51 protein-coding genes, 1 rRNA gene and 1 riboswitch (1 of these 53 running past the window's edge) are annotated in these 57,671 nt (G+C 43.1%); of the genes, 31 read left to right on the top strand and 21 right to left on the bottom strand.

All coding sequences use genetic code 11. The features are described from left to right. On the bottom strand, nucleotides 1-593 hold the beginning of the coding sequence (locus BM736_RS16080) for a TonB-dependent receptor (protein ID WP_076414014.1). Its footprint begins 1,564 nt before the window's first position; only the first 593 of its 2,157 coding nucleotides appear in the window; its start codon is at nucleotides 591-593; the stop codon falls past the left edge of the window. Between the two features lie 374 nt (nucleotides 594-967). On the opposite strand from BM736_RS16080, the gene BM736_RS16075 reads away from it, so the two are divergent. The 7 genes from BM736_RS16075 to BM736_RS16045 all read left to right on the top strand — a co-directional run bounded on the left by BM736_RS16075 (nucleotide 968) and on the right by BM736_RS16045 (nucleotide 6,020). Next, the gene (locus tag BM736_RS16075; protein WP_076414012.1) at nucleotides 968-1,156 is read left to right on the top strand and encodes a DUF2986 domain-containing protein; all 189 of its coding nucleotides are present in this window, start codon (nucleotides 968-970) and stop codon (nucleotides 1,154-1,156) included. A 361-nt stretch (nucleotides 1,157-1,517) separates the two neighbouring features. Continuing rightward, nucleotides 1,518-2,741 carry a sodium/glutamate symporter gene (gene gltS, locus BM736_RS16070; RefSeq protein ID WP_076414010.1) on the top strand — a complete coding sequence of 408 codons (1,224 nt, stop codon included), beginning with the start codon at nucleotides 1,518-1,520 and terminating at the stop codon, nucleotides 2,739-2,741. 228 nt (nucleotides 2,742-2,969) lie between these two features. Beyond that, complete coding sequence (locus BM736_RS16065) at nucleotides 2,970-3,254, top strand: DUF2282 domain-containing protein (protein ID WP_076414008.1); 285 nt, start codon at nucleotides 2,970-2,972, stop codon at nucleotides 3,252-3,254. Further along, nucleotides 3,254-4,120: a DUF692 domain-containing protein gene (locus BM736_RS16060; protein WP_076414006.1), complete on the top strand. Its 867-nt coding sequence runs from the start codon at nucleotides 3,254-3,256 to the stop codon at nucleotides 4,118-4,120. Before BM736_RS16065 ends, BM736_RS16060 begins: the two co-directional genes overlap by 1 nt. Next, nucleotides 4,111-4,872 carry a DNA-binding domain-containing protein gene (locus BM736_RS16055; protein ID WP_076414004.1) on the top strand — a complete coding sequence of 254 codons (762 nt, stop codon included), beginning with the start codon at nucleotides 4,111-4,113 and terminating at the stop codon, nucleotides 4,870-4,872. Before BM736_RS16060 ends, BM736_RS16055 begins: the two co-directional genes overlap by 10 nt. Then, entirely contained in the window at nucleotides 4,873-5,355 is a 483-nt protein-coding gene (locus BM736_RS16050; protein ID WP_179079067.1) for a sigma-70 family RNA polymerase sigma factor, read from the top strand. Next, complete coding sequence (locus BM736_RS16045) at nucleotides 5,352-6,020, top strand: hypothetical protein (RefSeq protein WP_076414002.1); 669 nt, start codon at nucleotides 5,352-5,354, stop codon at nucleotides 6,018-6,020. The genes BM736_RS16050 and BM736_RS16045 overlap by 4 nt, the downstream gene beginning before the upstream one ends. Nucleotides 6,021-6,038: 18 nt before the next feature. Here the strand turns inward: BM736_RS16045 and BM736_RS16040 are convergent, their stop codons facing one another. The 7 genes from BM736_RS16040 to BM736_RS16010 all read right to left on the bottom strand — a co-directional run bounded on the left by BM736_RS16040 (nucleotide 6,039) and on the right by BM736_RS16010 (nucleotide 15,002). Beyond that, the gene (locus BM736_RS16040) at nucleotides 6,039-7,043 is read right to left on the bottom strand and encodes a phosphotransferase family protein (RefSeq protein WP_076414000.1); all 1,005 of its coding nucleotides are present in this window, start codon (nucleotides 7,041-7,043) and stop codon (nucleotides 6,039-6,041) included. Nucleotides 7,044-7,076: 33 nt separating this feature from the next. Beyond that, nucleotides 7,077-7,505: a DUF333 domain-containing protein gene (locus tag BM736_RS16035; RefSeq protein ID WP_076413998.1), complete on the bottom strand. Its 429-nt coding sequence runs from the start codon at nucleotides 7,503-7,505 to the stop codon at nucleotides 7,077-7,079. A 281-nt stretch (nucleotides 7,506-7,786) separates the two neighbouring features. Next, complete coding sequence (locus BM736_RS16030; protein ID WP_076413996.1) at nucleotides 7,787-8,224, bottom strand: DUF2057 family protein; 438 nt, start codon at nucleotides 8,222-8,224, stop codon at nucleotides 7,787-7,789. 256 nt (nucleotides 8,225-8,480) lie between these two features. Then, complete coding sequence (gene moeB / locus BM736_RS16025; protein WP_076413994.1) at nucleotides 8,481-9,248, bottom strand: molybdopterin-synthase adenylyltransferase MoeB; 768 nt, start codon at nucleotides 9,246-9,248, stop codon at nucleotides 8,481-8,483. A gap of 45 nt (nucleotides 9,249-9,293) precedes the next feature. Further along, entirely contained in the window at nucleotides 9,294-10,538 is a 1,245-nt protein-coding gene (gene moeA / locus BM736_RS16020; RefSeq protein WP_076413992.1) for a molybdopterin molybdotransferase MoeA, read from the bottom strand. Nucleotides 10,539-10,791: 253 nt separating this feature from the next. After that, nucleotides 10,792-11,895 carry an efflux RND transporter periplasmic adaptor subunit gene (locus tag BM736_RS16015; RefSeq protein WP_076413990.1) on the bottom strand — a complete coding sequence of 368 codons (1,104 nt, stop codon included), beginning with the start codon at nucleotides 11,893-11,895 and terminating at the stop codon, nucleotides 10,792-10,794. Further along, a complete protein-coding gene (locus tag BM736_RS16010; RefSeq protein ID WP_076413988.1) occupies nucleotides 11,895-15,002 on the bottom strand; it encodes an efflux RND transporter permease subunit in 3,108 nt (1,035 codons plus the stop codon). The genes BM736_RS16015 and BM736_RS16010 overlap by 1 nt, the downstream gene beginning before the upstream one ends. Before the next feature lie 281 nt (nucleotides 15,003-15,283). Between BM736_RS16010 and ftnA the strand changes: the two genes are divergently transcribed. Further along, complete coding sequence (gene ftnA, locus BM736_RS16005; RefSeq protein ID WP_076413987.1) at nucleotides 15,284-15,811, top strand: non-heme ferritin; 528 nt, start codon at nucleotides 15,284-15,286, stop codon at nucleotides 15,809-15,811. Between the two features lie 82 nt (nucleotides 15,812-15,893). On the opposite strand, the gene BM736_RS16000 is transcribed toward ftnA, so the two are convergent. Continuing rightward, nucleotides 15,894-19,097 carry an EAL domain-containing protein gene (locus BM736_RS16000; protein ID WP_076413985.1) on the bottom strand — a complete coding sequence of 1,068 codons (3,204 nt, stop codon included), beginning with the start codon at nucleotides 19,095-19,097 and terminating at the stop codon, nucleotides 15,894-15,896. 364 nt (nucleotides 19,098-19,461) lie between these two features. Further along, nucleotides 19,462-20,115 (bottom strand): 3,4-dihydroxy-2-butanone-4-phosphate synthase, encoded by a 654-nt coding sequence (gene ribB / locus BM736_RS15995; protein WP_076413983.1) that lies wholly within the window; start codon nucleotides 20,113-20,115, stop codon nucleotides 19,462-19,464. 154 nt (nucleotides 20,116-20,269) lie between these two features. Beyond that, nucleotides 20,270-20,514, bottom strand: a riboswitch (FMN riboswitch). Between the two features lie 168 nt (nucleotides 20,515-20,682). On the opposite strand from ribB, the gene BM736_RS15990 reads away from it, so the two are divergent. The 3 genes from BM736_RS15990 (at nucleotide 20,683) to BM736_RS15980 (ending at nucleotide 24,199) form a co-directional block, all read left to right on the top strand. Further along, nucleotides 20,683-22,878 (top strand): S9 family peptidase, encoded by a 2,196-nt coding sequence (locus tag BM736_RS15990; protein WP_083700239.1) that lies wholly within the window; start codon nucleotides 20,683-20,685, stop codon nucleotides 22,876-22,878. Next, entirely contained in the window at nucleotides 22,879-23,154 is a 276-nt protein-coding gene (locus tag BM736_RS15985; protein ID WP_256717905.1) for a GIY-YIG nuclease family protein, read from the top strand. Nucleotides 23,155-23,353: 199 nt separating this feature from the next. Next, the gene (locus tag BM736_RS15980; RefSeq protein ID WP_076413976.1) at nucleotides 23,354-24,199 is read left to right on the top strand and encodes a phosphatase PAP2 family protein; all 846 of its coding nucleotides are present in this window, start codon (nucleotides 23,354-23,356) and stop codon (nucleotides 24,197-24,199) included. Nucleotides 24,200-24,657: 458 nt separating this feature from the next. Here the strand turns inward: BM736_RS15980 and BM736_RS15970 are convergent, their stop codons facing one another. Continuing rightward, nucleotides 24,658-25,413 (bottom strand): hypothetical protein, encoded by a 756-nt coding sequence (locus tag BM736_RS15970; protein ID WP_076413973.1) that lies wholly within the window; start codon nucleotides 25,411-25,413, stop codon nucleotides 24,658-24,660. 288 nt (nucleotides 25,414-25,701) lie between these two features. Here BM736_RS15970 and BM736_RS15965 point away from each other — a divergent pair, with 288 nt between their 5' ends. Together BM736_RS15965 and BM736_RS15960 are read left to right on the top strand one after the other, a co-directional pair. Continuing rightward, complete coding sequence (locus BM736_RS15965) at nucleotides 25,702-26,493, top strand: bifunctional 2-polyprenyl-6-hydroxyphenol methylase/3-demethylubiquinol 3-O-methyltransferase UbiG (protein WP_076413971.1); 792 nt, start codon at nucleotides 25,702-25,704, stop codon at nucleotides 26,491-26,493. 99 nt (nucleotides 26,494-26,592) lie between these two features. Beyond that, on the top strand, nucleotides 26,593-27,474 hold the full coding sequence (locus BM736_RS15960) for an ABC transporter substrate-binding protein (RefSeq protein ID WP_076413970.1): 882 nt from the start codon (nucleotides 26,593-26,595) through the stop codon (nucleotides 27,472-27,474). Nucleotides 27,475-27,507: 33 nt separating this feature from the next. Here BM736_RS15960 and BM736_RS15955 read toward each other — a convergent pair whose 3' ends face one another. From BM736_RS15955 to hslR, 4 genes are all read right to left on the bottom strand, one after another. Then, entirely contained in the window at nucleotides 27,508-29,370 is a 1,863-nt protein-coding gene (locus BM736_RS15955) for a M14 family metallopeptidase (protein ID WP_076413967.1), read from the bottom strand. Between the two features lie 731 nt (nucleotides 29,371-30,101). Further along, nucleotides 30,102-31,643 (bottom strand): phosphoenolpyruvate carboxykinase, encoded by a 1,542-nt coding sequence (locus BM736_RS15950; RefSeq protein WP_076413965.1) that lies wholly within the window; start codon nucleotides 31,641-31,643, stop codon nucleotides 30,102-30,104. A gap of 304 nt (nucleotides 31,644-31,947) precedes the next feature. Next, nucleotides 31,948-32,808 (bottom strand): Hsp33 family molecular chaperone HslO, encoded by an 861-nt coding sequence (gene hslO, locus BM736_RS15945; protein WP_076413963.1) that lies wholly within the window; start codon nucleotides 32,806-32,808, stop codon nucleotides 31,948-31,950. Nucleotides 32,809-32,918: 110 nt separating this feature from the next. Continuing rightward, on the bottom strand, nucleotides 32,919-33,317 hold the full coding sequence (gene hslR, locus BM736_RS15940; protein WP_076413962.1) for a ribosome-associated heat shock protein Hsp15: 399 nt from the start codon (nucleotides 33,315-33,317) through the stop codon (nucleotides 32,919-32,921). Nucleotides 33,318-33,590: 273 nt separating this feature from the next. On the opposite strand from hslR, the gene gspC reads away from it, so the two are divergent. From gspC to BM736_RS15880, 12 genes are all read left to right on the top strand, one after another. Then, entirely contained in the window at nucleotides 33,591-34,502 is a 912-nt protein-coding gene (gene gspC / locus BM736_RS15935; protein WP_076413960.1) for a type II secretion system protein GspC, read from the top strand. Nucleotides 34,503-34,597: 95 nt separating this feature from the next. Then, a complete protein-coding gene (gspD, locus tag BM736_RS15930; protein ID WP_076414215.1) occupies nucleotides 34,598-36,787 on the top strand; it encodes a type II secretion system secretin GspD in 2,190 nt (729 codons plus the stop codon). Next, nucleotides 36,780-38,351, top strand: a complete 1,572-nt coding sequence (gene gspE, locus BM736_RS15925; RefSeq protein WP_076413958.1) for a type II secretion system ATPase GspE — start codon at nucleotides 36,780-36,782, stop codon at nucleotides 38,349-38,351. The genes gspD and gspE overlap by 8 nt, the downstream gene beginning before the upstream one ends. A 3-nt stretch (nucleotides 38,352-38,354) precedes the next feature. Beyond that, a complete protein-coding gene (gene gspF, locus BM736_RS15920) occupies nucleotides 38,355-39,578 on the top strand; it encodes a type II secretion system inner membrane protein GspF (RefSeq protein WP_076413956.1) in 1,224 nt (407 codons plus the stop codon). 87 nt (nucleotides 39,579-39,665) lie between these two features. After that, nucleotides 39,666-40,100, top strand: a complete 435-nt coding sequence (gspG, locus tag BM736_RS15915) for a type II secretion system major pseudopilin GspG (protein WP_076413954.1) — start codon at nucleotides 39,666-39,668, stop codon at nucleotides 40,098-40,100. A gap of 26 nt (nucleotides 40,101-40,126) precedes the next feature. Then, complete coding sequence (gene gspH, locus BM736_RS15910; protein WP_076413952.1) at nucleotides 40,127-40,714, top strand: type II secretion system minor pseudopilin GspH; 588 nt, start codon at nucleotides 40,127-40,129, stop codon at nucleotides 40,712-40,714. Between the two features lie 8 nt (nucleotides 40,715-40,722). Further along, nucleotides 40,723-41,091 carry a type II secretion system minor pseudopilin GspI gene (gene gspI / locus BM736_RS15905; protein WP_076414213.1) on the top strand — a complete coding sequence of 123 codons (369 nt, stop codon included), beginning with the start codon at nucleotides 40,723-40,725 and terminating at the stop codon, nucleotides 41,089-41,091. Then, a complete protein-coding gene (gene gspJ, locus BM736_RS15900) occupies nucleotides 41,072-41,827 on the top strand; it encodes a type II secretion system minor pseudopilin GspJ (protein WP_076413949.1) in 756 nt (251 codons plus the stop codon). Before gspI ends, gspJ begins: the two co-directional genes overlap by 20 nt. A 36-nt stretch (nucleotides 41,828-41,863) precedes the next feature. After that, nucleotides 41,864-42,862 (top strand): type II secretion system minor pseudopilin GspK, encoded by a 999-nt coding sequence (gene gspK / locus BM736_RS15895; RefSeq protein WP_179079066.1) that lies wholly within the window; start codon nucleotides 41,864-41,866, stop codon nucleotides 42,860-42,862. Nucleotides 42,863-42,952: 90 nt separating this feature from the next. Next, complete coding sequence (gene gspL, locus BM736_RS15890; protein ID WP_076413947.1) at nucleotides 42,953-44,146, top strand: type II secretion system protein GspL; 1,194 nt, start codon at nucleotides 42,953-42,955, stop codon at nucleotides 44,144-44,146. A gap of 1 nt (nucleotide 44,147) precedes the next feature. Next, on the top strand, nucleotides 44,148-44,624 hold the full coding sequence (locus BM736_RS15885) for a type II secretion system protein M (RefSeq protein ID WP_076413946.1): 477 nt from the start codon (nucleotides 44,148-44,150) through the stop codon (nucleotides 44,622-44,624). Between the two features lie 27 nt (nucleotides 44,625-44,651). Further along, nucleotides 44,652-45,413, top strand: coding sequence for a type II secretion system protein N (locus BM736_RS15880; RefSeq protein WP_076413944.1), 762 nt, complete (start codon nucleotides 44,652-44,654; stop codon nucleotides 45,411-45,413). Nucleotides 45,414-45,559: 146 nt separating this feature from the next. Here the strand turns inward: BM736_RS15880 and yrfG are convergent, their stop codons facing one another. After that, nucleotides 45,560-46,225, bottom strand: a complete 666-nt coding sequence (yrfG, locus tag BM736_RS15875; protein WP_076413941.1) for a GMP/IMP nucleotidase — start codon at nucleotides 46,223-46,225, stop codon at nucleotides 45,560-45,562. A gap of 184 nt (nucleotides 46,226-46,409) precedes the next feature. Here yrfG and nudE point away from each other — a divergent pair, with 184 nt between their 5' ends. From nudE to BM736_RS15860, 3 genes are all read left to right on the top strand, one after another. Further along, nucleotides 46,410-46,955, top strand: a complete 546-nt coding sequence (gene nudE / locus BM736_RS15870; protein ID WP_076413938.1) for an ADP compounds hydrolase NudE — start codon at nucleotides 46,410-46,412, stop codon at nucleotides 46,953-46,955. A 67-nt stretch (nucleotides 46,956-47,022) separates the two neighbouring features. Next, nucleotides 47,023-47,838 (top strand): 3'(2'),5'-bisphosphate nucleotidase CysQ, encoded by an 816-nt coding sequence (gene cysQ / locus BM736_RS15865; protein ID WP_076413935.1) that lies wholly within the window; start codon nucleotides 47,023-47,025, stop codon nucleotides 47,836-47,838. An 87-nt stretch (nucleotides 47,839-47,925) separates the two neighbouring features. Then, nucleotides 47,926-49,704, top strand: a complete 1,779-nt coding sequence (locus BM736_RS15860) for an MFS transporter (protein ID WP_076413933.1) — start codon at nucleotides 47,926-47,928, stop codon at nucleotides 49,702-49,704. Nucleotides 49,705-49,710: 6 nt separating this feature from the next. Here BM736_RS15860 and mnmH read toward each other — a convergent pair whose 3' ends face one another. The 3 genes from mnmH to BM736_RS15845 all read right to left on the bottom strand — a co-directional run bounded on the left by mnmH (nucleotide 49,711) and on the right by BM736_RS15845 (nucleotide 53,097). Further along, nucleotides 49,711-50,817, bottom strand: a complete 1,107-nt coding sequence (gene mnmH, locus BM736_RS15855) for a tRNA 2-selenouridine(34) synthase MnmH (protein ID WP_076413931.1) — start codon at nucleotides 50,815-50,817, stop codon at nucleotides 49,711-49,713. Beyond that, nucleotides 50,817-51,857 (bottom strand): selenide, water dikinase SelD, encoded by a 1,041-nt coding sequence (gene selD / locus BM736_RS15850; protein ID WP_076413929.1) that lies wholly within the window; start codon nucleotides 51,855-51,857, stop codon nucleotides 50,817-50,819. Before selD ends, mnmH begins: the two co-directional genes overlap by 1 nt. A gap of 136 nt (nucleotides 51,858-51,993) precedes the next feature. Further along, on the bottom strand, nucleotides 51,994-53,097 hold the full coding sequence (locus BM736_RS15845; RefSeq protein WP_076413927.1) for a fatty acid desaturase: 1,104 nt from the start codon (nucleotides 53,095-53,097) through the stop codon (nucleotides 51,994-51,996). A 153-nt stretch (nucleotides 53,098-53,250) separates the two neighbouring features. On the opposite strand from BM736_RS15845, the gene fabR reads away from it, so the two are divergent. Then, entirely contained in the window at nucleotides 53,251-53,865 is a 615-nt protein-coding gene (gene fabR, locus BM736_RS15840; RefSeq protein ID WP_076414209.1) for an HTH-type transcriptional repressor FabR, read from the top strand. A 135-nt stretch (nucleotides 53,866-54,000) separates the two neighbouring features. On the opposite strand, the gene trmA is transcribed toward fabR, so the two are convergent. Further along, nucleotides 54,001-55,098 carry a tRNA (uridine(54)-C5)-methyltransferase TrmA gene (trmA, locus tag BM736_RS15835; protein ID WP_076413925.1) on the bottom strand — a complete coding sequence of 366 codons (1,098 nt, stop codon included), beginning with the start codon at nucleotides 55,096-55,098 and terminating at the stop codon, nucleotides 54,001-54,003. A gap of 187 nt (nucleotides 55,099-55,285) precedes the next feature. Between trmA and murI the strand changes: the two genes are divergently transcribed. Beyond that, on the top strand, nucleotides 55,286-56,101 hold the full coding sequence (gene murI, locus BM736_RS15830; protein ID WP_076413923.1) for a glutamate racemase: 816 nt from the start codon (nucleotides 55,286-55,288) through the stop codon (nucleotides 56,099-56,101). A 144-nt stretch (nucleotides 56,102-56,245) separates the two neighbouring features. On the opposite strand, the gene BM736_RS15825 is transcribed toward murI, so the two are convergent. Continuing rightward, the gene (locus BM736_RS15825; protein ID WP_076413921.1) at nucleotides 56,246-56,716 is read right to left on the bottom strand and encodes an RNA-binding protein; all 471 of its coding nucleotides are present in this window, start codon (nucleotides 56,714-56,716) and stop codon (nucleotides 56,246-56,248) included. A gap of 674 nt (nucleotides 56,717-57,390) precedes the next feature. Here BM736_RS15825 and BM736_RS15820 point away from each other — a divergent pair. Then, a 16S ribosomal RNA gene (locus tag BM736_RS15820) occupies nucleotides 57,391-57,671 on the top strand; the annotation flags it as partial.

Raw genomic sequence — 57,671 nt, 5'->3', positions numbered from 1 at the left:
ACTGAGCCAATCATATCTAACTGATCTGATTCACCAGAAAAGGCGTAACTAGTACCAAAGCTTATCCCGTCAGATTCTAAGTTGTTTGGCACTGTGACATCGAAACTCACTTGATGCTCATTATCACCAGTGGGCTTTTTGGTGATGTAGTTGATAATGCCACCTTGTGCACCTAGGCCATGCATAGCATTAGCGCCGTGAATAATTTCAATACGCTCTATCATTGCAGGATCAATTGTTTGACCTGAGCGGCCACCGCTACGCAGTGGATTAGACTGCGGTACGCCATCGATCATGATCAATGGCGTGCGCCCACGTAAGGTCTCGCCTGTATTACTCATTTTCTGACGGCTAGGTGAAAAGCTTGGTGCCAAGTTACCGATAATCGTCGACAGATCTTTAGTTGTTCTGAACTGCTGCTCAAGTTGCTCTTGATCAATGATGGTGACAGTATTTGGAATTGCACTGACGGGCTTGTCCATACGGCTTGAGGTGACGGTGATGACCTCAATATCTGATTCGTTTGCGGTAACAAGGTTTGGCGTTAATGCGGTAGTAATAGATAGCGCTATTAATGAAGCTTTAAATTTCATGGCTGAGTCATCCCGAGTAAAAAAATCACATAACACTTTTGCAGCGAAGGTTTTTATTATTAAACGCTAAGTGTAAATATGATGTAAATAACAATGATTTGTATTTCGGGTTAGTGTAAGGGCTTACAAATTTACTGTCTAGATAGTAGTCTAGGTATTCTTTAAACAAGGCTAAAGCTGTGATCTTGCTCTCAATTATTGCCTGCTTATGTAGTGATTGTGTTAATTGAGGGGCTGAGGGTTTGTCTTTCGATTAGATTGCGCTCACTCGAGTCATTGTCAATATGTGGGTTTATGGACGTGCACCGAGTGATGCCTTGTGGTGGGAGATCCTATATAATTAGGTGATTCAAATATGGCTTAATGACGATACGATGAATCGAACTAAGAAAATCACCTTAAAGCATAAAAAAAAGCTAAAAAAAGCCAATGCTAAGTTGAGCTCTAGTAATAAACCGAAATATGTCTCGAAAGCCGAGCGAGAGCGTTTAGCGAGCCTAGAGTCTGAAGTGGCCAGTGAGCAAGATACTCACGCTTCACGGGAAGCCAGCCCAGAAAGCTAATCATCTTATGTTTTCGTAAAACCGCTAAATACTTTGTATGTTTAATTTAGTATGAAAAGTCCCTTTATTAGATTAACAAAGGGCTAGTGAGTTTAACACTTGCTATAAATTTAACCGCAACTTGTATTATTCTTACATTTTTCCGCAATAAACCTCTATTTTTCACGCTTCAGTAATGTCGCATATAAGGTGATCTGTGGCACAATGTGTCGCTTCTCATCTCGTCTGTAGTTTTTCATCTGAATATTCTCTGCAGACAGAATAGTGAGCAGAGTTTTCGTTACCTATACTGTTTTTTACATCACGGTTATGTAATGCATTAGGTCGTAATGAAAGCTTTGCTTATTCCAAAAGGAGTTTCATGAATACAGTTTATTCAATAGGCGAACTTGAGTCGTTTTTAGTCGCTATTTTAGTGCTATTCATCGGCCATTCTGTCAATCGCCATGTGCCTTTCTTTAGAAAGTACAATATTCCTGAGCCTATTGTTGGCGGCCTCATTGTCGCAGCAGTCATTACAGTTTTGCACTTCAACCAGATCTCTTTGCAATTCACATTATCAATGCAAAATACCTTGATGCTGATGTTTTTCAGCACAGTGGGTCTCGCTGCAAGTTATAAGCTTTTGTTAAAAGGCGGCAGTAAAGTATTTGTATTTCTAGGGATAGCCTCCCTCTATATCATTATTCAAAATGCTGTCGGTGTGAGTATGGCTACGACACTAGGCTTAGAGCCGCTAATGGGACTCATTGCTGGTTCTATTACTCTGTCTGGTGGTCATGGTACTGGTGCTGCATGGGCGCAGACGTTCTCGGAAACATATGGCATAAATACCTTAGAGTTCGCCATGGCTGCAGCGACATTTGGTTTGGTGATGGGGGGGATTATTGGTGGGCCAGTCGCACAAAGGTTAATCAATAAAAACAATCTCGTGTCGTCTTATGGTGTTGGAGGCAATCATCATAAGGATCATCCTGATCTGGTGACCTATGATCAGTTAGAAGAGGATAGAGTGACCGCTAAGAGTATTTTAGAGGTGCTGTTTATTCTCCTGCTATGTGTGGCTGGTGCTAAATGGGTTGGCTCACTTGTCTCGACCATGGATATTAGCTGGTTAAAGATGCCTGACTTTGTCTATGCCCTATTTATTGGTGTGGTGATCACCAATATTACTGAGGTCTCTCGTGGGTATAAGATTAACAGTGAGAGCGTCGATATTTTAGGTACTGTGTCCCTGTCGCTGTTTTTAGCCATGGCCTTGATGAATCTCAAGCTGTGGGAAATCTTCGATCTGGCTATTCCCTTGCTGATCATTCTATTGACTCAGACAGTGATCTTGGCTCTATTTGCCTACTTTGTGACATTCCGTTTGATGGGCAGTAACTATGATGCCGCTGTTATGGCTGGTGGTCATTGTGGCTTCGGTATGGGAGCTACTCCAACTGCTGTGATGAATATGGGGGCATTAGTCACTAGAAGTGGGCCTTCACCACAAGCGTTCATGGTAGTGCCTATTGTGGGGGCTTTCTTTATCGATATCGTCAATGCGATTATCCTGCAGGGGTACTTAAGCTTTATTGGCTAAATTGTACTTATATTCTCGTATCGTTCTATCTAAGCCCTCTATATAGAGGGCTTTTGTTTTTATTGCCTTGATAAACCTTCTCTCTCATCTTTATAAGACTTCCTGTCGTCAGCTTTACTGAAAGCAACATTTGGCTGTTTGTAAGAAATAAATAAAATCATGCAATCAAAATTATCTGCTATTCGTTATAGGGGTGAACACTTCACTTTTTATAAAGGATAGAACTAGATGAAATCTTCAAATAAAGCCTTAGGATTAACTGTAGCTGGCATATTAGCTGCTGGACTCTCTGTAAGTGCGAATGCGGTACCGGACCAACCAACCGAGTGGGAAAAATGTGCTGGTATTGCAAAAGCGGGGGCTAATGACTGTGGTGCATTAGATGGCAGTCATGGCTGCGCAGGTCAAGCTAAGACTGATAACTTACCCCATGAGTGGGTGTACGTACCGGCCGGAACTTGTGACAAGATCACTGGTGGTGAAGTAAAAGCTGTTAAGCCGGCGAAGTCTTAATGAAACGGGGGAGCCTAACAGGTGCAGGCATAGGTCTGCGCCTCCCCCATGTGCAGCAGATCTTAGCTGCAGGCGAGACAGATATTCCCTGGTTTGAAGTTTTAGCGGATAACTGGCTTGTAGAGGGGGGCTTGAATAAACATATGCTAACGGCGATAGCCGAGCAATATCCAATAGTTCTGCACAGTGTGGGCCTTTCACTTGGAGGACCTTCTGAACTAGATTTTTCCTACCTTAATCAAATAAAAAAGCTTAAACAGCAGACAGGCGCACTTTGGTATTCAGAGCATGCTAGCTTCTCAGGGAGCGATAAGTTAAAGGTGCCAGATCTACTGCCTTTACCTTATACCTATGAGGCGGTGCAGCACTTGAGCCAGAGAATTAAACAAGTGCAGGATTTTATGGGTGAAAGAATTCTGCTGGAAAATGTGTCTACTTATGTGAGCTGTCAGTTTAATGAGATGACAGAGGGAGAGTTTATTGCTGAGGTAGCGCAAGAATCTGATTGTTACCTTTTGCTGGATATCAATAATGCCTTTGTTACGAGTGAAAATTTGAATCAAGACATGCGGACATTTATGGATGTGATACCTGTTAATCGAGTTAAGCAAATCCATCTCGCGGGTTTTCATGATAAGGGGGATTACCTGCTTGATGCCCATAATCATCCTGTTGATGAGCAGGTTTGGCATGCTTTTAAGTTATTTATTGAGAAGAATGGCCATATCCCCAGCATGATCGAGTGGGATAATGACCTACCGCCTTTAGAGCGATTGCTAGCAGAGAGAGCCATTGCTGCTGATATCTTAAAAGGGTCGGAGCCATTGAATGAGGCATGGAAGCTTGGAGGTAATCAATGCGCTTAGCACAGTGGCAAGATGCTTTTATTGACGCCTTGAGTCAAGACGGAAGCGATGAAGCTATGTTGTCATTGGTCAACCCCGCTCAAGGGAGTCGACTCGGCATATATCGTAATAACTCTTTGCAAGCACTCACATCCACACTGCGAATTACGTTTCCTATCTGTTTTGAACTTGTGGGAGAGCATTGCTTTAACCTACTAGCGAAGGAGTATATACAATCTAACCCAATGCTGGAGATTAACCTCAATCATTATGGAGAAAAATTTCCACTATTCTTGGAGCAGGTTATTGGTACTAGTGAACAGTTTTCAAAAGTTGAGTACTTAGGGCAAATGGCTCAGTTAGAGTGGTTAATCCAGCTCAGTTATTATGCTGCAGATAGTTTGAACTGCTTACCTATAGCGCAAATTGCTGAAGTTAATGAGCAGCAACATAAAGATTTGCTGCTATTGCTTAGGCCTGATGTGTTTATTTTGCAATCCGGTTATCCGCTTTATGATATTTGGCTTACTCATCAACAAGACACTCATATAGATATTGATTTTTCTCAGAGTGAATACTATTTCAGTATCTCCCGTGATCCTTATAAACCTCTCGTTAAGCAGATTAATGAACATCATTATTGTCTACTTCATGCCCTCTCTAAAGGGGAGAGCTTAGGCGAGATGATTGAGCAAGGGGTGGAGATGAGCAGTTTACCTGAGTGGATTGCTGCAGGGTGGGTCTGTGGTTTTCGTATGCGAGAAGCTAAGTAAATGCTGACTCGTGAGCAGTTGCAGAGCCTATATCGATATAGTTTTTGTTTAACGGCAGAGCGTGGCCTTGCTGAAGATTTATTGCAAAATGGATTAGAGAAGTGGCTCAAGTGCGGTAAAGACCTAGAGTATTCACATGCCTATATTCGCAAGATCATTCGCAACCAGTTTGTTGATGATTGCAGGCGCAAACAAAAAATTGCATTTGATCCCATTGATGAGCACGCTGCGGTGCTTTTAGATGAAACGTCTTTAGAGGCGTTGCAGATCCAGCATAACTTAATCGAGCAGGTATTCGAATTGCTCAATGCTGCCGAGAGAGAGGTGCTCTACTTGTGGGCAATTGATGGCTATACAGCAGCGGAAATCGCTGAAGATTTAGTGCAACCTAGAGGTACAGTCTTGTCTCGCTTGCATCGAATCAAGCAGAAAGTTGCAGAGATGAATGAGGTAAATGGTTGGCTGAAGGAGTTGTCATCATGAACAAGCGCCCTAAGGGACAAAGCTCCTTTAAGCAGTCGGCCAAGACCTTTATTGAGCAAGAATCACTTGATGAAGAGCAACTGCTTAAGTTTGAGATGTTATTGACCTCCCAGGAGGTTGAAATAACGACCGACAGTAGTTCTGAAGAGCAAGTAATAAGCTCACCAGTGACTAAAAGAGGAGGCCGAGCTTGGTATGGCCTATCGGCTTTAGCTGCAAGTTTAGTACTCGTGTTTATGTTGAGTGTTAATTATTTATCCCCTGTGCCAGATTTAAGCCTGCAGATCGCCGAAGAAGTGGCGATGAACCATATTAAGATGAAGCCGCTAGAACTCAGAACTGACAAGATAAAGCCTTTGCGAGATTACTTTACAGAGCTCGACTTCTCGGTTGTTGGCTCCAGCATCATTTCACAGCAAAATATCAATATGCTGGGGGGGCGTTATTGCTCCATTCAAGGCGTATCAGCTGCACAGATCCGTTATGAAACAGACACAGGTCAAAGGGTGACTTTATATGAGGTGGGTTATGATGTGCAGCGATACGGCGATATTCCGCAGCTTGAACTAGGCGAAGCGCCATTATCACTGGATGTAAAAGGAATAAACGTATCAATATGGGTGGAGAAGGGGCTGCTTATGGCCGCAGTAAAAAGCATTGAATAAATCATAAAAATTACAAGCTTATAATGGGAAAAATAACGGCTCTAATTCATGCCACTCAACGCAGCTTGCACACCCTGGAACATGCTCAAGTAGGTAATTGATATCGCCAGTATGTCTTAATAGACTGAGCACCATCATATGTTGTTGTAAATTCGCATCACGCTTGCCCTTATAGCCATAACCGTCTAAAAAAGCATGAAATACGCTTGCCTCACCTAGGGCTAACAGCAGTGCCGGAGAGGTAAACTCAAAGATCGGATCTGGGCAGGCCAAGGCATCACCAAAATCTATAATACCGCTAAATCTGTATTGACCTTGATGCAAGTTAACCATCAAATTCCCTGGGTGTAGATCTGTATGTATCAGGTGAGCTGTGCTGCTATTGAGTTGAGTGGATAACTTATCGGTGTGACGTTGGAGATAATTATTTAACGACGCTAATAAGGGTTCTGGAAGACCTTGACTCTTACGCTTGTCATAACACTTCTGGCTTTGTAGCCGGATAAACTCAGGCCAGTCTAGCCTTAAGCCTTCAATATTGTTTTCGGGAAGCTTGTGTAATTGAGCACTAAAGTCACCCAACTCTCGGGCAATAACACACTTCTCAGCCGTGGAAAGCTCACTGAGTACCGAAGACAACATGATGCCATCGAGCTTTTCAATTACTAAGTAGGGCCAGTTATCTACATCACCTGAGTAGAACAGTTTAGGCACTTTAACGCCCAAAGAGTGATGATTAAGTAATTTAAGGCTAAGGTAATCGCCTTGATATTGCGGGTGAAAATTTGGCGCGAGGATCTTAACGATATAGGCCTTATTAACTGGGCTCAGTTCGTCTGAACTTGAATCTAGAGTCAATTCGAAGACAGGGTTTGTACCTTCGAAATTTTGACTCACCTTGATAGCATTAATATTGTGCCGAATGCAGATGATGTCGAGGATTGGTCTCCATTGTTCGAGAGACCATTTATCACTAATGTCACAGGCTAGTTCATAGGAGGGGGCTGTTGGTAGTGTCGACATCTGCTGTGATATTCCTTATCAATTCTTGTTAAGTTAGCTTGCTGGCTTATGGTCGCGCTTATAAAGCTGCCATTGTTCGATGGCTTCACTACTTGGCAAGGTACAAATACCTGAAGTTAGGTCTAACTTTCCCTCAAGGGAGTGGCAATAAGCGGAGGCAGGGTTCACCATATCAACAGCTTGAGTGACATCTTGCTTAGTGGCTTTACGATATAAAGCCCACTCCTCGATATGCTCTCCGCTAGGTAGCTTACAGATACCAACTTGGCCATCAGGCTCTGATTGTATCTCTAGCTCTCCACCGATAGAGACGCAATATTCAGAAGCTGGATTCGCCATCTGAGTAGACATTTCTTTTGTTTGAGCGGCGGTTGATACGTTAGGTGCTTCTTGGTTACAAGCACTCAGTATTAGGGCGCTAGCGATAACTAGCGCTATTGAGCTTAGCTTAATCATATCCATCGATTCTCCGAGAAAGAGTGAGTTTTCTAGATTAATAATTACTAGAAACGGGTCAAATCCGTTAAAGGGTTAATTTGGGTGCAAATAAGAGTTGTCACAAAGCCATCTGACTGATGGCTAACTTTAACCTGAAAATGAATTAATCGACAAGGCTTTGGTCTTTCTGAGAGTGGTAGATGCAGCTTTAGCTAGCGTGTCACTATGAAGCAAATGGCTGATGGTGAGTGAAGATATATAGCTTTATCTGACTATTATCTAAATAAGGCTACTATCTAACAAGGCTACATCTGTACCTCTTGACGCAACAAGCCTGCCATTAATTGATATTGGTTTGCTAAGTTAGCAGTACGTGTCGCTCCTTTATTGTTACTTACTTGAATAACAGGGTTATTTACAAAGTTCCTAGCTTCATCCTGTGTGTTCAACTCAGGTATAGTTATTGTGTAGTGAGTCCCGTCTTGTACTGATACATGCCAAAATAGCGGCTCGGATTTGATTAATGCGCCTGAATCATCAGCATTGACTGCAAAGTCCTCTACGTATTTTAAACTAACTAAATTTTGTCCATTAGCCATTTGGAACTCTTGAGAATTACCTACTTTAACGCCATTAATTTCTGAGACTTGTAAGTTATTAGGTAGAGATACACTTGCTGCAAAAGCAGATGCTGAGGCGATTGTAATGATGGCTGATAGGGCAGTTTTAGTGAGTAATTTCATGTTTGACTCCAAGTATTCTTATGTTTAAGCAAGGTATTTGTGGACTCTTTGTCCCTTGATAAGAATGATATTGTCTCCCGTAGGGGGAGGGTCAAAATGTTTTTTCAATTTTTTTAAATAATTTTTTTAGGCGTTTTTAGGAGATGGAGTATGCAGGGAAGGTTGAAGGTTAGTGTTGAAGGTTAGTGTGATAAGAAGCTAGCCCACAATTACTTTATGGACTAGCCTTCATTGTCAGTTTTTTCATTCGGTAAAGCTAGCCACAGATCTTACAGTTTGCCTGCTTTGAAAGTTTCATCTCGCGAAACTCCATGGTCATGGCATCGATCATCAAGATACGACCTGCGAGTGGTTTGCCCATATTGGCTATCACCTTTATTGCTTCAACGGCTTGCAGGCAGCCTATCATACCTACGACAGGTGCTAGAATACCTGACTCGACACAAGTGAGGTGTTGTTCTCCGAATAGCTTGCTAAAGCAGTGGTAACAGGGATGCTCAGCTTGATAATCGAATACGGTTACAGTACCTTCCATGCGAATAGCAGCGGCAGAAACCAGAGGGATCTTATGACTAAAACAACTTTTATTCAGCTGCTCTCGCACTGCTACATTGTCGGTACAATCTAATACTAGCGAGTGTTTGGCGACCAGTTCATCTATCTCTGGATCATCTAGCACAGCATTAATCGTTTCGATCTGAATATGTGGGTTGAGCTCAGTTAGCGTCTGCTTCGCTGAGTCGACCTTAGCTTGCCCGACATTTTTATCTTGGTGTAGCACTTGCCGCTGTAGGTTAGAGATTTCGACAGTATCGAAGTCGACTAATGTCATCTGCCCTATGCCTGCAACAGCGAGATATTGAGTGGCTGCACAGCCCAAGCCTCCTGCGCCGATGACCAGTACCTTGGCAAGTTTAAGCTTTTCCTGGCCTTCAAAATCCATCGCCTTAATAGAGATCTGACGGCTGTACCTTAGCATCTCACTATCAGACAAGATCTCATCGTTGTCGGCTGTCGAACTCATATCTATTTTCCTGCGCTGTGTCGTCGTAAATTTGGTTAAATTAGCTTAGCAAAGAACCGAATTGAAAGGCTCTACAGTGACCAATGTGCCGTCCGGTGTATCACCTTGCTCTTGGGCCAAGATAACAAAGCAGTTGGCTAGGCTCATCGAAGTTAGCATGCCTGATCCCTGTCCCCCGGTAATGCTCACGGTAGCCTCACCATTATCATTTTGGCTCAAGATACCGCGTTGATACTCTACTCGGCCGGGGAATTTTCTTAGATCGCCTGTTAGCTTCGCCTTAAGCTGTAATGGTTTGGTTTGTGGCAAGCCCTGCATTTTAGTCAGTAATGGCCAAACAAGCTTATAGAAAGTCACCATTGAAGAGACTGGGTTTCCTGGAAGCCCACAAAAAATAGCATCGCCTAACTTACCAAAAGCAAAAGGCTTACCAGGTTTGATTGCGAGTTTCCAGAAAGTGATTTCACCCTCTTCGTCTAATATCTGTTTAGTGTAATCAGCGTCGCCAACCGATACCCCTCCCGAGGTTAAAACCATGTCGGCATTGGCTGAAGCATTTCTAAATGCCTGTCGAATCGCTTCAGGGTCATCTTCAATGACTCCCATATCGATCCATTCGACATTCGCTCGGCTTAGTAAACCTTGGATACTGTAACGGTTAGAATCATAGATCTGGCCTGGTGCTAAATCGCTTCCAATTGGGCGCAGTTCATCACCGGTAGAGAAAAATGCGACCTTAACTTTACGTGTGACTCTGATCTGACTAGCACCTATGGTGGCTAGCACACCGAGTTCAGCGGCACCGACTTGTGTGCCACGCATTAGCACTTTCCCGCCAGTTTTTACCTCTTCACCGCGATAGCGAATATTTGCGCCTTTGGCTTTAGGTGCTTCAATGAAGATGGCATCACCTTTTGCTTCAACCTTCTCTTGCATCTGCACGGTATCGTAACCTTCAGGCAGTGGTGCCCCGGTCATGATGCGAACGCAGGTATTTGGTTGAGCTTTTCCCTCAAATGGGTGTCCAGCAAATGATTGACCAATTAAAGGCAGGCTTTCATTGTTAGCAAGATCTTCAAAACGGAAGGCATAGCCGTCCATTGCTGAGTTATTAAATGGAGGTAGATCGATACTTGAGGCAAGATCTTCAGCCAGCACTCTACCTAATCCTTGAGACAGCGGAATCACTTCAGATTCATCAAGTTGACTAACTTGTTTGAGAAGTAATGTAATGGCTTCATCTGGGTGCATTAGGCTTGGCTGAGAACATGGATCGGCTTTAGTGGGCATCTGGCTACCTTAATGAGGAATGTTTAACCTCACGTAAATATACGCGACATTAGTAAAAGCGAAAGTTGATAGTCATTATGCCACGGTGAATTCAGAAGACTATGATCTCAACAGCAGTTTTTTATCTGGCTTTGTATTAGTTATGAGAAATTGGAGGAGAATAAAGCTGACACTGGGTTGAGAAAGTTAACTATAGTTTTGTGGTAAAAGGCTGGCAATGAAGTACCTAGGGCCTAGACCCTAGGTACTTTTTTTAACTTGCTGTCGCGACCTTAGTCGTTGGTGTTTGCTGTAGCTTAACTTGCTGGCCGTCTTGCAGCGTCTCAGCGCCTCGAATGACGACTGTGTCTGTATGCGTCAACTCGCCATTGACGGCAATCCAATCTCCCTCACCATCACCAAGCTCAACCGCTATTTTTACCGCTTTATTATCTAGATCAATCTTAAAAACATATGCGCCCGTTGAGCGTAAAATTATTGCATCTCTAGGTACTAAGGTGGTGAGCTGTTTAGGTGCGATAGGCAGCGCCAGAGAGACAAGCTCACCGACGCTGAAGGCATCTTGCATCTCTATAGGAAGATCAATACGGGCTTCAAAAGTCTGCGAGCGAATATCTGATACGGGAATAAGGCTGCGAATATTTGCGTGAAACTCACCTTCACTATGATAGATATTAAGCTCATCACCTACTTTAACTCGGCGACTATGCTTGAGCGGTGCATGGAGACGTATCTCTAAGTTATCGGGGTCAGTAATAGACACAATAGAGGCTGACCGCCCAATATCTTCACCTGCTTGGCGCGTGCGTTCAGTAATTATGCCAGCAAAAGGCGCTTTTACCTCAGTGCGTCGGATATCATCTAAGATCATCTTGAGTTTAATTTGTGCCAGTTTCAAGTTAGCCGCAGCGAGATCTTTATCTGAACGCGCCTTATCTAGCTCGGTTTCTGAAGCGTTTTTGCTGACAACTAGTTTCTCTAAACGTTTTAGCTCTTTCGTTAGGCGAGTAAGGCCGACTTGTTCGTACTCTATTTGGGCTTCTTGCTGCTCTTTTTGTAGTGAAAGACGGATAGTCTCTAACTTTGCTACCACCTCTCCGGCGGCAACCCGCGTACCCGCTTCCTGTACCCAATCGAGTTTACCATCTATTCCTGCGGTTAATTCAGCATTGCTTCTGGAGTGGACGGAGCCGATCACCATAATCTTAGGTGAGAGAGCTCGGTTCTCTACTTGAACTACGCTCACAAGTCTGGCTTTCTCTTCAGGCGCTTGAGTATCTTCGGCATGCACATAATTAGGAGCCAGTATAGATAAAGACAGACTGAGATAAAGAGTGGCTTGTTTAAATATTTTCATCACTGAGCTCCGGTACTAGATTCTGAGAAAGGCGTGAATGAGCTGGTCCTGGCTCGGTTGTCGAGTGTGTGGGTTACTCTTAAAAGGCTTGGCATTAAAATCAGAGTAAACAGTGCGCTGAACGTCATACCACCCACTATCACAGCCGCTAATCCTCGGTAGATCTCACTGCCGACACCAGGCACTAACATGAGAGGTAGCATGCCAAATATGGAGGTCAAAGTACTCATGTAAACTGGCCGTGCGCGGGTAGCGACAGCTTGATAGATAGCATCATCAATATTAAGACCATCACGGCTAGCTTGACGTGTTTGGTCGACAAGTAGAATAGCGTTATTAACCACTAAGCCCAGCAAGATGATGAAACCTATCATGGTAAGAAGATCTAAGCTTTGAAAGCTGAATAAGTTGAGTAATCTTAAGCTGACAACCCCACCACATATGGCAAGGGGCATAGAAAGTAATACTAAGGCACTGTCTTTGGCTGATTTAAACATTGCAGCCATTAAGAGAAACAGAATAAGCACGGCAAGTAAAAAGTTACCTCCCATCTCCTTGATGGTGCTGTCGAGTTTGTCAGCACTACCACGGAACTTAAGTGAGCTATTATCCGGTAGGCTTGCTTTGAGCTCAGGTATCGCCTTTTCATTGATAATCTCTAGGGCTTCATCGAGTGACATATCTGCTGGTGGGAAAATCAGTAAGCTAACACTACGTCTACCGTTGACTCGTTGTAGTTGAGTTGGACCAACGGTACGCTTGATGTTTGCCAGCTCTCCTATCGTTTGTATGCCTGCAGCTTGAGTGAACACAGGTGTGGCAGCCAGTTGCTCGGGAACTTGCCATTTCGGACCTTTGAGTAAAACGTCCATGCGTTCATTACCATCGAAGTACTCTCCGATAAAGAGTCCTGATGTATAGGCGCGAACAGCGTTCGCTATTTGCCCTTTATCGACACCAGCTTGTGCGAGTCGACGCTCATTTGGGATTAGCTGTAACTCAGGCTGAGCCATAGAAAGACCCGGTATTGGTCTGACAACGGCACCAGGAAGCGCATCGGTGATCAAGCCCATCCCTTTGCCAGCGGAAGCCATTAGCGCTTCCATGTCAGCACCTTGAAGATCTATGTTGATTGCGCGGCCACCATTAAAGCCAAATTGTAGTAACGACCCTCTATTGGTGAAAGCTTGAGTGTCAGGTAGTCCTATTAAGATCTCATCGTTAAGCAGCTTGATCATCTGATCGGCTTCAGAGGGATCTTCAGGGTAGATAAACAATACATTAAATGCTGCATACATAGAGAAGTTGTAGCCCTTGATGAAAGGGGCTTTCTCTTTGTCATAGTAAGGTTTGAGCCTTTCGATAATGACTTCGCCAACCTCTTTTTCTAGGGTTTTGACATTGGCGCCTGGCGGGAGAGAGAAGAATGCAAATATGCCATCTGAGCGCGCTTGAGGCAGGAAGTCTGATCTTGGCATTAGGGCAAAGGTGAGTACACCACTACCAAGTATCAGTAGAGCGCACCAGCTAGCAGCCCTTTTTTTATCCGCTGTGAGTCGGCGGATTAGCTGAGTGAGTTTGAGCCACTTGTTAGACTGACTGCTGTCAGCAGCTCCTTTAGGCAGTTTAAGCCAAAGAAGACTAAATACAGGGATTAAGGTGATTGCGCTGATAAATGAGGAGACGACAGCAACCGACAGGGTTAGGGCTAAATCAGAAAATAACTGCCCCTCTACACCGGGCATAAATAGAATAGGTAGGAAAATAGCGACAGTGGTGACTGTAGATGCCATCAAGGCGCCTCTGACTTGCTCAGTTCCCTTGGCTATTGCTTCTTTTAGAGGCTCACCTTTTTGCAGCAGTCTGACAATATTCTCCTGTACGATTATGGCCGCATCGAGCACTAAGCCAACGGCAAATGCCAGTCCAGCGAGTGAGATTACGTTCAAGGTTCGCCCCATAGCCTCTAGAGAGAAAAAAGCAATCAGCAGGGCGACAGGAATCGTTGATGCGATCATCAAGGTGGCTTTAAAACTGCGAAGGAAGGCGAACAGAATAATGAGCGCAAGTAATACGCCTATGGCTAGGTTGCCCTTTACCAATAAAATTGCGCGTTTAATATGTATGGAGGCATCGAAGGACAGGTCAATCACTAGGCCGGCGTCTTTTAGACCGCCGGCATTCAGTTCCTTGATGGCCTTGTTGACACCATCGAGCACTGTGACTGTGTTGGCGTCGAAGGTTCCTTGTAGCGTCATATAGTAAGCTGGGTACCCATTACGCTTAGTGAAGCCTTGCACCTCCGCAGTCGATACGCTGACGTCTGCGAGCTCATTTAGATAAACCGGCCTGCCGTCGTTATAAGTGACGATCAGGTTACCTAAGTTTTCCGGTGTATATTGTCCTAAGAATCTAACCGTATATTGGCGGCGACCCACGTTCGCGGTGCCGCCAGAGATATCAGCGGCGCGAGATAGGGTATTTCTAAGTTGATCTAAAGTGATACCCAGTGCTGCAGCGCGATAGGGATCAAATTGAATATGTAGCTCTTTAGGTTGACGACTCTGTAGTTGAACCGCGCCAACACCTGTTATCTGTCTTAATCTTGGTTCAACCAGATCATCGATCAGTTTTTGGTATTTACCAAAGTCTGTTTCGGGATTATCAGGGGCCATTCTGACGAGTAAAGAGGCTAAGTTGGGGGAGCCGCTACCGCCGCCGACATTAATAAATGGCTCATTGGCATCTAGGGGTCTTGGCGGTGTTTGGTTTAGCGCGTTGATCACATTGATCATCGCTTCTTGCATGTTGTTGCCGACTTCGAAGGTAAGCGTGACGGCGCCAAAACCTTGTGAAATATTTGATGTCATCTCCACAACGCCAGGAACCTGCCGTAGCACATACTCTTGAGGCTCGATGATATTTGATTCCATCTCCTGGGGAGCGGCAGAGCGCCAGTTGTTATAAACCGATATCTGGGGGCGTTGGATGTCTGGAAGTAGCTGTATTGGCAATTTGGAGATAGCGAGAAAGCCAAAAATAGCGATGAGCAGCAAAGTCACAAGTGTGCCAGCTGGATTTTTGGTGCTTATTTGCGTCAGGTTCATGGTCTTCCTTGCCACTTTTGAGAGTTGTTTGCTGCTCTCTTCCATTAGTGGTCATTCTATACTGACTTATAGTATGAGGTAAATGTTAACAGGTCTGCTTCATTTGGTTAGCAAATGTTGCAGTTTAACTTTGTCTTTAAAGGTCATTTCATCGTCTTAATGATAACTATTTGTATTTAATAAACAGTGAGTTAAGTAAATTTAATTGCATTTCTTTGTTATTTTTATGACAATGCAGCGCAATAAAATAGCCATTTAGATATCTGTATAGAGGAATTAAAATGCTGGCGCAAAAAATGATTGATCAACTAAATGCTCAAATTAATGTGGAGTTTTTCTCCTCAAATTTATATCTGCAGATGAGTGCTTGGTGTGAAGATAAAGGGTTTGAGGGCGCAGCGAAATTTATGCGTGTGCATGCTGATGAAGAGATGCAGCATATGCATCGACTATTCACTTATGTGAGTGAAACAGGTGGTATGCCACTACTTGGTACGATTGAAGCACCGCAAGCAGAGTTCTCTTCTCTACTGGCTCTGTTTGAGTATACCTATGAGCATGAGCAGATGATCACTTCAAAGATTAATGAATTAGCTCACGCAGCATTTACTAATCAAGATTATTCAACTTTTAACTTCCTGCAGTGGTATGTCTCTGAGCAGCATGAAGAGGAAAAGTTATTTAAGTCTATTGTTGATAAAATTCGTCTTGTTGGTGAAGATGGCAAGGCGCTGTTCTTTGTTGATAAAGACCTTGCTCAGATGGCTGTTGAAGAGTCTGCAAGTGTCATGACTGAGTCGGTTGCTTAACCCCTTGCCGAACGGTCGTCCAACAGAAAAAAAGGAGCCTTAAGGCTCCTTTTTTAACGCTATCATCTATTCATAAATGCGCTTAACCCATCTGTTTATCTAACTGATTTTCTAGCAAGAGTTGTAGTTTTTGTGCAGGCAAAGGCCTCGAGAATAGATAGCCTTGGCCAAAATTACAGCCTAATGTTTCTAGCTGCTGACGTTGTGCCTCACTTTCTATTCCCTCGGCAACTAGCTTGAGCCCTAGGCTTTGTCCCATCATCACAATAGCCTTAATTAAGTTAGCATCTGACTCTCTTTCCAGCATATTGTCCACAAAGCTTTTATCTATTTTAATGACTGAGATAGGGAAGCGTTTGAGATAGCTCAATGAGGAGTAACCCGTACCAAAATCATCGATGTAGATATCGACGCCAAGAGAACGAATAGACTCTAAAGCGAGCAAACACTGCTCGGTATCATCCATCAGCATGGATTCTGTAATTTCAATATGAAGGTATCTAGGGTGAATGCCACTCTTCTGCAGTTGCGCGTTGAGTAAACAGCTGAAATTGTGCTGATTCTCATTGATTAATTGCCTGCCGGAGACATTGATTGCCATGCTTATCTCCAGACCTTGTTGATGCCAATGGGCAAGATCGCTTAATGCTTGCTGTAATACCCACTCGCCAATCGGTTCAATGAGTCCTGTTTCTTCTGCAATGGGGATAAATTTGTCTGGCGAAATTAGACCGAATTTTGGATCTTGCCAGCGTATAAGGGCTTCGACACCGATAATTTGGTGGTTATCGACATTAACGATAGGTTGGTAGTGTAAACAGAACTCATGTTGCAGCACGGCTTGTCTGAGGCGCTGCTCAAGTTGAATCCGCTCCAACATATGCTGGTTCATCTCTGAAGAGTAGTAACGGTAGCTATTACGACCATCTGTTTTTGCTTGATACATGGCCGTTTCAGCATTACGAGTGAGTAACTCTTCACTTACCCCATTTTGTGGGTACAAGCTGATGCCTATGCTGGCTGAGATCATCAGCTCATCGCCGTTGACACCAAATGGAGATGCGAGATGAGCGATGATCTTCTCGGCGACTTGCTGTACTTGATGTCGATATTTGAGATGAGGCAAGATGATGATGAACTCATCACCACTGAGCCTAGCAATAAAGTCATTATTATCCGTGAGAGATTCTAGCCTTGAAGCAACTTGTCTTAGTAGTTCATTCCCGACAGAGTGGCCATAGATATCGTTGGTATACTTGAATCTATCTAGATCGATAAACAATAAGGCCAACTGATGGTTATTCTCTTGAGCGGTAGCAATATATTGCTGCACTTTAGTGGTGTAGAGTACGCGGTTGGGTAACTTGGTCAGCAGGTCATAATTGGTTTTATACCAGATATCTTTCTCATATTTCTTTCGATTACTAATATCAAGAAACAAACCGATATGTTGAATAATATTACCAGCATCATCTTTGACGACGGTAATGGCTAGGTATTCTGGATACACTTGGCCATTTTTGCGTTTATTCCAGATCTCGCCTTCCCATTTCCCCTCTGTCTGTAGCGTATCCCACATGCCATCATAAAAGTGTCTTGGTTGCTGGCTGGAGTTGAGGATAGAGGGATTTCTTCCCTTAACATCTTCTAGGCTGTATCCGGTAATTTGAGTGAAAGCTGGATTGATTAGTTCAATATGGTTATCGGCATCTGTTACAACAATCCCCTCTGATGAGTACTCAAATACTGCGGCTGCTAAATTAAGTTGTCGATAGGCTTTACGGCGCTCCTTGAGCATTGAGTTTAATGCTTTAGAGAGTTGTGCGATTTCATCATTCCCTTTGACAGGCACAGTAAGTTCAAGACTTGGGTTTTTAGCCATTTTCTGCATATCTCTGGCGATAAGCGAAATGCTATTAACTAAGTTACTGATCATGCTACGGCCAATAATGATAAGTAAGATTAGATTGATGATTGCTGCAAGAAAGCCTATCGCGAGAAAGAACAGTGATTCATTTTTCTGTTTATAACCTAGTCGGGTAATTTGTTCAGTGACATTTTGAGTGAGCTTATGCAGTTGATCGATTCTATGGCTAGCAATTTGCCACCAAAACTCACTATCTACCTCAGGGGCTTGATATTGAAGTTGTGATAGGGATTTGATCATAGGCTCATCGGCGATTCGAACCAAAGTATCTTGCTCTTTAATGCTTAGATTTTGTAGTTTGAATTGCCGTAGTTGATCTATCTTGGTGTGATACATCTCAACCGTATGATCAATCTGCTTAATTGCCGACTCTTGGTCGTCGGGGAGGCCTTTAATTTGCTTTAATTTATTCAACTTAAATTGCACCTGTTGCATGCCATTATTAAAGCTATCTAAGTATTGCTGTTCACCTCTAAGCAGATAGTTTTTAAAGTCATGAATAAGGCCGCCGTAACCCATTAAGCGACTAATTTTATAACTTTGTTCGACAATATATATCTGATTTCTTAAGCGATCCCTAACTTGTATCACTTCTTGATTTGATTTGCTGGCAAGTATTTCTCTGATGAGTTGTTGGTTGTTTAAACTTGCAGTTGAGAGTGTTTGAGCGATAGCTTCATTCAGTTGATGTTCGATACTCTTAATGGTGATAAATGCACTGGTATCTAAGAATTTTGCCGACAGCATTTGGTTCATCAAACCACGCTCTTTAGCTGCCATCTCTTGAACTGTAAGCACATTCAATAGGTCGTTATATGCCTTAGCTTGTAACGCATCTTCTGTTTGTAACTGAAGCTGAGAGATGAGGACTAGCAGGTGGTGGTTGTATTCTGAATAGAACTGAAAAGCTTGATTATCAAGTTGCTGATTGATGCCGAGTCGAATGCTATCCATCTCATGGCTTTTAGCTTTAATTCGTTCTAAATTTTTTCTAAGGGTTAGCGTTTGGCTCTGCTCACCCTCTAGTGTCTGAATAAATAACTGAAGCGCATCACTGTCTAGCAGTTTACCAAGTTGTGCATCGGTATGCTCTCTTTGTGAAGTAAGCGCCTGATGGAATTTTTCTCCATGGCTGCTGACAAAACCTGCTGAGAGACCACGCTCTCTTTGCAGTTCAAAAATGAGCTCTTCTACTTCACGGGTGATCTCAATGGCGAGTGTATTTCTCTGTGCTTCTTGATGCCGTTCAAGTAGGTGCATCATTCTCATCGAGCCAAAGATTGTAAGCAGCAGCATAGGTATAGAGGCAAACAAAATTAACTTTTGTTTTAGGCTCAATGTATTTAATACCGATAACATTCATCTGCTCCATGCATAACTATCAGAATATTTATCTATTTCAGCGACTGATAATTACTGAATTGAAAAAGAGGTTGGAATAGATAGCACAGCATAGCAATGCTGTCATACATATTTCACTAAACTCTAATCTAGGTCACGAAATATCATGTACGTGTCAAAAAACCGACTAAAGTACTATTTTTGTTGAGTTTATATTATTTACTACGTATTGAAAAAATGTATTTTTGATATGGATTCTGCTTAGGTTTACCTAGAGGGTAATCAAGTAACCATAAGAAATGTAAGGGTTTGCTTTAAATAAACAAAGAGCATGAAAGACGCTCTTTGTTTAGCAAGCTAAGATAATTGTAGTGAGGGCTGACTAGCTAACTTTAGCCATCATTGCATGTCTGAATTCGACAATATCTTCAATAGAAAGCACGGGTAGGTCATGTTTGATGCCAAACTCGATGATCTCAGGAAGCCTGGCCATAGTGCCATCAACATTTGTAACCTCACACAGTACGCCTGCAGGCTTTAAACCAGCCAGCTTCATAAGGTCTATTGTACCTTCGGTATGGCCGCGACGTGTTAGTACACCTCCAGGCTGAGCTCGGAGTGGATAAACATGTCCTGGGCGAGCAAGATCGCTAGCCACTGCGTCGTCGGCTATGGCAGCTTTAATTGTTGTGACCCTATCTGCTGCCGAAACTCCTGTGGTTACACCGACCTTAGCTTCAATGCTGACAGTGAAGGCGGTGCCGTATTGGCTAGAGTTATCTTCTACCATAGGAGGTAAGGCTAAATGCTTTACATGTTCATCGGTAAGGCAGAGGCAAACTATCCCGCTACACTCACGAATAAGTAGTGCCATTTGTTCATTGGTTAGCATTTCAGCGGAATAGATGAGATCGCCTTCATTTTCCCTGTCTTCGTCATCGACGACAAGAACTCCTCGACCTTGCTGTAGTGCTTTTAATGCGGTTTCGACACGGTTAATCGCTGTGCCGTATGGAGAAAGTAGTGACTGATTCATGGTTAAAATCCTTAATAAACAACATTGGGTTTTCCAGAATCAGGGCGTGCAGAAAATGACACTGGCATGATGGTAAATGCTGGTGCATCAGCAGAACAGAAAGCGTGCTAACAGATACCAATAAAGGCATGTTAATAACGACTCTTGTTCCATCTTACATTCTCTTTCATCCGGACTCAGACTGACAACTGCTGCATAATGCGATGAGTTGTAAGTGCATTACCGTCGGCTCTGGAATCGCTCTTTAAACTCGTTTAAATAAGCACACCAGATCTGCTGACCCCAAAGCCTACAAGATGTAGGTATGGGCGCTCGCGGGCTTAAGACATCATTGCATCATTGGATGCGTTCAGTACTATCACCGCCGGTGGGGAGTTTCACCCCGCCCTGAGAATTTACTCAACTGATCGTTGAGCGCGATTATGGTGCGCCTCTTTTTAGTAAATGACAAGTTGAGTTAATATTTTCGAGAGCTTGAGTTTGTTCTTTACCTCTTGGGGTATCGTCATTAGACTTCTGGGTCATTGCCACAAAGATAAAACCTCGTGCGGTCATCAATTACCAAGGATGTGTAAGGTGCCTAGATATTTCCAATTCGTTTCTCATTCAAGAGTAAGACTATTGTTCGGCTCTGCGCTGCTAGTTTTATGTGTTGGATGTGCCAATTCGTTAAGAGAACTCCCTATGAAAGCTGACAATGCAGTACAAGCTCCTATTGCTGAAAAGATCCCTCATAAGCTTAATATTCATGGCGTCACGCGAGTCGATGACTACTTTTGGTTAAGAGATGATAATCGTAAAGATCCAAAAATATTAGCGCATTTAGAAGCTGAAAATCGTTATAAAGAGAGTGAATTTACCCCTTTTAAGCATTTGCAGGAGTCATTGTTTGATGAGCTGATAGGTCGTCTCGATAAAGATGAGTCTAGCGTTCCCTACCATTGGCATAAGCATTGGTATTCGCGTCGTTACCAGCAAGGGTTTGAATATCCATTGATAGTGAGAAGTGATGCTATTGATACGCCAGCGGGGGAGGAGGAGATATTACTCGATGTCAATATTCGTGCTGATGGGCATGACTTCTATGGATTAGGTGGTATGTCTGTGAGTCCGAGTGAGTCTATGCTCGCTTTTGCCGAGGACACGCTAAGTCGACGCATCTATATCATCTATTTTAAAGATCTAATCACAGGTGAGTTGTTAGAAGACAAGATAGAGGGCGCTGATGGAGGCGTAGTTTGGGCTAACGATAATCAGCATGTTTTCTATATTAAGAAAGATCTGCAGACATTACTTGGTCATCAGGTGTTCCGTCATAAACTGGGTACTGAGCAGTCTCAAGATGTGTTGGTCTATGAAGAGAAAGATGACACTTATTACATCTCACTTGGAAAAAGCTTAGATGAATCTCGTATCGTGTTATTTCATGAAAGTACTATTACCAGTGAAGTCTCGATATTAGATGCCGATGAGCCACTAGGCCAATTCACTGCGTTGCTTCCCCGAGAGGAGGGGCATGAGTATTCGGTGTCTAAACTTGGCAATGAGTATTACATTCTAACAAACTGGCTGGCCGATAACTTTCGATTGATGCGAGTGAGTGAAGACAAGTTTGCTGATAAATCGCAATGGCAGGAGGTCATTGGGGCAAATGAAGCAACACGAATTGAGGATATATTGCTACTTCAAGATCACTTAGTCGTACAGACGCGTACTGATGGGATTAGCAAGATTGAGATCCGCCCACTCGATGAGCGTCCCCCTTATTATTTAGCATTTAATGACCCAGCCTATGTCGTGGGGCTCGATGTTAATGCGAGTCAGGCAAGTGATAAATTACGGATCTACTACTCAAGCCCGACGACGCCAGAGTCAATCTATGAGTATGATCTGAGTAATCCTATGACTAGAAACTTGCTGAAACAAGAGAAGGTCATAGGAGACTTTGATAGTGAGCTATATCAAGCAGAACGTGTATTTATTGATGCCAGAGATGGCGCTAAGGTGCCCGTGACTTTGGTCTATCGTAAAGATAAATTTCAAAAAGATGGCACTAATCCACTCTATCAATATGGTTACGGTGCTTATGGTCATACCATAGAGCCTGATTTTGACACTTCTGCACTGAGTTTATTGGATAGAGGGTTCGTGTATGCAATTGCTCATATACGAGGTGGGGAGATGCTGGGGCGTCCTTGGTATGATCAGGGGAGAATGCTTAATAAACAACACAGTTTCGATGACTTTGTTGATGTGACTAAATCATTAGTGGCTCAAGGGTATGCCGCTAGCAACAAAGTTGTTGCTGCGGGTGGCAGTGCGGGTGGCTTATTAATGGGAGGGGTGATTAACCAAGCTCCTGAGCTCTACTTTGCAGTTGCTGCGCATGTTCCCTTTGTCGATATTGTTACTACTATGCTGGATGAGTCTATCCCTTTAACCACCAATGAATATGATGAATGGGGCAACCCAAATGAGAAGCGCTATTTTGATTATATGCTGAGCTACTCTCCATATGATCAGATCAGCCAGCAAGCTTATCCTCATCTCTTGGTGACGACGGGATTACATGATTCTCAAGTGCAATACTTTGAACCTGCCAAGTGGGTAGCAAAGTTGCGCGATAATAAAACTGATGACAATAAGCTGCTATTTCATATTGATATGGAAGCGGGGCACGGTGGTAAGAGTGGAAGATATCGCCGCTATCAGGATACCGCCCAAGAGTATGCATTCTTTCTTGGTTTATTAGGTCTGAAGTAGGTGTCAGTCAAAGGAGCAGAAACGCTTTGGTATCTGTATATGATCCGTTGTCACAATGGTCACCTCTATACCGGGGTGACAACTGATATATCAAGACGTTTAAAAGAGCATCAAGCTGGTGGGGCTAAAGCGGCCAAATACCTTAGAGGGAAAGGCCCGCTTGCTTTAGCTTACTCTGAAGAGGTGGGTGATCGCTCACAGGCTTTGAAAAGAGAGATAGCGGTTAAGAAGCTCACTAAAAAGCAGAAGTTATTATTAATTTCTAGCGCCAGTTAATTGCACTTTGGGTAAACAGTCTTGATATAAAGATTAGATTGTTTACCCACTCAGGGCTGAAATTGTGAACGATTAAATCCACAGGCTAGTCTACTTGCTATACAATCTTCTATTTTTTTATGGTATCTCACCAAATTAAAGACAATTTTTTCACAGTCCAAGAGGTAACTTGCCCCCAACATTTGCTATGGGGTGTGTTATGTCGGTTAATCATCAGAATTTTATAGAGGCTACCTCTGCCAAAGAGCTGCAAAACTTTTTTTACTCTACAATTTTCATTTTATTTTTTTTGCACTTACTTACGCTTAATCAAGCGAGTAATTATGAGATCTTTAACAGTATAAATGCCATGAGCTCATTAATCCCTCAATGGCTGCAAGCCGTAGTGAATGACTTCGGTAATGGCATCACCTTAGGGGCAATTATTGTCTGTTACTTAGTTAAGCGCCCAGAGATGATGTGTAGGGTACTGTTTGCCGCGGTGTTGAGCTTGATCTGCGTGCCATTGTTAAAGCAGTATTTCGATGCGCCAAGGCCTCCACAAGTACTTGAGTATTTAAACATTGTCGGTGAAGCAAGATACAAACATAGCTTTCCCTCAGGGCATACCGCTACAGCATTTCTTTTTGCTGGATTGATAAGTATGTTTGACCTGCGAGCAAAGGTGAAGGTAACCCTGCTGATCTTAGCTGCATGTGTGGGTGGATCACGCATATTGATAGGGGCTCATTGGCCAGCAGATGTCGTTATGGGGGCGATAATAGGCTTGAGCTGTGCCTATGTTGCTACTAAGTTTTGCCCATTAATTACTTTAACCTTTAGAAAAAAACTACTGGCATACCTGTTATTGATCTCGGCTTTAATAATCAGCGAGATGAAAAGTGGTTATGACTTTCCCACTATTCCTCTGGTTCAGTATGTGAGGTGGGGCTTGTTGCTTTTTAGCGTTATCGCGGTAGTGATATTTATCTATAGAGAGTTTTCAGCTGGTATCGATGAGAAATTTGTCAGTATTGGGATGAAGCTTAATAAGTCGAATCAATAAATGGCGTGATGTAATACCAATTGGTATAAAGGTGTGGCCATTCAGCGAGAGTTTAGCGATTGTGAGACAAGGTGATTAATTGCTCCTCGGTAACCGCTCCTGCGTTACCCTACCTCCTATATCCATATAGTCGTGCATTAATGACATTCAGAACATCCATGTTTTTTGCAACGAGTGAGATACATAGTTATTCTACGTTTAAGCTCGTTAACGCCGCATAAGAAGCGCTAAAACTCGCCTAACAGGAGTGTTTTTGGCTGCCTACTTCTGTGTTGAATAAGTTCAAAAGGGATCACCATTCCCTCACTCATTCGCCTTGAATTATGCCGTCAAAAATAACTCTGAACTGACCACTTTCTTATACCGATTGGTATAATAGGGTGGGCAGCGACTCGTTTACTTGCAAAAGTCGCTGCGCCGGGAAGTTGGTGAATAGGGTTTCGTGAAGGTTAAATGAATTACTTTACACTTACCTGACCATCAATTTTATCGAAACTCAGGTTGCCAGAACCCGCCTCTAAAATATTCAAGCCTTTAGTATTGATAACCTCAATACCACCTGAGCCATCATCAATTGTGACTTTGCCCTGAATATCTTTCACGTAAATGCCACCTGATCCATCTGTGATACTAACGTCACCGTTGACCTGACTAATCTCTACTGAGCCAGAGCCATCATTTAATTCAATATCTCCTTCAACATTTGAGATGGTCATAGAGCCAGAACCATCCTGTATATCCAGACTATGGCCGCCATCTATCTCAACACTACCTGAGCCATCTTCTAATTTTATATCTGCCTTGATGCCAGAAATATTAATACTGCCGGAGCCATCATCAATATCCATTTTCATCTTAGCTGGCACTTTGATGACCAGATCGATATAAGGCGAATTCCCAGAGCCAATACGTGGGCCAAATTCTGCAACGAGATAAGCTGTGTTGCCTCTTTGAGTGAGTGATAAATTTGGCTCCATATCTTCATAGGTATAAATGTCTGCTTCTAGGGTGATGGTATCTATACCCTCTACACCTTTTATCTCGAGAGAACCTGCTCCTGTATTAGCCGCCAGCGCATTAAGCTCCCCAGCATCAATTTGTAGCTTCTGCTGGCTGTGCTCTAGTGGTTCCATGCTGGCACCATTGACGTTGATGATGCATCCAGATAGAGAGAGGGCGAAAATCGAAGCAAGTATAGTTGGGCGAGTGTTCATGTTTCTAATCCTTTGAAATCAATTTAGTGTGGCCAAGACTGATATTTTTATTCTTGTGCGCTTAGGTTATTTGCAATGCTGTTTAACCTTTCTAAGCAGTGTTTATGCCAAAGTTGTATCGCCATGTTTTTAAAGGGGATTGTTCATTATGTTTGGTAATGTTTATGAAAGTGTTAATCTTGATGATTAATCAGTGAGTTTTTAGACCTGTAAAAGTGGTGAATTTCATCACTGTCATCTGCAATGCTGTGAACTGGTCGTTTATAAAGACAGATAGAGAGAAGAAGTATGGATTACTTAGCAATTAACCAATCAGCATGGAATAAGCGCACTCAGACTCATGTGGCATCGAAATTTTATGATGTTGAGGGTTTTTTATCGGGCAAGTGTGCCCTGCAAGAGATAGAGGTTAGTGAGCTGGCAGTGAAGGGGAAAAGTTTGCTTCACCTTCAGTGTCACTTCGGGTTAGATACACTCTCCTGGGCGAGGAGAGGAGCCGAGGTTACTGGCATCGATCTCTCGTCAACTGCCATCGAAAAAGCCCAAGAGCTTGCTCATAAGACTGGTCTTGAAGCTGAGTTTATCTGTACCGATGTTTATGGCACTTCAAAACAGCTATCTAAGCAGTACGATATCGTATTTACCTCATACGGGGCACTTTGCTGGCTTCCAGACCTTGACCAGTGGGCGCAAGTTGTCAAAAGTTGTCTTAAAGAGGATGGGCAGTTTTATATGGTGGAGTTTCATCCGCTAGAGGCGCTATTTGATGGTTATAGCTATTTTGCTCAAGCTGAACCTGATGTAGATGTTGAGGGCACCTATACTGAAAACTGTTCAGGTGAAAAGGATACGTTAATCACATGGCCACACTCTATTTCGGATATTGTTAATGCCTTGCTCAGAGCAGGGCTTAAACTTGATCACTATAATGAATTTGATTTCAGCCCCTACAACTGTTTCGCAGGGTTGAATGAAGAGGTTGTTACACAGACCTCAGGTGAGCAAGTACTAAGATATTATATGGAACATAAAGCGCAAAGAGTGCCTCTGACGTATTCAATCTCTGCGACAAAGGGCTAGCTGATAGTAGCGTTGGGGTAAGCACTGTGACTTATCTCAACGCGCTAAATTACAGGGCCAAGCTCGATTGTATGTGTGATTACTTATCAAAGGGTGAGTATGCGAGCTTGGTTAGTTTTATCTATTATCATTTTTCTCTCTTCAGTCACCTCATCGGTCGTGGCTGCAACAACAGATGTTGTTATCCAGCCTAAACAATCGAAAGATGATGCGAGTTATCAATACTATGTCGATCTCATCTCTCTTGTATTGGAACAAACCCAAGTGGAATTCGGTGAAGCTCAACTGGTTGAATCAACATCAACATTCACTCAAAGCCGTGGGTTCAATGCACTGAACATGCAAAGGTTAGATCTCTACTGGGCTGGTACCAATGAATTCAGAGAGCTGGAGTATAGAGCTATTCGTATTCCGCTTATGGCAGGCTTACTGGGAGTTCGAGTACCTGTGATTAAGGCTGCCAATTATCAAATGTTTCTACAGATTGGGACTTCAGGGCAATTGAAAGCGCTGACAGCCTGCCAGGGAGATCAGTGGCCTGATTCGGATATTTTAGAGGAAAATGGCTATAGGGTTGAACGAGTGACTAAGTTCTCCCTTATGTATAGCATGCTTAAGCAGGGGCGTTGTGATTACTTCCCTAGAGGGATCACTGAGGTTTATGCTGAGCTGGAGGCCGGAGACAAACAAGGTTTAGTTGCTTTTGATAAAATACTACTCAGTTATCCATTTCCTATGTATATCTTCGTTGATAAAAGCAATGATGCTCTAGCCCTGCGATTAGAGTCTGGTTTATCGGTTTTAGTTAACTCGGGCAAGTTATCTGTATTTATGCAGCAGCATCCAGTGACTAAAACGCTTTTCCCTCTCGAAAAATATTCGGCTTCGAAATTGTTTCAGCTCACCAACCAATCTTTACCTAAATCGACCCCGCTAGATGATGAGTTACTCTGGTTAAAAATTAAAACCAGCCGGCACTAGTACCAACTGGTTTTAGTATTGAGTGTTTAAATACTATTGTTGTCTTAATACTGGGTACTGTAGGTATTGAGCATCGTAATAGGGACTTCTCTCATAAAACCAGCGCAGGCGTACCTTAGGGTCTGCTGCAAATGCTTTATCTTGTAGCGCTTTATCAAATGCCTGTTGTAGCTGTGGATCTGTGTTTAGCATCTGAGCTGCCAGAGGTTCTACGGCATAGTTTTCGATATATTCTGTGCGGGTAAAGATGGGGTTAAACAGGCCCCACTGTAGTAAGGAGTCTGGTGATTGAGGCTCGAGAAGTAAAATAGCCAAGTCGCCCAAGGGCTGTTGGGTAACAATTTTGACCGTGCCTGTTGGTAAGTTAGCAACAACAGACTTCAGTGAAGCGTCTGCAATGACTCTCTGTCTTCCCTCATAATCTGCCTGTTTGAACTTAGGTGCGCTAAGTGCATATTGATCTAGTTTTATCTTGGTTGGCTTTTCGAGCCGAGTCATACGAATACCGTGGATCTCTAAACGTTCTATTACCTCCTGCCACTGAGGGGGAATATAGTAAGCGCTTGGGCGAGTGATACTGATGTCCGGGACTGTGTTACCTATCACAGGTAAGTCAGGGTATAGTTTAGGTACACCAGTCCAGCGCACGACTTCATTGCCACTAATTGGGCTTGTCTCCATCTGGTATTCTATGCCTTTAAAGTCCCAGCCCTGCTGTTGTTGAACCTCTTTCCAAGTTAGCGTGATTCTTGGGGCGTAGTTATACTTATCCTGTTTAATGGCCGACTTGAGCTTAGTGGCCTGCTTGCCTACGGTTTTCAACGTGGCTTCAAGCATCACATAGGTGCCTAATACTCTCTGCTTGTAGGGTTTAAGGCTGTGATTTTCAATTAGGATTGTAGGCAGGTGTCTCGCATCCCCGTAGCCGTTTGAATAACGCGGGCTGGCATTCCATAGTGACATGCCTTTAGATAGGTCTGTGTTATCAATAGCAAAGACTAAGGGGCCTGGAATATGTCCTTGGCTGCTTAGTGCAGATTCAATGGCTGGTCTATAGCTATTTTCTAACCAGGCATAGCTTGAAGGGCTGAGGCCTTGGGGTAAGTTATAACCGAAGGTTACATCATATTGATAGTCGATACCGTCGGTAACATGTACATCAATATAGAGAGAGGGTTGCCACTCATTGATAGCGCGCAACATATGCTGCATCTCTAGCGCATCAGCCTTTGCGTAATCACGATTCAAATTGAGGTTTTTAGCCGTTGTACGCCAACCCATATTGACGGGACCGCGTTGGTTAACACGATTGTACTTACTAACACGTTCGTGACCATCAACGCTAAAAATAGGCACAAACAATAGATTGGCATTGTCGAGAAGTGAGCCTTTATCGCCGAGTACAATATCGCGCAACAACATCATGCCAGCATCTTTGCCATCAATTTCGCCTGAGTGAATGCCTGCTTGCACTAAAATGCTAGGTTTATTGTTTTCCGCAAGAGCCTTTGATGTCTCAGCACCTTCATTAGATGCCACGATCATCCAAATATCTCGCCCTTGTGGACTTTTGCCTATGCTGATCTTTTTTAACTTATCTGTCTGTGCAATAAGCTTATCAAGCCAGATAAAAGTGTCATCATAACTCGGAGAAGTTTTTAGTCCGTTTTGTTCAAAAGGGGTAGCCCATTCATCATCGGCACTTAGGAGTAGTTCTTCACTCTTACCATGCCATTCGATTGCTGGTGGCAATATGTGATCATTGATATAGGTAGAGGCAATTTGTGGTTCAGCTAGCTGTGACGATATTTCATCATTAGCTACTCCGTTATTAGCAATAGCGGATGAGCTAGCAAGGCTAACAAAGATGGCGGCTGATAAGTGCTTAAAGCGCATGTTAGGATCTCAATATAGGTCTTATTATTAGCCTGATATATTTAATTAAAATGCTAATGATCACAAGAGGGAAATGTTGAAAGTTATGGCCACTTTTATATGACCCTTATCTAAACTTAACTTTTACGATTTAATGAGAGTTATATGTTTAGGATATTAAATGATAATCAAGCTGCGCTTGATAAATGTCGCGGGATTCCATCCCACACCCGGGCAAGGAGGACTGCTCGTCCTAATCCTCCTTGCATCCACCTATGACGTCCCGGCGAAGTTGTAATCCTCATATATCACCTTAAATTCACTAACGCTTCCGATGGGGCATCCAAGCCCCCCGAAAGCTAAACTGACGTCCTGTCAGTTTTACGTAATTTAATCTTCCATATTTCGGCAACTTCCAACGGGGAGCGATAACACATCGAGTGAGTTTGAAAGGTATAAATATGACCTAAATCGAAGAGACAGTGCTTTGGTTTATAACGGGTGTAGATGCGGCCGAGGTTATAGGGATATTTCTTATGAAATAAAAAGCCGCACCGTATCATTGCAGTATCTGCACATAAGCCCACGGCAGGTGATAGGTAACAATGAAGTTATGAATTATCAAGTCTCTATCATGTAGCACTACCCCTTTGACATAAAAAATCCCAGCTAAGCGGGTGCTAGAGCTGGGATTATAGAGCGTACGATTCAATTAACTATCAGGCTACGGGTAACCTAACAGAAAGACCGTATTAAGCATTCGGTCCGGCATGCTTGATCGAATCTGGTACTTGGTACTTCTCGAAGTTAGTGGTAAAGCTCTCTGCCAATGTTTGGGCATACTCAGCATAAAGTGCTTTATCTTCCCAAGTATTTACTGGGTTAAGTAACTTAGTCTCAACACCTGGTATCGCGACAGGAACATGAAGGTTTAGTTTTTCTAAATGCTCTGTCTCAACACCTTTGAGTTCACCACTAACAATAGCATCAACAATTGCACGTGTAGTTGGGATATCAAAACGGCTACCAACACCATGAGGGCCGCCAGTCCAGCCTGTGTTGACTAGATAGACCTGACTACCAAATGACTCGATACGCTTCATCAATAGTTCAGCATAAACACCTGCTGGACGTGGGAAGAACGGCGCACCAAAACAGGTTGAGAAGGTTGATTGAATCGCAGCGCTTGAACCCATTTCAGTAGAGCCTACTTTAGCAGTATACCCAGATAGGAAGTGGTATGCCGCTTGCTCTTTTGTTAATAGAGAGACAGGTGGAAGCACGCCTGATACGTCACAGGTTAAGAAGACAACTGCATGGGGCTCTGCGCCGCAGTTTTCCTCTTTTCTTAGTTCGATATGCTCTAGTGGATAGGCCGCGCGACTATTTTCTGTAAGAGTTGAATTACTGTAATCTGGTACACGGTTCTCATCCATAACGACGTTTTCAAGCACAGTGCCGAAACGGATAGCATCCCAAATTACAGGCTCATTCTTTTGGCTAAGATCGATACATTTAGCGTAACAACCACCTTCAATGTTAAATACGCCACCAGGTGCCCAGCCGTGCTCATCGTCACCGATTAAGAAGCGCTTAGGATCGGCAGACAGGGTTGTTTTACCTGTACCTGATAGACCGAAAAATAGCGTGGTATCACCATCTTTACCTATGTTAGCCGAGCAGTGCATTGGCAACACACCCTTCGCAGGTAGTAAGAAGTTTTGCACTGAGAACATAGACTTTTTCATTTCGCCAGCATACTTAAGACCTGCTAGCAGTACTTTACGCTCGGCAAAGTTTAAGATCACTGTGGCGTCTGAGTGAGTACCGTCACGCTCAGGGACACACTCAAAGCCTGGTGCGTTGATAATTTGCCAAACAGGTTTGTCAGCGGCATTGAACTGCTCTGGGATAATAAATAGGTTGCGGGCAAATAACTGATGCCAAGCCGTTTCAGTGGTGACCTGTATTGGCTGATAATGAGCAGGGTCTGCACCTACCTCTAAATCTGAAATGAAAGTTTCTTTGTCGGCTAGGTAAGCTTCTACTCTTTCCCATAATGCCGCAAACTTCTCCTGCTCAAAGGGCTTATTGACAGAGCCCCAATCGATATCGGCTTCAGAGCTTGGTTCTTTGACGATAAATCGGTCATTGGGTGAACGGCCTGTACGTTCACCAGTTTTTGCGACTAACGCACCATTAGCTGTCAATTCACCCTCTTTACGAGATAGAGCAAGTTCGATGAGTTGTGCCGTTGTAGGGTTACGATGAGCCAATTGTGATCTATCCGCCATAGGTAAGGTCTCCATGTGTGAGGTCGGAATTTGGGTGCCAGTCTTTGCCAGCTTTTCTTTAGATAGAAAATTATTTTTTGTACAAATATGCGTCTTTGTGCGCTGAGCGCCGATTGTAACTTATGCAGAATTAAATGTGTGAGTAAGATCTCTGTTTGATCAAAAAAAAGATGTTGGTCACGCTAGGTGGGGAGGGTAAAAAGTGAGTGACTTACTGAAACAAGGATTGGGGCTGGCGGCTATGAAGGGCAGAAAAAAGGCGCATAAATGCGCCTTTTTTCTATAGCTGTGGTATCAAGCGATATTACTGCTTAGCGGCAGGAGCTTGAGCATTGTTAAAAATTGCTTCGATATCGATAGAATCGAAACTATAGTTGGTATTGCAATATTCACAACCCATCTCTACTTTGCCCTGTTCGGCAATGATGGCATCAATCTCTGCTTTAGCCACTGTTCGAATAGCCTGAGCACTGCGCTCTCTGGAACAAGTACAGGAGAAGCTGACGTCGATAGGATCAAAAAGGCGAACCTCTTCTTGGTGATAAAGACGGTGTAATACCTCTTCGGCTTCTAACTCATAAAGCTCTTCAGCTTTTACTGTAGCTGTAAGCTGCTGAAGATGTTCAAACTCTTCATTTTGCTCACCTTCACTTGGTAATACCTGTAGCAACATTCCTGCAGTTTGCTTGCCATTTGCAAATAGCTTAATAGAAGTTGGTAGCTGCTCTGATTGAGCAAAGTACTCTTCTAGGCAGGCAGATAATGTACTCTTATCAAGTGCTACAACACCTTGGTAGCGCTCACCGTCTGTCGGTGTCAGTGTGATCACCATATGGCCTTTACCAAATAAAGCTTGTAGATCGCTATCTTGGCTTAGTTCACCATTCCAACGAGCGACTCCTCGTAGTTGCTGGAGGTTATTGCCATTAATTACCGCTAACGAGACAGGACCATCACCTTGAAGTTGCACACTGATATCGCCATTAAATTTTAATGTTGCAGTAAGCAAAGATGTGGCAGCCATTAGTTCACCCAAAAGTTGTTGGATCTGCTCAGGATAGGTATGGGCAGATAAAACTTCTTGGTAGCTCTCTTCAAGCTGGACTAATTCGCCACGAACATCGGCATTTTCAAATAGGTAGCGGTGTAAATTATCTTTACTCATCTCAATCTCACAATTACATTTCTTCTGAAGCTGGTGTCCAGCATCGATTTAAATAGCTATATGGTGTCAGTTGCCCGAATTTTCAACACTGAATTCAATTAAAAATGGTTTTAACCCTCTTTAAAGCGAATAAGCTGACGTCGTTGCTTTTTATCTGGCTTATGGTCTGGTGCTGGGTTATTTAAAACGTTCAGTCGCCTGGCTTCAGCGTAAGTTTCTCGTTTTGCTATACTTTCGGGAGTTTCTTGGTACAGAGTTTGAGCAAATGTTGCTTTTTGACGTTGATCTGACAGTTTTAATATGACTATCTCTTTTTCGTCATATCCTTGTCTTAATTTTATAACAGCATCTAGCTCGGCCATTTTGCTTGATTTGGTTCTTTGGCCATTATAGTGTACTTTTCCGCCATTAATCATGTCTTTAGCTATTGCGCGTGTTTTATAAAAGCGCGCAGCCCAAAGCCATTTATCTAGCCGGACCGCTTGGCTCGGTTCGAGGGATTTAGTCATTGAGTCTCCATAGTGACATTAATGATGGTTGAGGTCACAAGCTGGGGATTAAGTTGTCACTTTATCTTAGTGATAACTTAATATAGCGATCGGCTTCACACCCTTTTCTCGCGCGTAAAGTTAGCATATTTGGCTTATTCTAGCCAATTGAGCGGGTGTTATTAGCTTGTTGCGCTTGTTGAGGTTAGCAGTGTGGGTTAGCATGAGTCAGGATTTGCTAAATTATCATTATTATAATCAGAACAGAGACCTGTACAGAGGGTCCACTTAAATATGGATTTATTAGATAAAGTTATTACGAAAGCTGCAGGTATTCCACACAAACCATTAAGCTCAGCTACTTTTTGGCTCTTTTTGGTGCTTGTAATCTACCTCTTAGCTCAGATCACATGGAAGCTGATACCAGCAGCATCGGATGATGCATCAAGTTGGCGTCCAACACCCGTTAGTAGTAACTCCTCAACGAGTGTGAATATTTCTCAACTACAAAAACTCGCGCTATTTGGTAAAGCTGACGCAGCTTCCACTAAGCCAAAAGCTGAGCCCGTTGCTGAAATGATTACTAACGCCCCTAAAACTTCCTTGTCGATTCAGTTAACAGGTGTTGTTGCCTCAACCTCACAGCAAAATGGTGTGGCTGTGATCGCGTCAAGTGGTTCTCAAAATACCTATGGTTTGGGAGATAAGATTAAGGGGACTTCGGCATCCTTAAAAGAGGTGTACGCCGATAGGATTATTATTACCAACTCTGGGCGCTACGAAACCTTGATGCTTGATGGCCTAAAGTACGAAACCAATAGTCAGGCAAATAAGCAACTTCAGCAGGCTAAGTCGGTTAAAAAAGTCGATCAACGCCGAAATAAGCAAGTTGCAAGAGAAATACAAAAATCTCGTGATGAGTTACTTGCTGATCCGAGTAAGATCACCGATTACTTAGCGGTCTCGCCTGTTCGCAGTGGTGGTGAGCTAAACGGTTATCGATTAAACCCTGGTAAGGATAGAGAGCTGTTCACCCAGGCAGGATTTAAGCCTAACGATCTGGCTAAATCGATGAATGGCTATGACTTAACCTCGATGAGTCAATCTATGGAGGTTATGGCGCAACTGCCTGAGCTTACCGAAATATCTCTGATGGTTGAAAGAGATGGTCAGTTAATAGAAATAATGTTTAGTCTGCCAGAATAATTAAAATTAGAGGGTGTGTCTTACTTATGACGCGCACCTCATCTGAATTAGTTAGAGCCTTATGGGCGAACCAATGGGTTATGGGAAGTAATATAATGAATAATAAGAGTTTTCGTAAAAAGTTAATCGCAGGGCTGGTGATGGGGGCCTCGTTATTAGCTCCTCAGATCGCTTGGTCTGAGCAATATGCGGCTAATTTTAAAGGAACAGACATTCAAGAGTTTATCAATATCGTAGGTAAAAACTTGAATCGCACCATTATTGTCGACCCAACGGTTCGCGGTAAGATCAATGTTCGTAGCTACGATCTTCTTGATGATGAGCAATATTATCAATTCTTCCTCAATGTACTACAGGTATATGGTTATGCCGTAGTAGAGATGGATAACAACATCATCAAGGTGATAAAAGATAAAGATGCAAAAACCGCATCAATTCGCGTTGCTGATGACAATACCCCCGGTGTTGGCGATGAGATGGTAACGCGCATAGTTGCCTTATATAACACCGAAGCTAAGCAGCTAGCTCCACTGCTTCGACAGCTAAATGATAATGCTGGCGGCGGTAACGTGGTTAACTATGATCCATCAAATGTTCTGATGATCTCTGGTCGAGCTGCGGTAGTAAATAAACTGGTTGAGATAGTTCGCCGTGTCGATAAACAGGGTGATACAGAGGCTCAGGTTGTCCCACTTGAATTTGCTTCAGCCGGTGAAATTGTTCGTATTATTGAGACGTTAAATCGAGCCAGTGGCAATAAGGCTCCGTCTGGTCAAGCGCCTAAAGTTGTCGCCGATGAGCGTATGAACGCCGTTATCGTCAGTGGAGACGAGAAGAGCCGTCAGCGAACGGTTGCATTAATCAAAAAGCTAGATGCTGAGCAAGCAAGTACAGGTAATACCAAAGTTCGATACCTACGTTATGCCAATGCAGAAGATCTTGTTGAAGTGCTCACTGGCTTTGCTGAACAGCTTGTCAGCGATCAAGATGGCGGCGCTAAGCAAGGTGGCGGTAAGCGTCGAAATGATATCAATATCATGGCGCACACAGATACGAATGCGATAGTGATCACCGCTGAACCTGATCAGATGCGTACCATCGAAAGTGTGGTTAATCAGCTAGATATTCGCCGTGCTCAGGTATTAGTAGAAGCGATTATTGTTGAAGTGTCTGAGGGTGACGATGTTGGTTTTGGTATCCAGTGGGCGACCGAATCTGGCGGCATGACCCAGTTTAATAACTTAGGCCCAACGATTGGTGAAGTTGGTGCAGGTGTGTGGCTAGCTCAAGATCAGAAAGCATCCCAGACCTGTTCAGGCTCTGGTGACAATCAGACCTGTACGGATAATCCGGACACTCCTGGTGATATTACGGTACTGGCCCAAGCACTAGGCAAAGTAAACGGTATGGCTTGGGGAGTCGCAATGGGTGACTTCGGTGCGTTAATTCAAGCGGTATCGAGCGATACTAAATCTAACGTACTTGCTACACCATCAATTACTACCTTAGATAACCAAGAAGCCTCATTTATCGTTGGTGATGAAGTACCGATTCTTACTGGTTCACAAAACTCCAGCAATGGTAACAGCAACCCATTCCAAACTGTTGAACGTAAAGAGGTTGGGGTTAAGTTGAAGGTGGTACCACAGATCAACGAAGGTACTTCAGTTAAGCTGACTATTGAGCAGGAAGTGTCGGGTATTAACGGTAAGACAGGGGTTGATGTGACCTTTGCTACACGTCGTTTAACCACTACGGTAATGGCTGATTCAGGTCAAATTGTGGTGTTAGGTGGTCTGATTAATGAAGAGGTTCAAGAGAGTGTACAGAAGGTGCCTTTCTTAGGAGACCTACCTATCATTGGTCATCTGTTTAAGTCATCTTCGAGCGGTAAAAAGAAAAAGAACCTAATGGTGTTTATTAAGCCAACGATTATTCGTGATGGCATCACTATGGAAGGTATTGCAGGTCGTAAATATAACTACTTCCGTGCACTACAACTTGAGCAGGTCGAACGTGGTATTAACTTAATGCCAAACAGTGAAGTACCAGTTCTTGAAGAGTGGAATCAATCTGAGTATCTGCCACCAGAAGTTAACGATATCCTTGAGCGTTATAAAGAGGGCAAAGGCTTAGAGACTAAGATGCGTGAGACTGATCCGGCTTTGAAGCATATTTCTGAAAATAAAGGCACGACTGCTGAAGAGGAAACTGTTACAGAGGACTCTTCAAGCGAGAATAAAGATAGCGCAATAGAAAATACAGAAGATAATGCCGATGAGTAATACTCAAATTCCTCAGAGTGACGAACTCGCTTTGGTTTCTGAAGAAGTATGGCAAGATGCAGAGATCGAGACTGATGAAGAGTTTCGCTCAGATAGCAGAGAGCGATTGCCCTTTGCTTTCTCCCATCGGTTTGATGTGGTGTTAGATAAAGGGGTTGATGATGCCCTGACTTTATACCATACAGCTAAAACGCCTCTTGAAGCCTTATTAGAAGTTAGACGCTATACGGGTCGTGAGCTTCCTTTGGTGCAACTGCTTGCCGTTGAATTTGAAGCGAGACTCACGCAAGCCTATCAAGCTAACTCCTCTGAAGCACAACAGCTGATGGAAGATATCGGCAACGAGATGGACCTGTTTACTTTAGCCGAGGAGCTGCCGCAAACAGAAGATCTGCTTGAGGGCGATGATGATGCACCGATTATTAAATTGATCAATGCATTGCTCTCAGAAGCGATCAAAGAGGAAGCATCAGATATTCACATCGAAACTTATGAGAAGCAGCTTGTTGTGCGCTTCCGTGTTGATGGTGTGCTTAAAGAGGTACTTAAACCGAATCGTAAGTTATCATCTCTTCTGGTGTCTCGTATCAAAGTTATGGCACGTCTCGATATTGCCGAGAAGCGAGTTCCCCAAGATGGCCGTATCTCATTAAGAATTGCGGGTCGTGCAGTCGATGTGCGTGTTTCTACTATGCCTTCTAGCCACGGTGAGCGAGTTGTTTTGCGTCTGCTGGATAAAAATGCCGGTAACCTAGACCTCATTCAGTTAGGCATGACAGATGCTGTACGGATCCAGTTTGATGAGTTGATCCGTAAACCCCATGGCATCATTCTGGTGACTGGTCCAACAGGTTCTGGTAAAAGTACCACCTTATATGCTGGTTTAACTGAACTAAATTCAAAAGATACCAATATCCTGACCGTCGAAGATCCAATTGAGTATGAGTTAGAAGGCATTGGCCAGACTCAGGTCAATACTAAAGTTGATATGACCTTTGCCCGTGGACTGCGCGCAATTCTTCGTCAAGATCCTGATGTTGTAATGATTGGTGAGATCCGAGACTTAGAAACTGCTCAAATTGCAGTGCAGGCCTCATTAACCGGTCACATGGTGCTATCAACGCTGCATACGAATACCGCATCAGGCTCTATTACTCGTCTACAAGATATGGGTGTCGAGCCCTTCCTCGTTTCTTCCAGTTTACTCGGTGTATTAGCCCAGCGATTAATTCGTACCTTATGTGGTGACTGTAAGTCTGAACATGTGCCGGATCAAAGTGAGCGTGCATTATTGGCCATGAAACCTGATGACCAAAGGGTTATTTATCGAGCTGAAGGTTGTAAGAGTTGTGGCCATAACGGCTATCGCGGACGAACGGGTATTCATGAACTACTGATTGTGGATGATGATGTACGAGAGTTGATTCATACCGGACGTGGTGAGCTCGCTATTGAGAAGCTTATTCGTAAAACAACCCCAAGTATTCGTCATGATGGCATGAGCAAAGTACTTGCAGGAAGAACCACCCTCGAAGAGGTGTTGCGTGTCACTCGCGAGGAATAGACTATGCCAGCATTTGAGTATAAGGCGTTAGATAAACAGGGAAAGCAACAAAAAGGTGTCATGGAGGCGGATACTGCAAGGCATGCGCGTAGCCAGCTACGTGAAATGCGCTTGATGCCTTTGGAGATCAACCCTGTTGTAGAGAAAGAGTCAAAGGCAAAATCGTCAGGAAAGAGCCTTTTTCAGCGGGGAATCTCCGTTGCGGAACTGGCGCTCATTACTCGACAAATTGCGACGTTAGTGGCTGCGGGATTACCCGTTGAAGAGGCATTAAAAGCGGTCGGCCAACAGTGTGAAAAAGATCGTTTAGCCAGTATGGTTATGGCTGTTAGGTCACGGGTCGTTGAAGGTTATAGCCTCGCCGATTCTATGGCTGAATTTCCTCATATTTTTGATGATCTTTACCGCGCTATGGTGGCCTCTGGAGAAAAGTCGGGTCACCTCGAAGTTGTACTCAATCGATTAGCCGATTACACCGAGCGACGCCAACAGCTTAAAAGCAAGATGACGCAAGCGATGATCTATCCGATTGTGCTAACGGTCGTTGCTATTAGTGTCATTGCTATTTTGTTGGCGGCTGTAGTGCCTCAAGTTGTTGGTCAGTTTGAACATATGGGGCAAGAGCTGCCGTGGACAACACAACTGCTTATCGCATCATCTGATTTTGTTCGCGATTACGGCCTAATCGTATTAGGTGTCATTGTCGCGACCTTTGTGCTGTTAAAGCGCTTATTGACTAAACCTGCTTACAGAATGAAGTACGATACTTTGCTGCTGAACCTACCTGTAATTGGTCGAGTGAGCAAAGGGCTTAACACCGCAAGGTTTGCAAGAACGTTGAGCATTTTAGCCGCAAGTTCAGTGCCTTTGTTAGATGCGATGCGTATCGCAAGCGAAGTATTGGTTAATGTAAGAGTGAGGGCCGCTGTAGAGGAGGCTACTGCTCGTGTGAGAGAGGGAACAAGTTTAGGTGCTGCGCTAACTAATACGAAACTTTTTCCACCTATGATGCTCTATATGATCACCTCAGGGGAGAAGAGTGGTCAGTTGGAGAACATGCTTGAACGTGCTGCCGATAACCAGGACCGCGAGTTTGAATCTAATGTCACCATTGCTCTGGGGGTGTTTGAGCCTCTGTTAGTGGTCAGTATGGCAGCAGTAGTATTGTTTATTGTCCTAGCGATCTTACAGCCTATTTTAGAGCTGAATAATATGATCAGTGGCTAAGGTTTAACATTTTAATCGATTTATTTTATTAATTTTTTCTCTGTATACACGTTAAGTCTACAGAGTCGTTTTAAGAGGATGTTGTGCATGCAAACTAGAAATAAGCAGAAAGGTTTTACCCTACTTGAAGTCATGGTGGTGATCGTTATTTTAGGGATTCTAGCTTCGATGGTTGTTCCTAACCTGATGGGAAACAAAGATAAGGCTGATCAACAAAAAGCGGTTTCAGATATTGTTGCGCTTGAAAATGCTTTAGACATGTATCGACTAGATAACAGTATCTACCCAACTACCGATCAAGGCCTTGATGCGCTAGTACAGAAGCCAAACAGCTCACCAGAGCCTCGTAACTATCGTGAAGATGGATATGTTAAGCGTCTGCCACAAGATCCTTGGAGAAATGACTATTTGCTATTAAGCCCTGGCGAAAATGGCAAGATTGATATTTTCAGTGCTGGTCCAGATGGGCAGGCAGGAACCGAAGATGACATCGGTAATTGGAATCTGCAGAACTTTCAATAAAACATCGTAAATCGATTATTTAGCTAATGCGTATATCTAAGCCGCAAGGCTTTACGCTCATGGAAGTGCTCTTGGTCGTCCTCTTAATGGGGCTGGCCGCTTCAGCTGTCACTATGACTATGAGTGGTGCAGATAGAAATAAAGAGCTGGAAAGAACAGCACTGCAATTTATGGCTGCTACTGAGATGGTACTCGATGAGACGGTATTGAGTGGTCACTTTATTGGGATAGTGGTTGAGGATACTAGCTACAAATTCGTTTACTACGATGAAGGAAAGTGGCAGGCATTAGACCAAGATCGCTTGCTCTCTGAGCGCCAAATGGATCCAGGTGTAGAGATTAGCCTAATTCTTGATGGGCTACCGCTTGTTCAAGAGGATGAGGAGCAGGACTCTTGGTTTGAAGAACCTTTGATAGAGAAAAGCGAAGAGGACAAGAAGAAGTTTCCTGAACCTCAGATCATGCTTTTCCCCAGTGGTGAAATGAGTGCATTCGAAATGACCTTTTTTAGCCATGATGAAAAGGGCAAAGAGATTGAAGCATTAGTTGTTGGTGATTCGCTCGGACGATTAACTCTGGGGAGAGACGATGAGTTCGATGGCGGTTTTCAATGATAATCAGCTTGAATAAAACTAAAGGTATGACGCTATTAGAGGTCATTGTCGCCTTAGCCGTGTTTGCCATTGCTGCTGTCTCTATTACTAAAAGCTTAGGTGATCAGATTGCAAATATGCCCATTCTTGAGGAGCGAACTTATGCTCAGTGGGTGGCTGATAATATTATGGTTGATGCCAGGTTAGAGGGTAAGTTTCCAGAGCTTGGTAAAAAAGATGGTGAGATGGAACTCGCTGGTCGAGATTGGTTTTGGCGCAAAGAGGTGATTAAAACCACTGATGATAAATTTCGTATGATTCAAGTCAGCGTAAGTGACGACAGTCGATATAAACGTATCATCGCTCAAGTGAGTAGTTATGTACTTAACCCAGAGTAGAGCAAATGCAGGCTTTACCCTGCTGGAGATGTTGGTGGCTATTGCCATCTTTGCCATGCTTGGGCTTGCGGCAAATTCGGTATTAAGCACTGTTATCCAAAATGATGAAGTGACCAAAGAGTTTTCCGCTGAACTTAAAGCGATGCAGCAAGGGTTTGGTGCATTAGAGCGAGACTTAGGGCAGATGGTTGCTCGCACACCGAGGTTACTCGAGGGAGGGCGAGGCTCTACAGTATTTCAAACTGGATCAGATATTCTGGATTCAGAGTCAGAAGCTTTAGTTTTCTTTCGTTTAGGCTGGCTCAATCCCGATGGCATTTTGCCTAGGGGAAGCATACAGTCTGTGGCCTATGTAGTAAGAGATAGTGCATTAGAGCGTTGGTATTATCCCTACCCTGAGCCAGAGTTTGGTGCTGAACCGATAAAGACCATAGTAATGAAAAATGTGGTTTCAGTTGAGTACTCCTTCTATATGGAAGATAAGTGGGAGCGTAAAGTCGATGGTACTAAATTACCGAAAGCGATCGCCATGGAGATCGAGTTAGAGGATTTAGGTAAAATCCAGCGTAAGTTCTTATTACCCTTAGGTGCGCCAGTTGGTTCCGGTAATGATGATAGTAACAATGGCGGCAATAATAACGGTGGCAATAATAACGGCGGTAACAACAATACCGGCGGTGGTAATAATAGCGGTGGTGGTAACCAGAATAGTGGCGACGAGGATAAAGGTGGCTGAGAACCAGATGGAATATAGACAACGAGTGTTTAGCGAGTGACTAATTTCCCGGGTAAACAGCGTGGTGTAGCCCTGATTGTGGTTATGCTGATTGTGGCTATGGTGGCAATTATTGCTACTAATATTAATAGCCGTAACCAGCTATCGGTTCGTCGCACACTCAACTTAGCTCAGTATGATCAGGCATTTTGGTATGCGATCTCTGCTGAAGAGCTTGCCAAAAAAGTGTTAAAGCAAGATCTGGATGATTCTGATAATACCGTACATCTACAGCAGTATTGGGCGCAGGCTGATGTTGTTTTTCCTGCTGACCATGGCGAGATAGGTGGGACGATATCAGATCTACAATCATGCTTTAATCTGAATTCGCTATCAGTTTCGACCGGAGAGGTTGAAAATGGCCAACCTAAACCTTCAACCGCTGCAGTGCAGTATAAAGGTTTGTTAGTGGCATTAGGTATGGATGATTTTGGTGCTGAGCGGTTAACCCATACGCTAAAAGACTATATTGATGATGATGCATTAGCGAGCCCCTTTGGTGCTGAAGATGCCGATTATGAGTCAAGAGCTGTGCCTTATCGTGCTGCAAACACCTTGATGAGCCATCGCAGCGAGCTAAGAGCGGTATTAGGTTATTCGCAAGATATCTACCTCAGGTTACAGCCCTATATTTGTGTTATTCCAGGTAATGATAAACAGGTTTTAAATGTTAACACCCTAAAAGTAGAGCAAGCAGCGCTGTTGGCAGGCATGTTTGATAATAAAATCTCTGTGGGTGAGGCCGAAAGCATTATTAATCAACGACCTGGCGACGGTTATGAGAAGATAGAAGACTTTACTGAGATCTCCTCGATCTCATCGATCGTTGCTGATGATGCTGCGCTTAAAACGAGCTTTACTGTCGATAGTCACTATTTCTTATTAGAGGCTGGCGCTAAAGTCGATAGTGCAACTTTTAGGCTCGAAAGTGTGATGAAGCGAAATGGCAATAACGGTATGGATATATTAACCCGTCAATTTGGTGGACAGAAGTAGCATTCATGATGTCTATAAGTGTGAATGAGCAGAATAAAAATAAGAGCTTCTTTTCTGGAGTAAGCCAGATGAGACTTGTGGAGAACAGATGTGAGTGAAAGACTATTTATCCGCTTAGGAACAAGCCAAGAGCAGAGCTGCTCGTGGCTGGTTTGGTCTGAGCAGGAACAAGAGATTATAGGCTCTGGTGAACTTAAAGATGCGCAGGCGTTATCGAGTTTATCTGAGCGCGCTGGTAATCGCCCTGTTGATGTACTTGTTCCCTCATCAGCTATTACCTTGACCACAGTTGAGCTACCTGAAAAGGGGCAGCGACAAGCTATTCAAGCTTTGCCGTTTATGCTTGAGGAAAATCTTGCTGAGAATGTCGATGATCTACATTTCGTTACAGGTCCTCGAGATGGTGAATCTTTAAGTGTGGCCGTAGTTGCTCATGAGCAGATGCAAACTTGGCTAACCTGGCTAACAGATGCAGGGCTAAAGGCTAAATGTATTGTGCCTGACTGCCTTGCTTTACCTCTGCAGGAATGTCAGTGGGCTGCAATAAAATTTAATCAGGAATATCTACTTAGGACTGGAGCAGGAGCTGGTGTTAGCCTCAGTGAAGAGTGGCTGAACATGGCATTGCCAAGACTGTTGCCAACAGATACTGACTCTCCTGTGACACTTGCCGCTTACAGTGAGTTGAACATAGCGGGCACAGATGTACAGCCTCAAGAGCTAAACCTGCCGATGCTAGTGCTTGCCAAAGGCATACTGACATCGCCAATGAATCTATTAACGGGCAGCTATCTGCCTAAGCGTGAATATGGTAAACATGTTCAGATATGGCGAAATGCAGCTGTTGTTATTGTGGTGGCTCTGATTTTATCACTAGTGAATAAAGGGCTTAATATTCACCAAATGAACAGTGAGAGAGCCTCTTTACAACAACAAAGTGAAGCAATTTTTAAGCAGGCTGTTCCGGGAACATCGCGTATTGTAAACCTTAGATCTCAAATGGATAGGCATCTTCGAAGTATGCAGGGCCAAGGTGGGGGGAGTGAGTTTTTCTCTATGCTTGAAGGCTTAGAAGAGGCATTTACTCAGGTTTCGGACTTAAAGCCGACAACGCTGCGATTTGATAGTGCTCGAAATGAATTGAGAATGCAGATAACTGCAAAGAGCTATGCTCAAGTTGAAAAGTTTAAAGAGATAGTTTCTCGCTCTTATCAGCTAGATTCAGGTGCAATGAATAGCGGTGAAGACTCTGTGACTAGCACATTAACGTTGAGGAGTAAGTAATATGGAAAACGTTAAGGTGTGGTGGAATGGACTCATTCTACGAGAGAAGCAGCTTGTTGGAACTGGTGGTATTTTCCTATTTATTGGTATTCTTTACTGGGGGATCTGGACACCTATCTCTAATGCGGAGTTAGATGCTGAGCGCAGCCTTCAAGCACAGCAAAATACGCTTAATTTTGTCAAACAGACTGCGAATAAAATTGCCGGCCTAAAAGAGAGTGGTAGTAAGCCTAACTTTAGTGGCAGTTTAAGTGCGGCAGTGAATCAGAGTGCAGGTGCGTTTGGGCTCGAGATCACGCGCATGCAGCCACAAGGAAAGAAGATTCAAATTTGGATGGATGATGTGCCATTCGACCCCTTGTTAGGCTATCTTAATGAGTTAGTTCAGGATAAGGGCCTATCGCTGGAAAGTATCGACCTCGCTGAGTCAGATACACCGGGCTTAGTACGTGTTCGCCGTATTCAGTTATCACAATAATGAGCATTTAGTATTTAAGGTGTAGTAGTGAATTTAGCTAAAAAGATTATTATTGGCGTGGGGATATACCTGGTTTTTCTTGTGGCATTATTGCCAGCCAGTGTTGTAGTAAAATTAGCGCCAATCCCTAATGGCGTTAGCCTAAGCGGCGTGTCTGGTTCTATTTGGTCGGGCAATATTGAGTCCGTCACTGTGCAAAATAGGCAACTTGAGCAAGTGCAATGGCAGTTAAGTCCATGGTCACTTGTACTTGGTCAGGCTAAGTTAGACTTAGTGATCGGCAATAGAGGCTCAGCGGTTAATGGTAAAGGTTTAGTAACCCTTTCTATGAGTGGCGTCGATGCAAAAGGATTGCGATTTGAATCGCCGAGTAGCTTCCTTTTAGGCAATAATAGGTTACCGTTTCGAACTAAAGTAGACGGTGATATCAGTTTGTTTATCGATACCTTAGAGCAAGGGATACCTTGGTGTGAGCAGCTTAATGGAAAGTTGTTTGTTAATCGCGCTAGCGTTAAAAATCAGTTTGGTGATTATCCATTAGGGGATATTGAGCTTGGACTGAGCTGTGTCGATGGCAATGTAAAGGTAAAGTCTGATGAGACGATGAATCAACTTGGCTTCACAGGAACTGTGACGCTGCAAGCTGAAAAGGTCGTACAGGTTAGTGCTAAGATTAAAGAAACAGCTTCACAGCCGGAAGACCTGAAAAAAGCATTGGCTTTCTTAGGTAAGAAAGACAGTCAAGGTTATTACCCGATAAGCTATCAAGGTAGGGTTCCCGGCTTGTAACGTGACAATCGATAAGAGAAAGGCACCCTTAGGTGCCTTTCTCTTTTCAGTCTCCAAGCCAATTAGCTCAAGCAGTCGCTCATTGTTTTTATTTCAACGTGACAGAAGCAATAAGTTAATGTGAAGCTCAATTTTATCGGTAGCTATTAACCCGCTTGTAGATCCTCGAGAAGTAGGTGGTAATCTCCAATAGCGGGGAAATCACTGAATATCTGATTGGGCTTTTTACTATCTGGATTGGTTATTCCTAACTGATGTGCCACTCCGGTATCTTTTGCAGCTTGCAAAATCGCTTCATTGTCATCGACAAATAGACAGCGACTAGGATCTAATTGAAATTGCAAAAAGAGGTGCTGCCAAAAGTGGGGATGCTCTTTAGGGTAGCCTGTTTCATGGCTAGATATCATATGATCTAAGCCGCTGGCCATCTCGGTGTGTTCTAGTTTTAACGCTAAACTTTTTGGGTGAGCGTTGGTGACCAAGATACGTGATTTTTTTTGCGCCCCCAAAGCTGATAGAAAAGGCATACTATCTTGTCTGAGCTGGATTCTATCGACTAATGTTTTATGTAATCCAAGAATATCTATCTGTAACTCACTCTCCCAGTAATCAAGGCAATACCAGTCTAACGTACCAAATACCTTATCATAAGATGATTCGACTAACGCTTGTGCTGCTTGGCTATCTAACCCTCTTTGCTGGCTTAATTCAGCGGGGACTAGACTTAACCAGAAGTGATTATCAAAATTGAGATCCAGTAAGGTTCCGTCCATATCCAATAACACTGTGTCTATCTCATTCCATGGAAACATTATTAATCCAGTTAAATTTTAGGGCCTTGCTTAGATATTAAAGCGACAAATTTCATTAGAGTTTAATACCGATCTATCTTATCTCTTTTTATAAAGACTAATCTAAGCACTTTCTTGTTGTAGATTAGAAACATGATAGTAAGATTATACCGTTAAGCAAATTTCATTTGGCTCAGGGATTATCATGAAGCACAAAAAACCGGACATTTTAAGTTCAGAAGTTGTGGCCCAAAGCCGCTTGTTTACAATTGAGCAAGTAAATCTGAAATTCTCAAACCAAGTTGAACGCCAGTACGAACGAATGAAAGGTAGTAACCGTGGTGCTGTAATGGTTGTGCCTGTGCTGAATGGTAAAACACTGCTTTTGGGGCGTGAATATGCCGCTGGTACACATAGTTATGAACTTGGCTTCCCAAAAGGCTTAATCGATCCTGGCGAAGAAGCTCATGAAGCTGCCAATAGAGAGCTGCAGGAGGAGATTGGCTTTGGTTCAAAAAAGCTAACTCATTTGATGGAATTGAGCTTAGCGCCTGGGTACTTTGCCAGCAAGATGCAGATCTTTATTGCAGAGGAACTATTTGAGAGTTCACTAGAGGGCGATGAGCCTGAGCCTATTGAGTTAGTTTCTTGGCCGTTAGATAAGTGGCAAAGTTTACTTGATGAGAAAGATTTTTCTGAATCGAGAAGTGTAAGCGCCTTGTTTTTAGCTCAAAAATATCTAAAACTATAATTGTTCGAAACAAAAATATTAGAACATAGTTCAATATTTGTCGTAGTAAAAGGCTGTTGGAGCGGTTATGAAGCCAGAAGAGTACATAGAGCAAGTAATTGAGATTGCAATCGATGCAGGTAACAAGATACGAGAGATCTATCTTGAGGGCTCTTTTGATAAAGAGATCAAATCTGATAATACACCGGTGACGTCTGCCGATATTGCTGCCCATAATATCATTACTTCCTCACTGAAGGCCTTGTCTCCTGATATTCCTGTACTTTCAGAAGAAGATGCTGAGATCCCCTTTTCTGAGCGTGAACATTGGCAACGCTACTGGCTTGTCGATCCGCTCGATGGCACCGGGGAGTTTATTGCTGGCAGCGGTGATTTTTCAGTGATCATTGCACTTGTTGAGCATAACCGCCCTATTATGGGTATCGTATATGTGCCTATGACTGAGGTGTGTTATTACGCGATTGCAGGTCTTGGTGCCTATAAGCGAGATGCATCATCGGAAGTTAGGATTGTGAGTCAACAATTGCCGCTCGCAGAAGATCCTCCTTTGAAGTTGGCTGTGAGCCGTAGGCAAGATCCGCAGTCGGTTTTAAAATTGTTTAGTCACTCAAAACATTGTGAGTTAGTTGTACTCGGCGGCGCAGCTTTAAAGAGTTGTTTAGTCGCAGAGGGGAAAGCTGATTGCTATGTACGTATTGGCCCCACTGGTGAGTGGGATACAGGCGCTGCACAAATTATTGTAGAAGAGGCCGGTGGTCAGATCATGGATATTGGCTTGCAGCCTTTAAGCTATAATGAGCGGGAGTCACTTGAGAATCCAAACTTTATCGTAGTAGGCTCACCCCACCTTCCATGGGATCAGTTACTGACTGCAGAAAGCTGATCACTGTTGTTATCTGGGCCACCTAACGTGTGGCTCAATAATGCTGTTCTTTTAATGTAAGGCCTATCTGAGAACTAGGATGGTTTCATGATTTTGAGTCGTCGCTTCCTTCCCTATTTTATTACTCAGTGTTTAGGTGCATTGAACGATAATGTTTATAAGAATGTCTTACTCTTGTTGGTGACCTATTCTCAGGTCGCAACGCTTCCCATCGATGTGAATCTATTTGTTAACTTGGCTGCAGGCCTATTTATTCTTCCCTTTTTTCTATTTTCAGCTCACGCAGGTTTGATTGCTGATAATATTGATAAGGCTATTTTGATCAGGCGACTCAAATTGCTAGAGGTTGTCATCATGTGCTGCGGTGCAGCTGCGATTATGACTCAAAGCTACCTGCTGATGTTGCTGTTACTTTTTCTTATGGGCTCCCAGTCAGCTTTTTTTGGGCCTGTGAAATATTCATTGCTGCCAAGAGTATTACAGGATATTGAGCTTGTAAGAGGCAATGCATGGGTTGAGATGGGAACCTTTATCTCCATTTTAGTCGGGACCATAGTAGCGGGCCTTATTGTCGCAAGTGATCATGCCAATATCCTTGCCGCTTTTTTGGTCGTTGTTTTGGCTCTAATGGGCTATATATCTAGTCGATTTATCCCTTTGATCCCTACCAATGCTGACGTAAAGAAAATAAGGTTTACGCCCTTTTCAGGCCTTGTTTCTAGTATAAAACGGGTAAAACGTAGTCCTTCTATATGGGCGGCTATAATGGCAATTAGTTGGTTTTGGTTTCTTGGTGCGACCTATTTAACTCAATTTCCAAACTTCGCAAAACTGCACCTACACTCAGGTGCTACCGTTGTTTCTCTTTTACTCGCGCTTTTTTCAATTGGTATTGCAGCCGGTTCATTCCTATGTGACCGCTTATCCTTTAGGCAAGTCGAGTTGGGGATCTTACCCTTCGGCTTATTAGGGCTCACGATTTTTGGCGTTGATCTTTATCTGGCTGTACCGTCAAAGAGTCCTGAGGTTATTTATAGTGCCTTGACCTTTATTGCCGAGCCACAACATTACAGGCTAATGTTTGATCTCTTTATGGTCGGCGTCAGTGGTGGTTTATTTATTGTTCCTCTCTATGCGTTCATCCAAGCTAGAAGTAACGAAAGAGAGTGCGCTCAAGCTATTGCAGCCAACAATATAATGAATGCTTTGTTTATGGTGACCGCAGCGGTTTTTGCGATTCTTTTCTTAGGTGTGTTGGGTGCAAGTATTCTGCAACTGTTTTTGCTGCTAGCAATTGCTAACGTATTGTTTGGTCTGTTTCTTTATAAGCGTTTACCTGAGTTAAGACTCAGGTTCGTATGTTATCTGTTTGGGCGGTTTATTAATCCACTTGCGGTAAAAGATCGTAAAGTAATACCTGCAAGAGGCAGTGCCTTATTGATTGGTGACACAACTTCAGCAAAGGAGTTTGTGTTACTACAAAGCTTAACTGTTCGCCCTATACAGTTCGTATGGTTAGATGCCCCCCACAATGGCTTTCTTGTTAACCTACTTCGTTCGACGAGTAGTATTATAGAGGGGGGTGATACGAGAGATGAACAGGGGAGTACTAATCTTGCCATAATAGAGCAGAGGCTTGCCCAAAGTAGTCATAGCGAACAGCTGATATATATATCCCGTCAGGATTGGCTGTTATTAGGCGATGAATTAAAGCTTAAGTTAAGCGCACTACCTCAGATAGCGATAGCTTTGAGTAAGGATGAATCGAAAAGTAAGCAAGAGGAGGGGGGCTCCTCTCATAGTGGTAGGGTCTATGTTGAGCTAACCTTGAACCCAAGTGCCAAGCCCACTTTGGATAAAGGCTAGGCTTTATTATTTAGCTGAATAGTGGTTAAGCCATTCATGCATAGCTTGATGATCCCCTTTAAATAGGATCCGTGTTTGCTTCTTGTCGAGTTGATACTGATACATAGGGTCGTAATACTTGGTCAGTAGCAGGCTGATCCACTCAAGGTGGGCCTCGGTAGAGTTATTCTGTAATTGAACTTTGAGCGCATTAGAAATGATTGATTGGAACTCGTCATGGAGTTGCCCACCAAGTCGCTTTTTAATGCCAGTAATGCTTTGACTTAAATAGTTAGAAAAAGCGCTAAACCCTTCCTCTTCACCTAAGCGTTCCACATAACCTGAATGCATCTTGTGTACATACTCTTCTAGCAATCTAGCGTGTCTATTCTCATTTGATTCATCTAATACCAGTATTTGGGTGGTTTGCATTGCAGAGTAAAATGCTTGAGGTATTGCAGAGCGCCCGATAAGAAAGCTTTCATCTTCAACAACTAAGCATTTCTCATTCCGCTGTTGGTGCTTTAATAGCTCTACCGCTAACTGATTTTCGAAGTTAATTTGAGTCGGCTGACCTTCATGATATCGCCCGAAGCTAGAGCCTCTATGGTGGGCGATACCTTCTAAATCGACAGACTCTGTTCGCTTTATCAGGAAGTCAGTTTTGCCACTTCCTGTTATTCCGCTAAGAATAAACATAGGTTGCAGGCTTGGTGAGGTATCTATTATTTCAATTAGATACTGTCGCATGGCTTTATAGCCGCCCTCGATATAGGGGACATCAACGCCGGCTTCTTTTAGCCACTGCTGAGTAAGTTGAGATCTTAAACCACCACGAAAACAACAAAGATATGCCGTGGGATTTTGCTCAAAATATTCTAGCCATGCATCTACTCGACCTTGTTTTACTTTGCCGCGAACAAGAGTGTGGCCTAACTCTATTGCTGCATCTTGTCCCTTATTTTTGTAGCATGTTCCAACCTTCTGTCGCTCGCTATCTTGCATTAGCGGTAGGTTGAAGCTTGATGGAAATGCACCTTTATTGAATTCTATCGGTGCCCTTACATCTAATATAGGGTGACCTGATAACATGATCTGTTTATAGGCTGATTTAGCAACAATATTTTGACTCATTAGATGAGTTCCACAAGTGTAGCTTGAGGCTTATCGGTCAATGTGCCGACACATTGAGTCGGGATATCATTGTCAGCTAAAAGCTTGATAAGTGCTTGTTCAGCCTCAACAGAAACTGAAATTAGCAAACCGCCACTTGTTTGAGGATCGCAGATAATTCCTTTTTGCAAATCCGTGAGTGTTGGTAAGTGTTCACCATAGCTTTCATAGTTTCTATGAGTGCCACCTGGAATGCATCCCATCTCGAGGTAGTTTTTGGCTTTTGGGAGAAGAGGCAGAGCATCAACTTCTATCTGGGCGTTAAGCGTAGCACCTTGACACATTTCAACTAGGTGGCCTGCAAGGCCAAATCCAGTAACATCTGTCATCGCATTCACCCCGGAGATTTTTGCTATAGCCGGGCCTAATAAATTGAGTTCGCACATGGCATCAACGGCAATATTGATATCTTCTGCCGCGATCTTTTTCTGTTTTTGTGCTGTAGTTAGAATCCCAATCCCTAAAGGTTTAGTTAGGTAAAGCTTATCACCTGATTTGGCCGTATCGTTTTGCTTAAGTTCATTCAGGGGAATTTGACCAGTGACAGCTAAGCCAAATATAGGCTCTGGAGAGTCTATGCTGTGTCCACCGGCTAACATAATACCTGCATCGGCGCAGGCTTGGCGCCCGCCATCGACCACTTGTTGGGCAACTTCTGCAGGCAAAATGTTTACTGGCCACCCTAGAATGGCAATGGCCATCATTGGGCTTCCACCCATGGCATAGATGTCGCTAATCGCGTTAGTGGCTGCAATACGGCCGAAAGTAAATGGGTCATCGACAATGGGCATAAAGAAATCAGTTGTGCTGATAATCCCTGTCTCTTCATTAAGTTTGTAAACCGCCGCATCATCTCGAGTTTGGTTACCTACAAGCAGACTAGGATCTTCAAAAACTGGAAGCTGTGAAGCTAAAATAGTGCCTAAGACTTTTGGTGAGATTTTACATCCACACCCTGCACCGTGACTATATTCTGTTAGCTTTATTGTAGACTCTGACATGACCAAAACTCTCTCGATAAGGTAGTTAGGCGGTCATCATAGACCTATCGCTAAGCTTCTTCAATCGGTAGGCTTGAGTAAGGTGAGCAAACACAAAAACGGCTTAGTGTTTTAAGCCGTTTTTTGTTTTGTAGTATTAAAAGGTCTCGGTGAGTTGTTTCCAGCTTCTATGTTGTTGCAGAAACTTTTGTTTCATCTCATCAACCTGCTGTACGAGTTGTTGATCGGACAACTGTTCCCGCTTTGCCTCAAGTAACTTCTTTTTTGCTATGTAGTAGTCAGCAAGCAGTGATTTTAAAACCTCATATTCAGCCTGCAACTTCTCGAGCAGCTCATCACAGTTATTCAGTGAAGCAATGCGATGCTGAGTTTTTTGTAATTGCATTTTTAGTTTGGCGCTTTCTATTCTTTCCTGTGGTGTGATCCGTAGATCTGTTGCTAATCCACACCAATACAGCGCGTTAATCAACCATTTCGTTGGGTCGTACTGCCACCAGTTAATACCGTTTCGGTAGTCATTTTCAAAGATATGATGAAAATTGTGGTAACCCTCACCATAGGTTAGTAACGCAATAAACCCATTATCACGAGCAGTATTTCTATCCGTATAGGGCTGGCTTCCCCATACATGAGCAAGTGAGTTGATGAAGAACGTACAGTGATGCACAACTACAAGTCTCAGTAAGCCCGCCATGAGTAACATCGCCAATATATCCCCGTTTAACCAACCTAAAAATGCTGGTAAACCGATATTCATTAAGACAACTAATGGAAGGTAATACTTGTGCTGCCACATTACAATTTTGTCGTTTTGCAGATCACGAACATTTTTATAGTCGTGGTATCGTTGAGATTGATACTCTCTTAGCATCCAACCTATGTGGCTGTACCAAAAGCCCATTTTGGCTGAGTATGGATCTTTGTCGTTATTATCAACGTGTTTATGATGCACTCGATGATCAGAAGACCAATGTAGTGCACTATTTTGTAATGCTAGGGCGCCACCTAGAGCAAACAAAAAGCGTACAGGCGCTTTGGTTTTATAGGTTTTATGCGACCAAAGGCGATGGTAACCAGCCGTAATAGATAGGCCGCTTGCAAAAGCAAAACCAATAAAGGCAAGCCATTCAATAAGTCCGTAGCCTTGGGTTATTCCATACCAAGGCACAAGGATCGCAGCACCTAAAAAGGTGATGAGAAACAGGGCAACATTGGTCCAAATTAGTGGGGGTTTGTTCATTATTATTATCCAACTCTGTTTTGAGCGTACATCTGTACGCTAATTTAGCTTGCAAATCACTATTGGTCAAGCTGCAAACATCTTTAGGGGCTGTGTTTTAGCACTAAAAAATGTATTATCTCCGAATCACAATTAAGTTTCGGATCCACCATGATGGGCGTAAGAGCACAGCAAAAAGAGAAGACGCGTAGAGCGCTTGTCGATGCGGCATTCAATCAACTCAATGCAGAAAGGAGCTTCTCTAGTCTGAGTTTGAGAGAAGTTGCCCGTGAGGCTAAAATTGCGCCGACCTCATTTTATCGTCATTTCAAAGATATGAATGAACTAGGTTTAACCATGGTCGATGAAGGTGGTTTAACCTTAAGGCAGATGATGCGTAAAGGGCGTCAGCGAGCAGAAGCCGGTGGCAGTGTCATACGTATATCTGTTGATACTTTTATGGAAGTCCTCGAATCAAACCCTAATGTATTTAGAATTTTGCTGCATGAGCGTTCAGGTACATCAGCTCCCTTTAGAGCTGCTGTTGCACGTGAGATAGAGCACTTTATCTCAGAACTGACTCACTATACCGAAGCTACGGCTAATCGAAGCCCCGAGCTTGCAAGGGCACAGGCTGAAGCGTTAGTGACTCTGGTTTTTAATGCGGGGGCTGCGGCTCTTGATATGAAACGAGTAGATCGAAAAGTGCTTGCTGATAGGTTGGTGATTCAGCTGCGTATGGTTGCTAAAGGCTCTGAAGCTTTGCAGCTTAAAATGGAAAAGCGTTAACTTTTAAATACCGCGTACGGACTGACCCCAACCTGTTGTATATAGATTGGGTTTAAACGATTTGATTAATGAAAAAGCCAGTAGCTAACACTACTGGCTTTTTCATTCGTTCAAATAATATTCTTACTAGAGATATTATTTTCTCTCAAGGAACACCCCTGATTCCATATGATCTGTATAGGGGAATTGATCAAATAGGGCGAAGCGCGTGATCTTATGTGTCTTGGTCAGCTCTTGTAAATTGTCCATTAAGGTATTGGGGTTGCAAGAGATGTAGACAATACGTTCGTAGCCTTGAACTAACTTTACTGTGTTCGCATCCATTCCTGCACGCGGTGGGTCGACAAAAATGGTATTACAGTTATAGCTATCTAGATCGATACCCTCTAACCGTCTAAAGCTACGCTTTTTAGCCATAGCATCAGTAAAGTCTTCTGCAGACATTCGAATAATCTGCAGGTTATCGACCTTATTGATCTCGATATTGTATTGTGCTGATTGTACTGAAGGTTTAGCTAGCTCAGTGGCTAAAACGCGGTCGAAGTTTTGCGCTAAGGCAATAGAGAAGTTGCCGTTGCCACAGTAAAGCTCTAATAGGTCACCTGTACTATTCTTAGTAACATCAATGGCCCACTCAAGCATTTTTACTGATACTTTACCGTTGGGTTGTGTGAAGCTATTTTCGATTTGATGGTAATGTAACTCTTTATCATTGACTGTGAGTGTTTCAACAACAAAGTCTTTATCGAAAATCAATTTTTGTTTGCGTGCCCTACCGATCAAGTTAACGTTAAACTTGGTAGCTAATCTCTCTTTAAGCGCTTTGGCTTCAACTTCCCACTGCTGGTCTAACTGTTTATGATAAAGTAATGAAACTAGAATCTCTCCACTAAGTGTGGAAAGGAAGTCAATTTGAAATAGCCTATGTCTTAGAATCGTATTAGGCTTTAACTCAGCGATTAGTGCTGGCATCATCTCATTAATAAGACTGCTTGCTGGCAGGAACTGATCGCAACGAACTTTACTGTCTAGTGCTTTATCAAACATGTAGTAATACATGTCTTCGCCGTCATGCCAAATACGGAATTCTGAACGCATCCGGTAGTTGGCCGTATCAGAACTGAATACTTCTAATTGTGGTGTATCGAAGTCTGTGAATATCTGTTCCAGCTTGATGCGCTTCTCTTCTAGTTGGGCATCATAGGTCGTAGGATCCATTGCTGCTAAATTCATTTCTTGATCACCTTGGCTATATTTGGGGCGGAATTATTATACTAGATGGCTAAGATGTCCAGTTTCTCGCTTTCGATTTCTACTTTCTTATGTGAAAATTCAACATTACTCTTGTAAATACGCTGGTGAGTTCAGGTGTTGTGTGAGTCAGTGCAGTTAGATTGAGCTTTGTTAATGGAGAAGTGATTTGCCTAAACCCATACTCGTGTTTGATTCAGGAATTGGTGGATTGACTATTCTTGAGGAAATTAAGCAAGTACTGCCCGATGAGAGATACATTTATCTATTTGATAATGCACGCTTACCCTATGGTGAATTGAGTGAGCAAACCTTGATAGATGGGTGCGTATCGCTGATAACAAAGTTTATAAAACTCAATCCTGTATCTATGGTAGTTATTGCTTGTAATACTGCCAGTACGTTGATTTTACCAGCGTTAAGGGCTGAGTTAGATATTCCAATTGTTGGAGTAGTACCTGCTGTTAAGCCTGCAGCTGTGTTATCAAAGAGAAAGCATATCGGTTTACTCGCGACACCAGGCACAATAAAACGCACTTATACACATGAGCTTATCACCCAATTTGCTGATAACTGTAAGGTTGAGCTTTATGGCTCATCTGAGTTAGTGCTTCTTGCCGAGCAAAAAGCCGCAGGCCTGCTAGTTACTAAAGATCAGATTGCTAGGATTTTACAACCGCTATTAGATAGTGAGATAGATACACTTGTCTTAGGTTGTACGCACTTTCCTATCTTAAGAGATGAGATGCAGGCTTATTTGGGAGAAGCAGTTAGCTTGGTGGACTCAGGTAAAGCAATAGCTGCTCGGGTTGTTAACTTAATTGAGCAACAGGCATATATAGAGCAGAAAGAAGTAGGCAGCATTAATGAGTTAAATGAAACTACCAAAAATACAGCATTCTATACATCAGATTCAGTTGGAGTTGGGCTGAAGACTACCTTAATCTCGTTTGGGTTAACTGTAATATCTAAAGTGAATCTATAACAATAAAAGTAAGTTTGAATGCTCATCTATTGATTGGTATTAGAATAAGGCGAGAAAATGGGTGTTTAAGCTGCATCAAAATATAAAAAATGGCCTTATAAGGTGGAGCCTTATAAAGCCATCATGATTATTGATAGGTTTCAGTTAAGCGTTTGCTTGACGTTCACTCTTATCAGAATCTTGAGATTTGGCTTCCCTAACTTTTAATGTACGTTCTTGGAAATCAAACTCGTTTAGTTTACTCATCGCTTTTTGCGCACCAGCTTCAGACATCTCAATGAAACCGAAACCTTTACGGCGTCCTGTTTTGCGATCGCGGACTAATCGGACTGAATTAACTGGGCCGTACTTACCAAATAACTCTTTTACCTCACCTTCATGTACTCGATATGGAAGGTTACCAACGTAAAGTGTCATTGTTGGTCCTGTGTATTGCTCAACACTCGCAGCATTGTCGCTGCTTTCTGCTGATTGACCTTTTAGTGAGAAAACAACGCTGGCAATAATAGTACCAGTAAAGAAAGCAACTGCAGCGTTTAACGATGGAGCGACAAAGTGAATCGCGACTGCACCAAGAATGGCGATAATCAAAACAATAAGAAATGGCTTTTGCATAAATATGATCTCTGAAGAATTGATAAATAACTGTTAATAGCAGGTATATGGTAATGAATTATTTAGCATTACACTAGTCCATTGCTGAAAAAATGAACTTAATAGTGAAGTAATTTTAATAATAGAATGATAAAGCAGCAAACATTGGGGTAAAAATAAGCTGAAAAGCGATATGTGTTTAAAAGTGCAGCAAGTGAACTTTAAATCACTAAAAAGGTCTTGCGCAGTTTTATAATCTGCCTATAATGCGCACCCACTGACACGGCAAACCAGTCTTCTTAAAGGAAAGCTGAAAAGCAGTCAGGGCAACGAGTTAAGCGATTTTAAAAACATTTTAAAAAAGCACTTGACGCCAACAACGGGAAGTGTAGAATACGCCTCCTCAAGCCAACGACCTAGCGTCTTATGGCTGCATCTGAAAGATGATGCAACGCTCTTTAACAATTTATCAAGTAATCTGTGTGGACATTCACAGGTGTTGAGTTATTCGAAATTGCTTCTTAGGAAGCAATCAAAAATTTAACTCAATGTAACGATGAGTGTTCATAGCAATATGTAATTTACAGAAATGTAATTATCGAGTTCACCAACTTCTTTATGAACGAAGTGAATGAGAAACAGTTTAATTCATTGAGTCGTTCTTCATCCTTAATTGGATGAGAACAAAAAAACTTTAATTGAAGAGTTTGATCATGGCTCAGATTGAACGCTGGCGGCAGGCCTAACACATGCAAGTCGAGCGGAAACAGAAAGGTGCTTGCACCTTTGCTGTCGAGCGGCGGACGGGTGAGTAATGCCTAGATATCTGCCTAGTCGTGGGGGATAACAGTTGGAAACGACTGCTAATACCGCATACGCCCTACGGGGGAAAGGAGGGGACCTTCGGGCCTTTCGCGATTAGATGAGTCTAGGTGGGATTAGCTAGTAGGTAAGGTAATGGCTTACCTAGGCGACG

The organism is Shewanella sp. UCD-KL12, assembly GCF_001957125.1.
In the GTDB taxonomy this organism is placed as follows: Bacteria; Pseudomonadota; Gammaproteobacteria; order Enterobacterales; family Shewanellaceae; genus Shewanella.
The sequence above is the reverse complement of the archived record's forward strand: the minus strand, read 5'-3'. Positions and strand labels throughout refer to the sequence as shown.

Bases quoted from the DNA above. Each gene is read 5' to 3' on its own strand.
- BM736_RS16075 (WP_076414012.1), top strand. From the start codon at position 968: ATGAATCGAACTAAGAAAATCACCTTAAAGCATAAAAAAAAGCTAAAA.
- gltS (WP_076414010.1), top strand. From the start codon at position 1,518: ATGAATACAGTTTATTCAATAGGCGAACTTGAGTCGTTTTTAGTCGCT.
- BM736_RS16065 (WP_076414008.1), top strand. From the start codon at position 2,970: ATGAAATCTTCAAATAAAGCCTTAGGATTAACTGTAGCTGGCATATTA.
- BM736_RS16060 (WP_076414006.1), top strand. From the start codon at position 3,254: ATGAAACGGGGGAGCCTAACAGGTGCAGGCATAGGTCTGCGCCTCCCC.
- BM736_RS16055 (WP_076414004.1), top strand. From the start codon at position 4,111: ATGCGCTTAGCACAGTGGCAAGATGCTTTTATTGACGCCTTGAGTCAA.
- BM736_RS16050 (WP_179079067.1), top strand. From the start codon at position 4,873: ATGCTGACTCGTGAGCAGTTGCAGAGCCTATATCGATATAGTTTTTGT.
- BM736_RS16045 (WP_076414002.1), top strand. From the start codon at position 5,352: ATGAACAAGCGCCCTAAGGGACAAAGCTCCTTTAAGCAGTCGGCCAAG.
- BM736_RS16040 (WP_076414000.1), bottom strand. From the start codon at position 7,043: ATGTCGACACTACCAACAGCCCCCTCCTATGAACTAGCCTGTGACATT.
- BM736_RS16035 (WP_076413998.1), bottom strand. From the start codon at position 7,505: ATGGATATGATTAAGCTAAGCTCAATAGCGCTAGTTATCGCTAGCGCC.
- BM736_RS16030 (WP_076413996.1), bottom strand. From the start codon at position 8,224: ATGAAATTACTCACTAAAACTGCCCTATCAGCCATCATTACAATCGCC.
- moeB (WP_076413994.1), bottom strand. From the start codon at position 9,248: ATGAGTTCGACAGCCGACAACGATGAGATCTTGTCTGATAGTGAGATG.
- moeA (WP_076413992.1), bottom strand. From the start codon at position 10,538: ATGCCCACTAAAGCCGATCCATGTTCTCAGCCAAGCCTAATGCACCCA.
- BM736_RS16015 (WP_076413990.1), bottom strand. From the start codon at position 11,895: ATGAAAATATTTAAACAAGCCACTCTTTATCTCAGTCTGTCTTTATCT.
- BM736_RS16010 (WP_076413988.1), bottom strand. From the start codon at position 15,002: ATGAACCTGACGCAAATAAGCACCAAAAATCCAGCTGGCACACTTGTG.
- ftnA (WP_076413987.1), top strand. From the start codon at position 15,284: ATGCTGGCGCAAAAAATGATTGATCAACTAAATGCTCAAATTAATGTG.
- BM736_RS16000 (WP_076413985.1), bottom strand. From the start codon at position 19,097: ATGTTATCGGTATTAAATACATTGAGCCTAAAACAAAAGTTAATTTTG.
- ribB (WP_076413983.1), bottom strand. From the start codon at position 20,115: ATGAATCAGTCACTACTTTCTCCATACGGCACAGCGATTAACCGTGTC.
- BM736_RS15990 (WP_083700239.1), top strand. From the start codon at position 20,683: ATGTGTAAGGTGCCTAGATATTTCCAATTCGTTTCTCATTCAAGAGTA.
- BM736_RS15980 (WP_076413976.1), top strand. From the start codon at position 23,354: ATGTCGGTTAATCATCAGAATTTTATAGAGGCTACCTCTGCCAAAGAG.
- BM736_RS15970 (WP_076413973.1), bottom strand. From the start codon at position 25,413: ATGAACACTCGCCCAACTATACTTGCTTCGATTTTCGCCCTCTCTCTA.
- BM736_RS15965 (WP_076413971.1), top strand. From the start codon at position 25,702: ATGGATTACTTAGCAATTAACCAATCAGCATGGAATAAGCGCACTCAG.
- BM736_RS15960 (WP_076413970.1), top strand. From the start codon at position 26,593: ATGCGAGCTTGGTTAGTTTTATCTATTATCATTTTTCTCTCTTCAGTC.
- BM736_RS15955 (WP_076413967.1), bottom strand. From the start codon at position 29,370: ATGCGCTTTAAGCACTTATCAGCCGCCATCTTTGTTAGCCTTGCTAGC.
- BM736_RS15950 (WP_076413965.1), bottom strand. From the start codon at position 31,643: ATGGCGGATAGATCACAATTGGCTCATCGTAACCCTACAACGGCACAA.
- hslO (WP_076413963.1), bottom strand. From the start codon at position 32,808: ATGAGTAAAGATAATTTACACCGCTACCTATTTGAAAATGCCGATGTT.
- hslR (WP_076413962.1), bottom strand. From the start codon at position 33,317: ATGACTAAATCCCTCGAACCGAGCCAAGCGGTCCGGCTAGATAAATGG.
- gspC (WP_076413960.1), top strand. From the start codon at position 33,591: ATGGATTTATTAGATAAAGTTATTACGAAAGCTGCAGGTATTCCACAC.
- gspD (WP_076414215.1), top strand. From the start codon at position 34,598: ATGAATAATAAGAGTTTTCGTAAAAAGTTAATCGCAGGGCTGGTGATG.
- gspE (WP_076413958.1), top strand. From the start codon at position 36,780: ATGAGTAATACTCAAATTCCTCAGAGTGACGAACTCGCTTTGGTTTCT.
- gspF (WP_076413956.1), top strand. From the start codon at position 38,355: ATGCCAGCATTTGAGTATAAGGCGTTAGATAAACAGGGAAAGCAACAA.
- gspG (WP_076413954.1), top strand. From the start codon at position 39,666: ATGCAAACTAGAAATAAGCAGAAAGGTTTTACCCTACTTGAAGTCATG.
- gspH (WP_076413952.1), top strand. From the start codon at position 40,127: ATGCGTATATCTAAGCCGCAAGGCTTTACGCTCATGGAAGTGCTCTTG.
- gspJ (WP_076413949.1), top strand. From the start codon at position 41,072: ATGTACTTAACCCAGAGTAGAGCAAATGCAGGCTTTACCCTGCTGGAG.
- BM736_RS15885 (WP_076413946.1), top strand. From the start codon at position 44,148: ATGGAAAACGTTAAGGTGTGGTGGAATGGACTCATTCTACGAGAGAAG.
- yrfG (WP_076413941.1), bottom strand. From the start codon at position 46,225: ATGTTTCCATGGAATGAGATAGACACAGTGTTATTGGATATGGACGGA.
- nudE (WP_076413938.1), top strand. From the start codon at position 46,410: ATGAAGCACAAAAAACCGGACATTTTAAGTTCAGAAGTTGTGGCCCAA.
- cysQ (WP_076413935.1), top strand. From the start codon at position 47,023: ATGAAGCCAGAAGAGTACATAGAGCAAGTAATTGAGATTGCAATCGAT.
- BM736_RS15860 (WP_076413933.1), top strand. From the start codon at position 47,926: ATGATTTTGAGTCGTCGCTTCCTTCCCTATTTTATTACTCAGTGTTTA.
- mnmH (WP_076413931.1), bottom strand. From the start codon at position 50,817: ATGAGTCAAAATATTGTTGCTAAATCAGCCTATAAACAGATCATGTTA.
- selD (WP_076413929.1), bottom strand. From the start codon at position 51,857: ATGTCAGAGTCTACAATAAAGCTAACAGAATATAGTCACGGTGCAGGG.
- BM736_RS15845 (WP_076413927.1), bottom strand. From the start codon at position 53,097: ATGAACAAACCCCCACTAATTTGGACCAATGTTGCCCTGTTTCTCATC.
- fabR (WP_076414209.1), top strand. From the start codon at position 53,251: ATGGGCGTAAGAGCACAGCAAAAAGAGAAGACGCGTAGAGCGCTTGTC.
- trmA (WP_076413925.1), bottom strand. From the start codon at position 55,098: ATGAATTTAGCAGCAATGGATCCTACGACCTATGATGCCCAACTAGAA.
- BM736_RS15825 (WP_076413921.1), bottom strand. From the start codon at position 56,716: ATGCAAAAGCCATTTCTTATTGTTTTGATTATCGCCATTCTTGGTGCA.